This is a genomic window from Marivivens donghaensis (genome assembly GCF_011806565.1).
In the GTDB taxonomy this organism is placed as follows: Bacteria; Pseudomonadota; Alphaproteobacteria; order Rhodobacterales; family Rhodobacteraceae; genus Marivivens; species Marivivens donghaensis_A.
On sequence record NZ_JAATOP010000002.1, the window covers coordinates 337,890 to 393,663 of the forward strand.

At 59.4% G+C, this 55,774-nt stretch carries 58 protein-coding genes and 1 tRNA gene (2 of these 59 only partly in view); 45 read left to right on the forward strand and 14 right to left on the reverse strand.

Going from position 1 to position 55,774, the window contains the following annotated elements:
* From cobJ to HCZ30_RS04545, 3 genes are all read left to right on the forward strand, one after another.
* Nucleotides 1-1,147 carry the 3' portion of a precorrin-3B C(17)-methyltransferase gene (gene cobJ, locus HCZ30_RS04535; RefSeq protein ID WP_167636760.1) on the forward strand. The gene continues 695 nt to the left of window position 1, outside the view, so only the last 1,147 of its 1,842 coding nucleotides appear in the window; its start codon lies beyond the left edge, outside the window; the stop codon is at nt 1,145-1,147.
* Between the two features lie 22 nt (nt 1,148-1,169).
* Nucleotides 1,170-1,946, forward strand: coding sequence for a precorrin-4 C(11)-methyltransferase (gene cobM / locus HCZ30_RS04540; RefSeq protein WP_167636762.1), 777 nt, complete (start codon nt 1,170-1,172; stop codon nt 1,944-1,946).
* Between the two features lie 87 nt (nt 1,947-2,033).
* The gene (locus HCZ30_RS04545) at nt 2,034-2,384 is read left to right on the forward strand and encodes a hypothetical protein (RefSeq protein WP_167636764.1); all 351 of its coding nucleotides are present in this window, start codon (nt 2,034-2,036) and stop codon (nt 2,382-2,384) included.
* Between the two features lie 43 nt (nt 2,385-2,427).
* Here HCZ30_RS04545 and HCZ30_RS04550 read toward each other — a convergent pair whose 3' ends face one another.
* Nucleotides 2,428-3,597 carry a MalY/PatB family protein gene (locus HCZ30_RS04550; protein ID WP_167636766.1) on the reverse strand — a complete coding sequence of 390 codons (1,170 nt, stop codon included), beginning with the start codon at nt 3,595-3,597 and terminating at the stop codon, nt 2,428-2,430.
* Between the two features lie 109 nt (nt 3,598-3,706).
* On the opposite strand from HCZ30_RS04550, the gene def (HCZ30_RS04555) reads away from it, so the two are divergent.
* From def (HCZ30_RS04555) to HCZ30_RS04570, 4 genes are read left to right on the forward strand one after another with little or no spacing between them, the layout of a single operon-like run.
* Complete coding sequence (gene def / locus HCZ30_RS04555) at nt 3,707-4,228, forward strand: peptide deformylase (protein WP_167636768.1); 522 nt, start codon at nt 3,707-3,709, stop codon at nt 4,226-4,228.
* Nucleotides 4,228-4,725 carry a peptide deformylase gene (gene def / locus HCZ30_RS04560; protein ID WP_167636770.1) on the forward strand — a complete coding sequence of 166 codons (498 nt, stop codon included), beginning with the start codon at nt 4,228-4,230 and terminating at the stop codon, nt 4,723-4,725. The genes def (HCZ30_RS04555) and def (HCZ30_RS04560) overlap by 1 nt, the downstream gene beginning before the upstream one ends.
* A 4-nt stretch (nt 4,726-4,729) precedes the next feature.
* Nucleotides 4,730-5,626 carry a methionyl-tRNA formyltransferase gene (fmt, locus tag HCZ30_RS04565; RefSeq protein WP_167636772.1) on the forward strand — a complete coding sequence of 299 codons (897 nt, stop codon included), beginning with the start codon at nt 4,730-4,732 and terminating at the stop codon, nt 5,624-5,626.
* A complete protein-coding gene (locus HCZ30_RS04570) occupies nt 5,626-5,799 on the forward strand; it encodes a hypothetical protein (RefSeq protein WP_167636775.1) in 174 nt (57 codons plus the stop codon). Before fmt ends, HCZ30_RS04570 begins: the two co-directional genes overlap by 1 nt.
* Here the strand turns inward: HCZ30_RS04570 and rnhA are convergent.
* The 3 genes from rnhA to HCZ30_RS04585 form a co-directional block, all read right to left on the reverse strand.
* Nucleotides 5,789-6,241 carry a ribonuclease HI gene (gene rnhA / locus HCZ30_RS04575; protein WP_167636777.1) on the reverse strand — a complete coding sequence of 151 codons (453 nt, stop codon included), beginning with the start codon at nt 6,239-6,241 and terminating at the stop codon, nt 5,789-5,791. The genes HCZ30_RS04570 and rnhA overlap by 11 nt on opposite strands.
* A gap of 32 nt (nt 6,242-6,273) precedes the next feature.
* Nucleotides 6,274-7,224 (reverse strand): 4-hydroxy-3-methylbut-2-enyl diphosphate reductase, encoded by a 951-nt coding sequence (ispH, locus tag HCZ30_RS04580; protein ID WP_167637085.1) that lies wholly within the window; start codon nt 7,222-7,224, stop codon nt 6,274-6,276.
* A 101-nt stretch (nt 7,225-7,325) separates the two neighbouring features.
* Complete coding sequence (locus HCZ30_RS04585; protein WP_167636779.1) at nt 7,326-7,898, reverse strand: NYN domain-containing protein; 573 nt, start codon at nt 7,896-7,898, stop codon at nt 7,326-7,328.
* A gap of 109 nt (nt 7,899-8,007) precedes the next feature.
* On the opposite strand from HCZ30_RS04585, the gene folK reads away from it, so the two are divergent.
* From folK to recO, 13 genes are all read left to right on the forward strand, one after another.
* Nucleotides 8,008-8,571: a 2-amino-4-hydroxy-6-hydroxymethyldihydropteridine diphosphokinase gene (gene folK, locus HCZ30_RS04590; RefSeq protein ID WP_167636781.1), complete on the forward strand. Its 564-nt coding sequence runs from the start codon at nt 8,008-8,010 to the stop codon at nt 8,569-8,571.
* Nucleotides 8,572-8,663: 92 nt separating this feature from the next.
* A complete protein-coding gene (gene rpoZ / locus HCZ30_RS04595; RefSeq protein WP_167636783.1) occupies nt 8,664-9,017 on the forward strand; it encodes a DNA-directed RNA polymerase subunit omega in 354 nt (117 codons plus the stop codon).
* A 36-nt stretch (nt 9,018-9,053) separates the two neighbouring features.
* Nucleotides 9,054-11,192, forward strand: coding sequence for a RelA/SpoT family protein (locus HCZ30_RS04600; RefSeq protein WP_167636785.1), 2,139 nt, complete (start codon nt 9,054-9,056; stop codon nt 11,190-11,192).
* Entirely contained in the window at nt 11,192-11,839 is a 648-nt protein-coding gene (locus HCZ30_RS04605; protein ID WP_167636788.1) for a DUF2062 domain-containing protein, read from the forward strand. The genes HCZ30_RS04600 and HCZ30_RS04605 overlap by 1 nt, the downstream gene beginning before the upstream one ends.
* Nucleotides 11,840-11,872: 33 nt before the next feature.
* A complete protein-coding gene (locus HCZ30_RS04610) occupies nt 11,873-12,628 on the forward strand; it encodes a pyridoxine 5'-phosphate synthase (RefSeq protein WP_167636790.1) in 756 nt (251 codons plus the stop codon).
* Nucleotides 12,628-13,062, forward strand: coding sequence for an ABZJ_00895 family protein (locus HCZ30_RS04615; protein WP_167636792.1), 435 nt, complete (start codon nt 12,628-12,630; stop codon nt 13,060-13,062). The genes HCZ30_RS04610 and HCZ30_RS04615 overlap by 1 nt, the downstream gene beginning before the upstream one ends.
* Before the next feature lie 6 nt (nt 13,063-13,068).
* Nucleotides 13,069-13,500: a holo-ACP synthase gene (gene acpS, locus HCZ30_RS04620; RefSeq protein ID WP_167636794.1), complete on the forward strand. Its 432-nt coding sequence runs from the start codon at nt 13,069-13,071 to the stop codon at nt 13,498-13,500.
* A 25-nt stretch (nt 13,501-13,525) separates the two neighbouring features.
* Complete coding sequence (gene lepB, locus HCZ30_RS04625; RefSeq protein ID WP_175580960.1) at nt 13,526-14,368, forward strand: signal peptidase I; 843 nt, start codon at nt 13,526-13,528, stop codon at nt 14,366-14,368.
* Nucleotides 14,369-14,374: 6 nt separating this feature from the next.
* Nucleotides 14,375-15,418: a signal peptidase I gene (lepB, locus tag HCZ30_RS04630; RefSeq protein ID WP_167636797.1), complete on the forward strand. Its 1,044-nt coding sequence runs from the start codon at nt 14,375-14,377 to the stop codon at nt 15,416-15,418.
* Nucleotides 15,415-16,095: a ribonuclease III gene (gene rnc, locus HCZ30_RS04635; protein ID WP_167636799.1), complete on the forward strand. Its 681-nt coding sequence runs from the start codon at nt 15,415-15,417 to the stop codon at nt 16,093-16,095. Before lepB (HCZ30_RS04630) ends, rnc begins: the two co-directional genes overlap by 4 nt.
* Entirely contained in the window at nt 16,092-17,006 is a 915-nt protein-coding gene (gene era, locus HCZ30_RS04640; protein ID WP_167636802.1) for a GTPase Era, read from the forward strand. The genes rnc and era overlap by 4 nt, the downstream gene beginning before the upstream one ends.
* A complete protein-coding gene (locus tag HCZ30_RS04645) occupies nt 17,003-17,329 on the forward strand; it encodes a DUF1491 family protein (RefSeq protein WP_167636804.1) in 327 nt (108 codons plus the stop codon). Before era ends, HCZ30_RS04645 begins: the two co-directional genes overlap by 4 nt.
* A gap of 21 nt (nt 17,330-17,350) precedes the next feature.
* Nucleotides 17,351-18,076 (forward strand): DNA repair protein RecO, encoded by a 726-nt coding sequence (gene recO, locus HCZ30_RS04650; protein ID WP_167636806.1) that lies wholly within the window; start codon nt 17,351-17,353, stop codon nt 18,074-18,076.
* A gap of 57 nt (nt 18,077-18,133) precedes the next feature.
* On the opposite strand, the gene HCZ30_RS04655 is transcribed toward recO, so the two are convergent.
* A complete protein-coding gene (locus tag HCZ30_RS04655) occupies nt 18,134-19,810 on the reverse strand; it encodes an acyl-CoA dehydrogenase family protein (protein ID WP_167636808.1) in 1,677 nt (558 codons plus the stop codon).
* 142 nt (nt 19,811-19,952) lie between these two features.
* On the opposite strand from HCZ30_RS04655, the gene HCZ30_RS04660 reads away from it, so the two are divergent.
* Complete coding sequence (locus HCZ30_RS04660; protein WP_167637090.1) at nt 19,953-20,723, forward strand: sulfite exporter TauE/SafE family protein; 771 nt, start codon at nt 19,953-19,955, stop codon at nt 20,721-20,723.
* Here the strand turns inward: HCZ30_RS04660 and HCZ30_RS04665 are convergent.
* Nucleotides 20,720-21,253 (reverse strand): DUF3859 domain-containing protein, encoded by a 534-nt coding sequence (locus HCZ30_RS04665; protein ID WP_167636811.1) that lies wholly within the window; start codon nt 21,251-21,253, stop codon nt 20,720-20,722. The two genes, HCZ30_RS04660 and HCZ30_RS04665, sit on opposite strands and share 4 nt — an antisense overlap.
* Nucleotides 21,254-21,339: 86 nt before the next feature.
* Nucleotides 21,340-22,938 (reverse strand): phosphoenolpyruvate carboxykinase, encoded by a 1,599-nt coding sequence (locus tag HCZ30_RS04670; RefSeq protein ID WP_167636813.1) that lies wholly within the window; start codon nt 22,936-22,938, stop codon nt 21,340-21,342.
* 303 nt (nt 22,939-23,241) lie between these two features.
* On the opposite strand from HCZ30_RS04670, the gene HCZ30_RS04675 reads away from it, so the two are divergent.
* Genes HCZ30_RS04675 through HCZ30_RS04705 form a run of 7 tightly spaced genes read left to right on the forward strand, consistent with a single transcriptional unit; the run spans nt 23,242 to nt 28,531 of the window.
* Nucleotides 23,242-23,943, forward strand: coding sequence for a response regulator transcription factor (locus tag HCZ30_RS04675; RefSeq protein WP_167636815.1), 702 nt, complete (start codon nt 23,242-23,244; stop codon nt 23,941-23,943).
* Nucleotides 23,944-23,949: 6 nt separating this feature from the next.
* Entirely contained in the window at nt 23,950-25,683 is a 1,734-nt protein-coding gene (locus HCZ30_RS04680; protein ID WP_167636817.1) for a sensor histidine kinase, read from the forward strand.
* The gene (locus HCZ30_RS04685; RefSeq protein WP_167636820.1) at nt 25,625-26,086 is read left to right on the forward strand and encodes an HPr kinase/phosphorylase; all 462 of its coding nucleotides are present in this window, start codon (nt 25,625-25,627) and stop codon (nt 26,084-26,086) included. Before HCZ30_RS04680 ends, HCZ30_RS04685 begins: the two co-directional genes overlap by 59 nt.
* A gap of 2 nt (nt 26,087-26,088) precedes the next feature.
* Nucleotides 26,089-26,994 carry an RNase adapter RapZ gene (gene rapZ, locus HCZ30_RS04690; RefSeq protein ID WP_167636822.1) on the forward strand — a complete coding sequence of 302 codons (906 nt, stop codon included), beginning with the start codon at nt 26,089-26,091 and terminating at the stop codon, nt 26,992-26,994.
* Complete coding sequence (locus tag HCZ30_RS04695) at nt 26,991-27,386, forward strand: PTS fructose transporter subunit IIA (protein ID WP_167636824.1); 396 nt, start codon at nt 26,991-26,993, stop codon at nt 27,384-27,386. Before rapZ ends, HCZ30_RS04695 begins: the two co-directional genes overlap by 4 nt.
* On the forward strand, nt 27,386-27,655 hold the full coding sequence (locus HCZ30_RS04700; RefSeq protein WP_167636826.1) for an HPr family phosphocarrier protein: 270 nt from the start codon (nt 27,386-27,388) through the stop codon (nt 27,653-27,655). The genes HCZ30_RS04695 and HCZ30_RS04700 overlap by 1 nt, the downstream gene beginning before the upstream one ends.
* A 15-nt stretch (nt 27,656-27,670) precedes the next feature.
* On the forward strand, nt 27,671-28,531 hold the full coding sequence (locus HCZ30_RS04705) for a lysophospholipid acyltransferase family protein (RefSeq protein WP_167637092.1): 861 nt from the start codon (nt 27,671-27,673) through the stop codon (nt 28,529-28,531).
* A gap of 6 nt (nt 28,532-28,537) precedes the next feature.
* Here the strand turns inward: HCZ30_RS04705 and HCZ30_RS04710 are convergent, their stop codons facing one another.
* A complete protein-coding gene (locus HCZ30_RS04710; protein ID WP_167636828.1) occupies nt 28,538-29,413 on the reverse strand; it encodes a 3-hydroxybutyryl-CoA dehydrogenase in 876 nt (291 codons plus the stop codon).
* A 161-nt stretch (nt 29,414-29,574) separates the two neighbouring features.
* Here HCZ30_RS04710 and HCZ30_RS04715 point away from each other — a divergent pair, with 161 nt between their 5' ends.
* On the forward strand, nt 29,575-30,360 hold the full coding sequence (locus tag HCZ30_RS04715) for a DUF6473 family protein (protein ID WP_167636830.1): 786 nt from the start codon (nt 29,575-29,577) through the stop codon (nt 30,358-30,360).
* A gap of 47 nt (nt 30,361-30,407) precedes the next feature.
* Here the strand turns inward: HCZ30_RS04715 and HCZ30_RS04720 are convergent, their stop codons facing one another.
* The 6 genes from HCZ30_RS04720 to HCZ30_RS04745 form a co-directional block, all read right to left on the reverse strand.
* Nucleotides 30,408-31,334: an electron transfer flavoprotein subunit alpha/FixB family protein gene (locus HCZ30_RS04720; RefSeq protein ID WP_167636832.1), complete on the reverse strand. Its 927-nt coding sequence runs from the start codon at nt 31,332-31,334 to the stop codon at nt 30,408-30,410.
* Nucleotides 31,334-32,092 carry an electron transfer flavoprotein subunit beta/FixA family protein gene (locus HCZ30_RS04725; RefSeq protein WP_167636834.1) on the reverse strand — a complete coding sequence of 253 codons (759 nt, stop codon included), beginning with the start codon at nt 32,090-32,092 and terminating at the stop codon, nt 31,334-31,336. The genes HCZ30_RS04720 and HCZ30_RS04725 overlap by 1 nt, the downstream gene beginning before the upstream one ends.
* A gap of 245 nt (nt 32,093-32,337) precedes the next feature.
* Entirely contained in the window at nt 32,338-32,910 is a 573-nt protein-coding gene (locus tag HCZ30_RS04730) for a cob(I)yrinic acid a,c-diamide adenosyltransferase (RefSeq protein ID WP_167636836.1), read from the reverse strand.
* A 3-nt stretch (nt 32,911-32,913) separates the two neighbouring features.
* Nucleotides 32,914-33,111 (reverse strand): twin transmembrane helix small protein, encoded by a 198-nt coding sequence (locus tag HCZ30_RS04735; RefSeq protein ID WP_167636839.1) that lies wholly within the window; start codon nt 33,109-33,111, stop codon nt 32,914-32,916.
* Between the two features lie 58 nt (nt 33,112-33,169).
* Entirely contained in the window at nt 33,170-33,997 is an 828-nt protein-coding gene (locus HCZ30_RS04740; RefSeq protein WP_167636841.1) for an SDR family NAD(P)-dependent oxidoreductase, read from the reverse strand.
* A gap of 31 nt (nt 33,998-34,028) precedes the next feature.
* Nucleotides 34,029-34,583, reverse strand: a complete 555-nt coding sequence (locus HCZ30_RS04745) for an SH3 domain-containing protein (RefSeq protein ID WP_167636842.1) — start codon at nt 34,581-34,583, stop codon at nt 34,029-34,031.
* A gap of 237 nt (nt 34,584-34,820) precedes the next feature.
* On the opposite strand from HCZ30_RS04745, the gene HCZ30_RS04750 reads away from it, so the two are divergent.
* From HCZ30_RS04750 to HCZ30_RS04825, 16 genes are all read left to right on the forward strand, one after another.
* Entirely contained in the window at nt 34,821-35,003 is a 183-nt protein-coding gene (locus tag HCZ30_RS04750; protein ID WP_167636845.1) for a hypothetical protein, read from the forward strand.
* 6 nt (nt 35,004-35,009) lie between these two features.
* Entirely contained in the window at nt 35,010-37,121 is a 2,112-nt protein-coding gene (locus HCZ30_RS04755; RefSeq protein ID WP_167636848.1) for a glycosyltransferase family 2 protein, read from the forward strand.
* A 42-nt stretch (nt 37,122-37,163) separates the two neighbouring features.
* On the forward strand, nt 37,164-39,473 hold the full coding sequence (locus HCZ30_RS04760; RefSeq protein ID WP_167636850.1) for a DNA topoisomerase IV subunit A: 2,310 nt from the start codon (nt 37,164-37,166) through the stop codon (nt 39,471-39,473).
* Between the two features lie 223 nt (nt 39,474-39,696).
* Nucleotides 39,697-40,872 (forward strand): elongation factor Tu, encoded by a 1,176-nt coding sequence (gene tuf, locus HCZ30_RS04765; RefSeq protein ID WP_167636852.1) that lies wholly within the window; start codon nt 39,697-39,699, stop codon nt 40,870-40,872.
* Nucleotides 40,873-40,990: 118 nt separating this feature from the next.
* Nucleotides 40,991-41,066 (forward strand) — tRNA-Trp (locus tag HCZ30_RS04770).
* Nucleotides 41,067-41,092: 26 nt separating this feature from the next.
* Nucleotides 41,093-41,965: a hypothetical protein gene (locus tag HCZ30_RS04775; protein WP_167636854.1), complete on the forward strand. Its 873-nt coding sequence runs from the start codon at nt 41,093-41,095 to the stop codon at nt 41,963-41,965.
* A gap of 80 nt (nt 41,966-42,045) precedes the next feature.
* Nucleotides 42,046-42,240 carry a preprotein translocase subunit SecE gene (secE, locus tag HCZ30_RS04780; RefSeq protein ID WP_167636857.1) on the forward strand — a complete coding sequence of 65 codons (195 nt, stop codon included), beginning with the start codon at nt 42,046-42,048 and terminating at the stop codon, nt 42,238-42,240.
* A gap of 196 nt (nt 42,241-42,436) precedes the next feature.
* A complete protein-coding gene (nusG, locus tag HCZ30_RS04785; protein WP_167636859.1) occupies nt 42,437-42,970 on the forward strand; it encodes a transcription termination/antitermination protein NusG in 534 nt (177 codons plus the stop codon).
* Between the two features lie 99 nt (nt 42,971-43,069).
* A complete protein-coding gene (gene rplK / locus HCZ30_RS04790; RefSeq protein ID WP_167636862.1) occupies nt 43,070-43,495 on the forward strand; it encodes a 50S ribosomal protein L11 in 426 nt (141 codons plus the stop codon).
* 1 nt (nt 43,496) lies between these two features.
* Complete coding sequence (rplA, locus tag HCZ30_RS04795) at nt 43,497-44,195, forward strand: 50S ribosomal protein L1 (RefSeq protein ID WP_167636864.1); 699 nt, start codon at nt 43,497-43,499, stop codon at nt 44,193-44,195.
* A gap of 231 nt (nt 44,196-44,426) precedes the next feature.
* The gene (gene rplJ, locus HCZ30_RS04800; RefSeq protein WP_167636866.1) at nt 44,427-44,939 is read left to right on the forward strand and encodes a 50S ribosomal protein L10; all 513 of its coding nucleotides are present in this window, start codon (nt 44,427-44,429) and stop codon (nt 44,937-44,939) included.
* 74 nt (nt 44,940-45,013) lie between these two features.
* On the forward strand, nt 45,014-45,391 hold the full coding sequence (gene rplL, locus HCZ30_RS04805; RefSeq protein ID WP_167636868.1) for a 50S ribosomal protein L7/L12: 378 nt from the start codon (nt 45,014-45,016) through the stop codon (nt 45,389-45,391).
* Between the two features lie 239 nt (nt 45,392-45,630).
* The gene (gene rpoB, locus HCZ30_RS04810) at nt 45,631-49,770 is read left to right on the forward strand and encodes a DNA-directed RNA polymerase subunit beta (RefSeq protein ID WP_167636870.1); all 4,140 of its coding nucleotides are present in this window, start codon (nt 45,631-45,633) and stop codon (nt 49,768-49,770) included.
* Nucleotides 49,771-49,817: 47 nt separating this feature from the next.
* Complete coding sequence (rpoC, locus tag HCZ30_RS04815; protein ID WP_167636872.1) at nt 49,818-54,023, forward strand: DNA-directed RNA polymerase subunit beta'; 4,206 nt, start codon at nt 49,818-49,820, stop codon at nt 54,021-54,023.
* A 111-nt stretch (nt 54,024-54,134) separates the two neighbouring features.
* A complete protein-coding gene (locus tag HCZ30_RS04820; protein WP_167636875.1) occupies nt 54,135-55,013 on the forward strand; it encodes a DMT family transporter in 879 nt (292 codons plus the stop codon).
* On the forward strand, nt 55,014-55,774 hold the 5' portion of the coding sequence (locus HCZ30_RS04825; protein WP_167636877.1) for a glycosyltransferase. Its footprint extends 88 nt past the window's final position; only the first 761 of its 849 coding nucleotides appear in the window; its start codon is at nt 55,014-55,016; the stop codon falls past the right edge of the window.

The window sequence follows — 55,774 nt, forward strand, 5'->3', positions numbered from 1 at the left end:
CCACGGTGCAATTGCCTGCGTTGCGACGATTGATCTGAAGGCCGACGAGCCCGCAATGAACACCGTCGCCAAACGCCTTGGCGTGCCGCTGCGCCTGTTCACCGCTGCCGAACTGGAAGAGCAAGCCGTCGCGAACCCGTCGGACGTTGTCTTCGCCGAGGTTGGTTGCCACGGCGTGTCCGAAGGTGCGGCTCTGGCGGCCTCGGGTGGCGCTCTGGTTGTCGAGAAGACCAAAACCGCAAACACCACTTGCGCTGTCGCCAAGGCCGACGCGCCGATCACCGAGATGAAGGGCCGCGCGCGCGGTCGCCTGTCGATCGTCGGTATTGGGCCGGGGCAGGCAACTTGGCGCACGCCGGAGGTGTCGCGCCTCGTGGCAGATGCTGACGAGCTGGTCGGCTACGGCCTTTATATCGATCTGCTGGGCCCGCTGGGCCACGGCAAGCAGCGCAGCGATTTCCCGCTGGGCGGCGAGGAAGACCGTTGCCGCTATGCGCTGGAACGCGCGGGCGAAGGCTACAACGTCGCGCTGGTTTGTTCGGGCGATGCCGGTATCTACGCGATGGGCGCGCTGACCTTCGAACTGCTCGACCGTTCGCCGGATCAACTGGGCGTCACGGATGCGGCCCGCCGCGTCGAAGTCGTCTGCTCGCCGGGTGTATCGGCGCTGCAAGGTGCGGCTGCGCGCGCGGGTGCGCCGCTCGGTCACGACTTCTGCACCATTTCGCTGTCTGACCTGCTGACCAAGCGCGAAGACATCGTGCGCCGTCTGCATAAGGCTGCCGAGGGCGACTTTGTCATAGCGTTCTACAATCCGGTCTCAAAGACCCGCCGCACCTTGCTGGCCGAAGCCCGCGATATTCTTCTTCAGCACCGTCCGACAGATACGCCGGTTATGCTGGCGTCGAACCTCGGTCGTCCGCAGGAGCACGTCCGCTACCGTCGTCTGGACGAACTGGAAGTGGATGAGGTGGATATGCTCACCGTGGTTCTGGTCGGTTCATCGAATTCGCGTCTGGCGCAACTGGGCGAAGGGCCGCGGATGTATACGCCGCGTGGTTATGCGCGGAAGATCGATGGCGATCTGAGTGGTGATCGGGCAGGGGGCGCTGCCCCCGCGGCTACGCCGCTCCCCCGGGATATTTAAGGCACAAAGGCAGGATAGCGCTATGACCGTATTTTTTATCGGAGCAGGACCGGGCGATCCGGAACTCATGACCGTCAAAGCTGCCCGTATCATCGGGGAATGTCCGGTGTGCCTCTACGCCGGTTCGCTGGTGCCGGAGCAGGTTGTCGCCTGTGCGCCTGCTGATGCGAAGGTGATGGACACCGCGCCGATGACGCTGGACGAGACCCATGCGGAGATCGTTGCGGCCCATGAGCTTGGTCAGAACGTCGCCCGTGTGCATTCGGGCGATCCGTCACTTTATGGTGCTATCGCAGAGCAGATCCGCCGCTTGAAGGTCGATGGCATCGACTACGAAATCATTCCGGGTGTTCCGGCCTATGCTGCGGCTGCGGCTGCGTTGGGTCAGGAACTGACCATCCCCGAGGTCGCCCAGTCCATTGTTCTGACCCGCATGTCGATGAAGTCGACCGCGATGCCGAATGGCGAGACGCTGGAAAACTTCGGACGCACTGGCGCGACGCTGGCGATCCACCTTGGTATCCGTGCGCTGCGCGAGATCGAGCGTCAGCTGGCGCCGTTCTATGGTGCGGATTGTCCGGTGGCTGTTGTCTACCGTGTCGGCTGGCCGGATCAGATGATTATCCGCGGCACTTTGTCGGACATCCAGCCGAAAATCCGTGAGGCCAAGATTACACGCACAGCGCTTATTCTGGTTGGTCCGGCGCTTGGCGGGGATCACGGTTTCCCTGATTCCGCGCTTTATGACGCTGCCCGTCCGCACGTGCTTCGGCCGAAGAAGAAAGCGCCTGTTACCTGACTGACATAACGGAGAAATTTACTCCTTTTGGAGGCTTGATTTAGAGCGTGACTCCATCATCCTAAGACTCGTTAAGAGGAGGGTGTCATGAATGATTTTCTGCCTGAAGCAGTCCTGAAGGGCCTTGAGGAAGCGCGCCGTGCTGCTGAGCGTCGCTCGTCGCGGTTGTGCGTTCATGTCGGGGACAGCGTGTTCCGCATCCGCCGTCTTTGGGATGGCGGTTTCAGTATGGACGCAGGCGATGCGCCGAAGCTGCGCGGTCATGTCCAGATATATGACGGCCCGCGCCACCTCTACCAAGCGCTTGTGGTCACGTCATACGAAGAACGCGACGAGCGTGTGTTCGAATTCAAGTGGCACACGCCCGTGGCCGATGGCCCTGCGGTTGATTTCGAAAGGGAGCGTGAAGCTCCAGCCGGTCTTCTGAGCCAGATGTGATCAAAGGGCGGCTTTGGCCGCCCTTTTTAATAGAACGATTCGCTTATTGCAGATCGGCGAAGGCTTTTTGCAGGCGCTCGACCGCTTCAATCACACGCGCGCGCGGGGTGGCGATGTTGAAGCGCAGGAAATCCTCACCGCCCGTACCGAAGGTTTCGCCGTGGTTCACGCAGATGCGGGCGTCCTGTTCGACGCGCTTGCGATACTCGGGCTTGCTCATGCCCGTCCCCGAAAAATCGACCCACGCGAGGTAGGTGGATTCCAGCGGCATCGATTTGAGACCAGGGATCGCGTTCACGCCGTTGTCGAAAATCTTGCGGTTGCCGTCGAGGTAGTCGCGCAGGGCGTCGACCCAAGCAGCACCTTCGGGCGAGTAGGCGGCGGTCGCCATCAATACACCGAAGGAATTGGGCGATATACCGAGCGCGGCTATGCGGGCGGCGAACTTGGCGCGCAGCTTTTCATCGTGGATGATGACGTTGCCGGAGTGGGTGCCCGCGATGTTGAACGTTTTTGTCGTCGCGGTGAGCATCACGAGGCGATCGGCGATCCCGTCGATATGCGGCATCGCGATATGCTTGGCGCCGGGCATGGTCAGGTCGTGGTGAATCTCGTCGGATACGAGCACCAGATCGTGACGCTTGGCGAACGCAGCGACTTCCTCCAGCTCCTCGCGCGTCCAGACACGACCACCGGGGTTATGCGGCGAGCAGAGGATGACCATCTTCTCGTTGCCGGTCATCTGCGCGTCATAGGCGGCGAAGTCCATCTCGTAGCGGCCATCGTTATTGACCAGCGGACATTCGACGACTTGACGGCCAGCGGCTTTGATGACTCGGGCGAAGGCGTGGTAGACAGGAGTAAACAGCACAACGCTGTCATCGGGCGCGGTATAGGCATCGACGCAAAGGCCGACCGCGTTGACGAGGCCGTGGGTTGTAAAGATCGCCTTGGCATCGACGTCCCAGCCGTGGCGTTCCTTCATCCACCACTGGATCGCCGCCAGATAGTCGCGGTCATCGCCGAAATAGCCAAAGACACCGTGATCGGCCATGTCTGCCGCGACCTTCTGCACGCAATCGGGCGCGGCGAAATCCATGTCCGCGACCCACATCGCGATGCCGTCTTTCGCAGGCACGCCGTAGATGGCTTCCATCATGTCCCACTTCACGCTGTGCGTGCCGAAACGGTCAATCTCGCGGTCGAAATCCATAAGTGTCTCCAATCGAATAATGAGGGGAAAGTCGCCACCTTGCGCCATATACGCAATAGCAAATGCAGCACTTCTTGCGAGAGCAGCGCCAAATCGCTACATGCCGCCTATGACCCTACGCCCTATTCTGATCCATCCGGACCCGCGCCTCAAAAAGGTCGCCGACCCGATTGCAGAGGTTTCCTCGGAAATCCGCAAACAGGCCGATGACATGATCGAAACCATGTACGACGCACCCGGTATCGGGCTTGCGGCGCCGCAGATCGGTGTGATGAACCGTCTGCTGGTCATGGATGCGCAGCGCGACCCCGAGGCGAAGCCGAATCCGATGGTTCTGATCAACCCCGAGGTCATCTGGGAATCCGAGGAAAAGAACGTCTACGAAGAAGGCTGTCTTTCGATCCCCGACCAGTTTGCCGAAGTCGAGCGTCCTAAGATGGTGCGCGTGCGCTGGCTGGACGTGGACGGCAAGACCGTCGAGGAAGAGTTCGACGAGCTGTGGGCTACTTGCGTTCAGCACGAGATCGACCACCTCAACGGCGTTCTGTTCATCGATTATCTGAAGCCGCTCAAGCGCCAAATGATCACCCGCAAAATGCAAAAGTTGAAGCGCGAAAGGGCGCGCGGCTGATGGCGCATCGTCCATATGTGATGTGGCCGCATAAGGCTCTGCGTACCCCTGCGGAGCCTGTGGCCGAGGTTAACGACGAAATCCGTGCGATCTGGGACGAGATGATCGAAGCGATGGATGCGATGCCCGGCGTAGGGCTGGCCGCGGTCCAGCTTGGTATTCCGCTCCGTCTGGCGGTCGTGGATGCGTCCGACGAACGCGGGAAGGCGGTTCGCATGGCGAACCCCGAGATCCTGCACGCGTCTGTCCAGCCGCGTGATCACGAAGAAGCCTCTCCGAACCTGCCGGGCGTATCGGCCAAGGTCACGCGCCCTCGCGCTGTGACGGTGAAGTTCATCAACGCGAACGGCGAAGAGCAGGAACAGGACTTCGTCGGGATCTGGGCGACTTCGGTCCAGCACCAGATCGACCACCTGAACGGCAAGATGTACTTTGACCGGATTTCCAAGGTGAAGCGCGAAATGCTCGTGCGCAAAGCCAAGAAGCTGAACGGATAAGACGATGCGCGTTGTTTTCATGGGTACGCCGGACTTTTCTGTGCCGGTTCTGGATGCTCTCGTGGGTGCAGGCGACGAGATTGCTGCGGTCTATTCGCAGCCGCCGCGCCCCGCTGGCCGTGGTAAGAAAGACCGCCCGTCGCCTGTCCATGCCCGTGCGCTGGAGTTGGGGCTCGAGGTGCGTCACCCCGTGAATTTCAAGAATGCCGAAGATGTTGACGCCTTCGCTGCGCTGAACGCCGATGTGGCTGTGGTCGTGGCCTACGGTCTTATCCTGCCGCAAAGCCTGCTGGATGCGCCGCAGTACGGCTGCCTGAATATCCACGCCTCGCTGCTGCCGCGCTGGCGTGGTGCCGCGCCGATCCATCGTGCGATCATGGCTGGCGATACCGAAACCGGCGTTTGCATCATGCAGATGGAGTCTGGCCTCGACACGGGTCCGGTTCTGCTGCGTCAGGCGACCGCAATCGGAGCCGAGGAAACCACCGGCCAGCTACATGACTGGCTGTCGGAGATGGGAGCGAAGGCCATCGTCGCCGCGCTGTCCCGCCTTGATCAGTTGGAGCCGCAGGTTCAGCCCGAGGAGGGCGTGACCTATGCCGCGAAGATCGACAAGGCCGAAGCCAAGATCGACTGGAGGGAGCCCGCTGACGTCGTGGACCGCAAAATCCGCGGCTTGTCGCCGTTCCCCGGTGCGTGGTGCGAAATCGACGGTGAGCGGGTGAAACTGCTCGGCTCTAAGCTCGTCGAAGGTCAGGGCGAAGCGGGTCAGGTTCTCAGCGAATTCGTTGTGGCTTGCGGCGAAGGCGCGGTGGAGATCACACGCCTCCAGCGGTCGGGCAAAAAGCCGATGGACACCGAAGACGCCCTGCGCGGGATGACCCTGCCAGAGATGATCTGATGGGCTTCCTGCTCGGCCTGCCGCGCATGGCGCTCGGCCTTGTGTTCTGGTTTCTGGTCTGGATTTTCACGCGCCCCGGCGGTTGGCTCTTCGGCTGCATCGCCGTCGTGCTCGCCGTAAAAATGGTGCCGCCGCAGTTCTGGGAATACTTCCAGTCGCAGCCTAGCCCTTGAACGGCGCCATGCCCCTGCGGGCCAGTTCGTCCGCGCGTTCGTTTTCGGGGTGGCCTGCGTGGCCTTTAACCCATTCCCAAGTCACTTTGTGCTGCCGGTTGGCTTCGTCCAGCCGCTTCCACAAATCCTCGTTCTTGACCGGCTTGTTGGTCGAGGTCTTCCAGCCGCGCTTTTTCCAGCCCCACATCCATTCGGTGATGCCGCCTTTGACATAGGCGCTATCGGTCACGACAGTGATCGTGCTGCTGCGTGAAAGCGACTCGAGCGCGTTGATCGCAGCGAGAAGCTCCATGCGGTTGTTCGTGGTGTTCGCCTCGCCGCCACAGAGTTCGCGTTCTTTAACGACGGTCTCGCCGTCTTTGGCTTGCAGCAAGGCTCCCCAACCGCCGGGGCCGGGATTGCCGCTACAGGCACCGTCTGTGTAGGCGTATAGTTCAGGCACAAGCGTATCCTGTTTGTCTGTATTTGAGAGGATCAGGCGGGGACGCGCAGGACGCGGGGCACCTTGAATTCGACGTGCTCTTCGGCTGTCACGACCTGCTCGACCGTGACGTCATAGTGCGCACTGAAGGCATCCACGACTTCGTTGATCAGAACTTCGGGAGCGGAGGCCCCGGCGGTGATGCCCATCGTGCGAATGCCTTCGAGCGCGCGCCAGTCGATGTCAGAGGCGCGCTGTACAAGTTGCGCGTAGTTGCAGCCGTTCTTGGCGGCGACCTCGACGAGGCGTTTGGAGTTTGAGCTGTTCGGCGCGCCGACCACCAGCAGAGCGTCGCATTGGGGCGCGATGGCCTTGACCGCTTCCTGACGATTGGTGGTGGCGTAACAGATGTCTTCTTTGTGCGGACCGACGATCGCAGGAAAGCGGGCATTCAGCGCGGCAACGATGTCGATGGTGTCATCGACGGAAAGCGTCGTCTGCGTGACAAATGCCAGTTTCGCCGGATCGCGTACTTCGACGGTGGCCACATCATCGACAGTCTCGACGAGCAGAACTTCACCGTCGGGCAGTTGGCCCATGGTGCCGATGGTTTCGGGGTGGCCCTCGTGGCCGATCATAATGATCTGGAGGCCTTCTTCGGCGTGGCGTGAGGCTTCGATGTGGACCTTGCTGACCAGCGGGCAGGTCGCGTCGACATAGACCATGTTTCGGCGTTCCGCGTCAGCGGGCACGGACTTCGGGACGCCGTGGGCCGAGAAGATCACCGGACGGTCCGGCGGGCATTCATCCAGTTCTTCGACAAAGACCGCACCTTTGTCCTTCAGCGAGTCCACGACGAACTTGTTATGGACGATCTCGTGGCGGACGTAGACGGGCGCGCCCCATTTATTGATCGCCATTTCGACGATCTTGATGGCGCGGTCGACACCGGCACAGAACCCGCGAGGGGCGGCGAGGTACAATGTAAGCTGCGGCTTTTCCATGAGGTGACAGTTAGACATCGCGCCGTGGCCTGTCCAGTTGTCGGAGGTCACTTTGCGCTGACCCTGAAAAGCAAAAAGCCGGGGTGACCCCGGCTCTGTGCTTATTTCGCTGTGTCGGAGCCTTCAGGCTTCTCCGGACGCGGCTCGCGCGGCGGACGGCCGATGACATCACGCAGCTCTTCAAGCTCGATGAAGTTGTCGGCCTGACGACGGAGTTCGTCGGCGATCATCGGCGGCTGGCTGCGGATCGTCGAAACCACGGAAACGCGAACGCCTTTGCGCTGGAGTGCTTCGACCAGCGGGCGGAAATCGCCGTCACCGGAGAAGAGCACGATGTGATCCACGTGCGGGGACAGTTCCATAGCATCGACGGTCAGTTCGATGTCCATGTTGCCCTTCACCTTACGGCGACCCATGCTGTCGGTGTATTCCTTGGCCGGCTTGGTCACCATGGTGAAGCCGTTGTAGTGCAGCCAGTCGACCAGCGGACGAATGGGGGAGTACTCGTCGTTTTCCAGAAGCGCGGTGTAGTAGAATGCCCGAAGCAGTTTGCCACGACGCATGAACTCGCTGCGCAGAAGCTTGTAATCGATGTCGAACCCGAGCGCTTTGGCAGCAGCGTATAAGTTGGACCCATCGATGAAGAGCGCTAATCGCTCATCACGATAAAACATGAAATATCCTTCCGAATTAAATGACCCGCCGGTAAATCGTGAGTGGGTGGCGGATGGCCCTTACAACTATGTATTCACATATATTAGATAAGTCAGGATGTACTCCGGTATGACAAATTGCATCACAATAGCATTGGGGTCGAACGTTACGTCATCCTATGGGTCTCCAAAAGAGACAATTCTTCACGCAATACGTGTAATCGGTGACTCTTTCGGCGTAGTTACAAAAAATAGTCGTATACTTAAAACTCCGAGTTTTCCCGCAGGTTCCGGACCCGATTATGCAAACGCAGTGATTCGGTTCGATGGAAAACGCGAGGCAGCGCGGATACTTGCCATTCTCCATGAGATTGAAGCCGAATTCGGGCGGGAGCGTGTCGAACGTTGGGGGCAGCGCACGTTGGACCTCGACCTGCTTTGCGTGGGCGATGAGGTGCTTCCGGATCGTGAGTTGTTGCAGGAGTGGATCGACCTGCCGCTCGAACGGCAAACGAAGGAAGCGCCTGACCAGTTGATCCTGCCGCACCCGCGCATTCAGGACCGCGCCTTCGTACTCGTCCCGATGGCTGAGGTTGCGCCGGACTGGGTCCATCCCGTACTCGGGCGTTCGGTGACACAGATGCGCGATGCTCTCCCGTCCGAGTTGCTGGACGAGGTGGTCGAGTACACCTGAGGCCAATCTGGCGAATCCGCTTGTAAATCTGTGGATGGAACCTTATGTGAGGGGCTTCCTAGGACCACCTTATCAAAAAGTGGAGTGCGCTCATGGCCCGCGTAACGGTAGAAGATTGCGTCGATAAAGTTCCCAACCGCTTCGAGCTGGTGATGCTTGCTGCGCATCGTGCCCGTGAAATTTCGTCCGGTTCCGCACTGACTGTTTCGCGTGACAACGACAAGAACCCCGTCGTTGCCCTGCGTGAGATCGCCGAAGAAACACAGCAGACCGACGACCTGCGTGAGCGCATGATCGAATCGCTTCAGACCCAGATTGAAGTCGACGAGCCGGAAGAAGACGCCATGGCGCTTCTTATGGGCGCCGAGAACGATCGTCCGGCAGAAGACGATATGTCCGAAGAAAAGCTGCTCCGTCAGCTTATGGAGGCACAGGGCCAGCGTTAATCGCGACCCTAGGGATTGAAAGGCGCAGGACCAACGATGACCGCCGACGACCTGATCGCGCTGGTCCGCGCATACAACCCCCGCACCAATGCCAAGCTAATCGCCGAGGCATATGATTTCGGCGAACAGATGCACGACGGTCAGTTCCGTCACTCGGGTGAGCCCTATTTCACCCATCCTGTCGCGGTCGCGACCATCCTCGCACAGCAGCAAATGGATGACGCGACGATCGTCTGCGCCCTGCTGCACGACACCATCGAAGATACCAAAGCCAATTTTGCCGAAGTCGAGCGCCGTTTCGGCCGCGATATCGCAGAACTTGTCGACGGCGTTACGAAGCTGACCAACATCCAGCTCACGTCGACCCGTTCGAAACAGGCCGAAAACTTCCGCAAGCTGTTCATGGCAATGTCGCGCGACCTGCGTGTGATCCTCGTGAAACTGGCCGACCGTCTGCACAACATGCGGACGATCAAGTCGATGCGGCCTGAAAAGCAGGTCCAGAAAGCCCGCGAAACCATGGATATCTACGCGCCACTCGCGGGCCGCATGGGTATGCAGTGGATGCGCGAAGAGCTTGAGGATCTGGCGTTCAAGGTTCTGAACTCCGAAGCTCGCAATTCGATCATGCGCCGCTTCATTATGCTCCAGAAAGAGACCGGCGACGTGATCCAGCGGATCACCTCGGACATGCGTATCGAACTGGAGAAAGCCGGCATTCAAGCCGAGGTCTACGGCCGCGCGAAAAAGCCGTATTCGATCTGGCGCAAGATGCAGGAGAAGGATCAGGGTTTCAGCCGCCTGTCCGACATCTACGGTTTCCGCGTCATTACCGCGACCGAAGCCGACTGCTACCGCGTGCTTGGTGCGATCCACCAGCGTTGGCGCTCGGTGCCCGGTCGTTTCAAGGACTACATCAGCCAGCCGAAATCGAACGGTTATCGCTCGATACACACGACAGTTTCAGGCCGTGACGGCAAGCGCGTCGAAGTGCAGATCCGGACCCGCGAAATGCACGAGGTCGCCGAAACGGGTGTTGCCGCGCACTGGTCGTACAAGAACGGTGAGCGCGTCGAGAACCGCTTTGCCGTCGATCCGGTGCGCTGGATTGCGCAACTGACCGAACGCCTCGATGATGAGAGCGATCACGACGAATTCCTCGAGGCCGTTAAGCTCGAGATGTATCAGGACCAAGTGTTCTGCTTCACGCCCAAGGGTGACGTGATCAAGCTGCCGCGCGGCGCGACCCCGATCGACTTTGCCTACGCGATCCACACCCGTATCGGTGCGGCCTGCGTCGGTGCAAAGGTCGACGGCATTCGCGTGCCGCTTTGGACCCGCCTGAAGAACGGCCAGTCGGTCGATATCATCACCGCAGAGGGCCAAAAGCCCGAAGCGACGTGGATCGACATCGCGGTCACGGGCCGTGCGAAGTCCGCAATCCGCCGTGCGCTGCGCCAGGAAGACCGCGAGCGCTATATCAAGCTGGGCCGCGAGCTGGCCCGTGTGGCGTTCGAAAACGTCGGCAAAATCGCGACCGTCAAAGCGCTGCGCACCGCAGCCAAAACGCTGGCGATGGACGACGTGGACGAAATGCTCGCACGTCTCGGCAGCGCCGAACTGACCTCCCGCGAGGTTGTCCGCGCGATCTATCCCGACCTTGCTGAAAAGCAGGGCGAGGAGATCGAGCAGAGCCGCGCTGTTGTCGGTATCACTGCCGACCAGTCGTACAATCGCGGCAAGTGCTGTCAGCCCGTTCCGGGTGAACGCATTGTCGGCATCACCTTCCGTGGCCAGCCGCTCGTTATCCACACGATCGACTGTCAGGGCCTTGCTGCGTTCGAGGACCAACCCGAGCGCTGGGTCGATCTGCATTGGCAGGACGGTCTGCACTCCGCCTCGCACACCGTGACGCTCGACATGACGATCAGCAATGACGCGGGCGTTCTGGGCCGCATCTGCACGGTTATCGGCGAGCAGGACGCGAATATCTCGGACCTGAACTTCATCGACCGCAAGCCCGATTTCTACCGCCTTCAGGTGGACGTCGATTTGCGCGATATCGAACATCTGCACCGTGTCATGACAGCTTTGGAAGCTGAGAGTAACGTCTCCTCTATCGCGCGTCTGCAAGATCCGACACGCGAGAAGCGTCGGAAAGAGGACCACGAGTAGTGTTCAAGCGTCGGGACAGGCGGCCTTGGTGGCAAGTGCTGCTCCATGTTGTCTGGCCGAAAGGGGGCTGGGTTCGCGCGTTCGAATACACCCGTCACCGCTTGCAGCGCCTGCCCGACACGCCGGAAAAGATCGGTCGCGGTCTGGCTGCCGGTGTGTTCACCAGCTTTACCCCGTTTTTCGGCCTGCACTTCCTGATCGCGTGGCTGATTTCCCGCGTTATTCGCGGCAATGTTCCCGCGTCACTGCTAGGCACCTTTTTCGGCAATCCGCTGACCTATGTGCCGATTGCGATGACATCGCTTTGGACGGGTCACCTGATTATGGGGTCGCGGCCTGACCGCGAGGTGGCCCATACGCTCGGCGGCATGTTCGCAGGGGCAGGGCGCGATCTGTGGAACAATTTCCTCGCGCTGTTCACCCCGATGAAGACCGACTGGACGCAGCTCGCGATCTTTTTCGAAGACGTGTTCCTGCCCTTCGCCATTGGTTGCATCATTCCGGGCGTGATCGCGGCGACGCTCGTCTATTTCCTGCTGACGCCAGTCATCGGTGCTTATCAGAACAGCCGCCGCAAACGACTTCGTGCGAAACTGGGACAACTCAACGCTGCGAAAGGCACTGACGGCAGTCGTAAGACCCGATAGTGTCCGCCTTATTCGATTCAACGGGAGAAAGTCATGTCTGCTGACAAACTGAGACTTGGCGTCAACATCGATCACGTCGCAACCGTGCGGAACGCCCGCGGTAGCGCATATCCCGATCCGATCCGCGCGGCCAAGCTGGCTGAAGAGGCCGGTGCCGATGGCATCACGGCCCACCTGCGCGAAGATCGCCGCCATATCAGCGATGCGGATATCGAGGGACTGATGGAGGCTCTGACGAGCCCGCTGAACTTCGAAATGGCCGCCACCGACGAGATGCAGGCCATCGCGCTGCGCCACAAGCCGCACGCCGTTTGCATCGTTCCCGAAAAGCGCGAAGAGCGCACGACCGAAGGCGGCCTTGAGGTCGCCAAGGAAGAGAACCGCCTAGCCCACTTCATCGCGCCGCTGCGGGATGCGGGTTGCCGCGTGTCGATTTTTATCGCCGCCGACCGCCGCCAGATCGAAGCCGCGCACCGCATTGGCGCGCAGGTCATCGAATTGCACACCGGCGCTTATTGCGACTTTCACGCCGAAGGCAAATTCGCCGAGCGTGACGCTGAGCTTGAGCGTCTGGCCGAAATGGCGACCTTTGCCGATAGCCTCGGGCTAGAGGTTCACGCAGGCCACGGTCTGACCTACGACACGGTGAAGCCCATCGCGGCGCTGCCGGAAATCATGGAACTCAATATCGGCCACTTCATCATCGGCGAGGCTATTTTCCGCGGCTTGACGCCAGCGGTTCAGGAAATGCGCCGCCTGATGGATGAAGCCCGCGAAGGTACGAACTGATGAACCTCAAGCGCTACGCCATTGCATTTCTCGTTGTGACGATTGTCTTCGACCTCATCAGATTTGCTCTGCTCAAGTTCGCGAACTTCGATCTCGGGTCGGCAGGCAGCGGTATCGTGCCGTTCATCGGTGCGGCAGCCTTCACGATGCAGAACCATGTCCGAGAGACCCACTCCATCCCCCATAACAAGACGCTCTGGGCCTTTGCCTTCCGCGCGGCGTTTGTCGGTATGGCTGTGAGCATGGTCTATGCTGTGGTCGTCGGAATGGTCGTTCCTGCGATGCGTCTGCCGTTCGAGGACACGACTTTCGTTGCCATCTTGCTGGCCTCGCTCATCTTCATCAGCCTCGCGGGCGCCGTTGTGAACCGCATTTTCTTCGGGCTGACGGGCAAGGCCGAAATGGGTCGCCTGCGCCGCGAGAATAAGGTCTGACCCGCAATGATCCTCGGCATTGGCACTGATCTCGCGAATATCGAGCGGATCGCGGGAACGCTGGAGCGTTTCGGCGACCGCTTTCGCAATCGTGTTTTCACCGAGATCGAGCAGAACAAGGCCGAACGCCGCGCCGATATCGCCGGAACATATGCTAAACGGTGGGCTGCTAAGGAAGCCTGCTCGAAGGCGCTTGGCACCGGTTTGCGGATGGGCATTTCGTGGAAAGACATGGCCGTCAGCAACTTACGCACCGGCCAGCCCGTCATGGAGCTCACCGGCTGGGCCAAAGAGCGGCTCGACGCGATGACGCCCGCAGGGCACGAGGCCATCGTACATGTGACTTTGACCGACGATCATCCGTGGGCGCAGGCCTTTGTCGTGATCGAAGCACGACCGGTGTCTGGCTTGACACAAGGTACGCCGAGCAGCATGTAGCGAACTGATTTTCTAGGAGCAGAGTATGTCCGAAAAGAGCGGCCTGATGGCCAGCATTGTCGAGACCGTCAAAACGATCGTTTACGCGTTCTTGATCGCAGGCGTTTTCCGTACCCTGTTCTTCCAGCCGTTCTGGATCCCGTCGGGTTCGATGAAGGACACGCTATTGATCGGCGATTTCCTGTTCGTGAACAAGATGGCCTACGGCTACTCGTACGCGTCCTGCCCGTCGATCGTCATTCAGCGCTTCGGCATTGATATCGGTCCGGATGATTTCTGCGGCGCGTTCAAGGGTGACAACGAACGCTTCCTCGGCTCCGAGCCGGAGCGCGGCGACGTGGTCGTGTTCCGCAACCGTCATAAGGACGAGGACTACATCAAGCGTCTGATCGGCCTGCCGGGTGACACCATCCAGATGCAGCAGGGCCAGCTCTACATCAACGGCGAGGCCGTTCCGATGGTCGAGCAAGAGCCGTTCATCGAAGGCCGCGCACCGCAGGGTCCGCAGCGCTCCCAGCCGCAGTGCGCCGAGATCACCGAGGACAACATGTGCCTCAAGTATCGCTTCACCGAGACCCTGCCGAACGGCGTGGAGCATAGCACGCTCGACATCGGTATGCGTCCGGCTGACAACACCAAGATCTACTCGGTACCGGAAGGTTACTATTTCTTCATGGGTGATAACCGCGACAACTCCATCGACAGCCGCTTCCTGTGGAACCCTGCCGAAGGTGCGACCGGTCTTGACCTTGTTCCTGCCGAAGACCTTATCGGCCGTGCCGACCGTGTGATCTTCTCCTCGGCCGGTAGCTCGATCCTCGCATTCTGGACCTGGCGTTCGGATCGTTTCTTTAAGGCGATCCAGTAAGCCAACATGGCGAAGCCGACCTTTAATCCGCTCAAGCTCTATATCAGGGGCTACGACTGGACGGGTCGGACTTCGCGCCGCGAACTACTGCTGTTCCTCGGCATCTGCGTAGTCCCGCAGTTGGGGCTGATGTACCAGCGCGCCGCGCTTCCCGATCATCGCCTGCTTGAGACCTTCCTCTGGCTTTTGGTCGCGCTGACAGTCGTGCCGATGTGGGGACATCTCCTCCGCCGCGTGAATGAAATCCGCTGGCCGGGCTGGGTGCTGCTACTGATGTTCGTGCCCTATCTGGCGCTCGTCGTGGTGCTAGTTCTGCTGGTCAAAGGACGCGGGCAGCGCAGGCTTTACGAACTAACCGCGTTCCGCAGCCTCGGGTTCGGGCTGGCTTGCATCTTGGCCTTCCTGTGCCTGACCCGCGCGTTCTGGGAGCCGTTCGCCATAGTCGGCGGCTCGATGAAGCCGAACCTTCTGGTCGGTGACGTCGTGGCGGTCGGCAAGGTCAGCAACAGCTTTGATCGCGGCGATATCGTTGCCCTGAAACGTGCGGATGGGCAGGCCGTTATGGGGCGAATCATCGGCATCGGCGGCGATACCGTGCAGTTCAAAGATGGCCGCGTCTGGCTCAACGATGAACAGCTTTCGCAAGAGCAGATCGACCCGTTTCAAGAGGTGATGGAGCCGCAAGGGGCGCTTCGCCATATTCCGCGCTGTACCAACGGCGCGGTCGGGCATGGCGCGGTTTGTGAAAAGGACCGCTACATCGAGACACTGCCGGACGGGCAGGCATACGAAGTGCTCAACATCTACGACCGGATGCCGTCGGACGACACGGGCGTCTTCCGCGTTCCGGCCGATCACTATTTTATTGTTGGTGATAACCGTGACAATGCCGCTGACAGCAGGTATGCGGCTCAGGTCAATGGTTTCGGGATGGTGCCCCATGCGGCTGTGATTGGGCAGGCGCATCGGATACTTTACTCCTATAACGGACCGTCGGCATTTTCTGTCTGGAACTGGCGCCCTGCGCGCATCCTAAAGGCTGTGAAATGAAACTGTCTGCTGAATTGGTCGCTTTTTCCAAGCGGCTTGGGCACGAATTCGCGCGCCCCGATCTTATCGTTCGTGCTGTGACGCACCCCTCGATGTCCACACCGAATCGGGACAACAACCAGCGGCTCGAGTTCCTCGGGGACCGCGTGCTGGGTCTTGTGATGTCCGAGGCGCTGTTCAAAGCCGACCGCGAGGCGTCGGAAGGCGTGCTTGCGCCGCGTTACAACGCGCTCGTGCGCAAAGAGACCTGCGCGGAAGTTGCACGCGAGATCGACGTCGGTGCGGTCCTGAAGCTTGGCCGGTCCGAACAGAAGTCCGGCGGTCGCCGCAAGCAAGCCCTGTTGGGCGATGCGATGGAAGCGATCATCGCCGCGATCTATCTAGACGCCGGTTTCGAGGTCGCGCGCGACGTTGTATTGAAACTCTGGGGCAACCGTGTCGAGGAAGTGAAACTTGATGCGCGCGACCCCAAAACGTTGCTGCAAGAGTGGGCGCAGGCGCGGGGCGAGCAGCCGCCGCGTTACGTCGAGCTTGATCGCAGCGGCCCTGACCATCAACCTGTCTTTGTGATCGAAGTCCGCCTGTCGTCCGGTCCGACCGCTCAAGCGACAGCAGGTTCCAAACGACAAGCCGAACAGGCCGCGGCCAAGGCTCTTTTGCAAAAGGTGACAGAATGACCGAAACCCAGACACGCGCCGGATTTGTCGCCCTCATTGGTGAACCGAATGCCGGTAAATCGACCCTGCTGAACTGGATGGTCGGCGCGAAGGTGTCGATCGTGACCCACAAGGTGCAGACCACGCGCGCCCGCATCCGCGGCGTTGCGATGGACGGCGACAACCAGATCGTGTTCGTCGACACCCCCGGCCTGTTCCGCCCGCGCCGCCGTCTGGACCGTGCGATGGTTGCTGCCGCTTGGGGCGGCGCTGCCGATGCGGACCTCGTGATGCTGCTGATCGAAGCGCATCGCGGCATGACCGACGGTGTAAAATCGATCATCGAAGCGCTGAAAGAGCGTGAGGGCACGCGCGTTGCGCTGGCGATCAACAAGATCGACCGCGTGAAGGCCGAAGACCTGCTGAAGCTGTCGCAGAAGATGAACGAAGCCTATCCGTTCGAAGAGACTTTCATGATCTCGGCCGAGAAGGGCTACGGCTGTAAGGACCTCAAGAAGTGGCTGGGCCAGCAGTTGCCCGAAAGCCCGTGGCTCTACCCCGAAGACCAGATCGCCGACCTGCCAATGCGCATGATCGCTGCCGAAATCACGCGTGAGAAGCTGACGCTGCGCCTCCATCAGGAACTGCCGTACCAGCTGACCGTCGAGACCGAAAAGTGGGAAGAGCGCAAAGACGGCTCCGCCCGCATCGACCAGATCGTCTATGTCAGCCGGGACGGTCACAAGGGCATCGTGCTTGGCAAAGGTGGCGAGACCGCTAAGGCGATTGGTAGGGCGTCGCGCGAAGAGCTCGAAGAATTCCTTGGCCGCCGTGTGCACCTGTTCCTTCAGGTGAAGGTCCGCGAGAACTGGCTGGACGAAGCCGAGCGCTATTCGGAAATGGGCCTCGACTTCAAAGACGGCAACGCATGAGGCTCGCCTCCGGCGTTTGGGTGGCGGCCTATCTGGCGCGCCTGCGCGTCTACGATATCCCTGCGTTTGTCGTCCGGAAGGGGGATGAGACTGCCGGCGCTGTCCTCGTGAAGCTCAACACGCTCGACGGACAGGCCAAGGCGTTCCAGCGGTCGTTTGATCTGATGACGGGCGATCGCAAATGGATGGTGCTGAGCGAAGGGCCCGAGCGGGACGTCGATCAGTCGGTCGGCAAGCAGGTGTCATTTGACAGCGACCTCTGGGTCATCGAAGTTGAAGACCGTCACGGGCGGCACTTGCTTGACGAGCCAGGATTGGAATAGCCGCCCTCGCAAGAGGTCCGCATGATTGAATGGCGCGATGAAGGTGTGCTGATCGCTGCGCGCGCGCATGGCGAGTCCTCGATGATCATCGAGGTGTTCACGCCGACCCAAGGCCGCCACGCAGGCGTCGTGCGCGGTGGCGGTAGTCGCAAGATGGCGGCGACGCTCCAGCCGGGTACCCAGATTTCGGTTCATTGGAAAGCGCGGCTTAACGAGCATTTGGGCAGCTTTACGGTCGAACCCGTGCGAAGTCGTGCGGCATCGGTGCTCGGGGATCGCCTCGCGCTGAGCGGTCTCGGTGCCGTTTGCGCCTTGCTGTCGCAATCCTTACCAGAGCGTGAGAAACACGAAGGGCTCTATCAGCGTACGGTTCGCCTGTTCGATCTGTTCGGGAACAGCGACCTCTGGCCTCTCGCCTATTTGCAATGGGAAATGGCGCTGCTGGAGGAGCTTGGCTACGGGCTCGACTTGTCCGCATGTGCGGTCCGCGGTGTGAACGAAGACCTGGCGTTCGTGTCGCCGAAGTCGGGACGCGCCGTCAGTGCGCATGGGGCAGGGGAGTGGGCTTCGCGCCTGCTCCCGTTGGTGCCCGTGATGAAAGGCGAAGGTGACGCGTCGAACGCCGAGATCGCCAAGGCGCTCGGCACAACGGGATATTTCATCGAGAACCGCGTATTCGGAGACGGCGGGCGGTCAGTGCCGGTGGCGCGGAATAGGTTGATCGAGGCGATTGCTCGCCTCGACTAAGGGGCGCTGCCCCTCTGCTTCGCATTCACCCCGGGATATTTAGGGCACGAAGGCAGATTAGCCGAGCAGACGGCGGGCGATGACCTGAGCCTGAATTTCGGCGGCGCCTTCGAAAATGTTCAGAATGCGCGCGTCGCAGAGGATGCGGCTGATCTTGTATTCGAGGGCAAAGCCGTTGCCGCCGTGGATTTGCAGACCGTTATCCGCCGCCGCCCAAGCGACGCGTGCGCCGAGAAGTTTGGCCATGCCGGCTTCGAGGTCGCAGCGCTTGTCGTGGTCTTTCTGCCAAGCGGAGAAGTAGGTGAGCTGGCGGGCGATCATGATCTCGACGGCCATCATCGCGAGCTTGTCGGACACGCGCGGGAAGTCGATCAGCGACTTGGCGAACTGCTTGCGGTCGATCGCGTACTGCATTGCAGTGTCGAGCGCGGACTGGGCGACGCCGATTGCGCGGGCTGCGGTCTGGATGCGGGCGGATTCAAAGGTCTGCATGAGCTGTTTGAAGCCCTTGCCCTCTTCGCCGCCGAGAAGGTTTTCGCCTTTGACTTTGAAGTTGTCGAAACCGAGTTCGTATTCCTTCATGCCGCGGTAGCCGAGGACTTCGATCTCGCCGCCAGTCATGCCTTCGGTCGGGAACGGCTCGTCGTCGGTGCCAGGTGTTTTTTCTGCGAGGAACATCGACAGGCCGCGGTAATCGGTGGTGTTCGGATCGGTGCGGGCCAGCAATGTCATCACGTGCGTACGGGCCGCGTGGGTGATCCATGTTTTGTTGCCGGTGATACGATAATCGCCGTTTTCGTCCTTGGCGGCACGGGTGCGCAGGGAGCCGAGGTCGGAGCCGGTATTCGGTTCGGTGAAAACGGCAGTCGGGAGGATTTCTCCCGATGCCAGTTTCGGCAGCCAGTTTTCTTTCTGCGCGTCGGTGCCGCCGGCGAGGATCAGCTCGGCCGCGATTTCAGAACGGGTGCCAAGTGAGCCGACGCCAATGTATCCACGCGAAAGCTCTTCGGACACGACGACCATCGACGCTTTGGACAGGCCGAAGCCGCCGAATTCTTCGGGGATGGTCAGGCCAAAGACGCCCATTTCGGCGAGCTCTTCGATGATCTCCATCGGGATCAGCTCGTCCTTGAGGTGCCATTCGTGGGCATTCGGCTCGACGCGGTCAATGGCGTAGCGGCGGAACTGTTCGCGGATCATCTCGAGCTCGTCGTCGAGGCCGCAGTTGCCGACGGTGATCTCTGCCGCTTGTTCCTGCATCAAATGAACGAGGCGCGAGCGGGCGGCTTGTGTGTTTGCGCTGTGCAGTAGGATGTCGACAGCGTCGCCGGTCAGGGTGTCCTGAACGCCGAGCGTTGTGAGGCGCAGGATTTCGCCCTGAGACATCGGGATGCCGCCCTTGATCTGGGCGAGGTATTCGCCAAATGCGATTTGCAGAAGGAGTTGTTCGGTTTCCCTTAGCTTGCCTTCGTCGTTCTGGCGGCTGGCCCAGGTGTGCATCTGGCGCAGGCTCTCGACATAGGTCGCAAGCCAGGCGAGGCCGTGGGAGGCGGTCTGGTGCTGTTCGATCAGCGCGCTCGACACGCGGCCATTGTCGGACACGAGGTCGCGCACGTTTGCGGTGGCCGCTTCGAGCAGTTGCTCGAGCGGTGCAATCGTCGCGCCGGTCAGGCTCAGAAGGTCGTTCAGTACTGGCGTGGCGGTCATGGTGATGTCCTGTCCGTCATGTGGCATGTGCGACTCCTTTTTGCTGCTGCAGAGATAATACCTTTGCATCCGCAGCGCAATAATATTTCGTCGCAAAGTTATTGCGTGACCTAATCTGTCGCATCCGAATTGTGGTGTCATGGGCGATCAGCAGGCGTACAACGTTGCTATGGATAGCATTTTCTCATTGATTTCGCCTGAATTATTGGTCTTCGCCTTCGCCGTGACAGTCGTTGCGGGCATCGTCAAAGGAGCGGTTGGCTTTGCCATGCCGCTCATCATGATTTCGGGCATGGGCGTGCTGCTCGACCCGAAACTGGTGATCGCGGGAATCATTCTGCCAATCGTGGTGTCCAACTTCTTGCAGGTCGCGAAGGCAGGCTTTGGTGAGGCGGTCGAGGCGCTGAAGGAATACAAACTCTACGTCCTGCTGACCTGCGTGATGATCCTGATCACCTCGCAATTCGTAAAGGTCGTTTCGGCTGACACCATGCTGCTTGGCCTTGGGATTGTGGTGACTGCGCTCTGTCTGGTGCAGTTGTCGGGCCTCAAGATCGTCATTCCAACTGAGCGGCGTCCCATCGCATCCGTGATTGCGGGTTTGGCGTCAGGCATCCTCGGTGGGTTCGCGGGGACGTGGGGGCCGACCACGGTGCTTTACCTTGTTGCTGTCGAGACGCCCAAAGCGCGCCAGTTTGTCGTGCAGGGCGTAGTCTACGGGCTTGGGTCGGTGATGCTGCTGGCTGGACATTTGAAGTCGGGCATCCTGAACCAGCACACCGTTTCGTTCTCGCTGGTGATGCTTGTGCCTGCGGTGTTCGGCATGTGGATCGGATTCAAAATCCACGACCGGATCAATCAGGCAGTCTTCCGCAAGGCGACGCTCTGGGTGCTGCTGATTGCCGGTGTGAACCTCGTGCGTCGTGGGCTGCTGGGTTAAGACAGCAGGCTCCCGCCCATACAAAGGCTTTCAAACGTGATGCCTGGCGGGGCAGGGATCACGTCGAACTCTGCTTTAAATAGAGATTTGCCATCTGCGACGAGCTCGAAGGTCCATTTGCCTGTCACGACTTCCTCGGGGAAATCGAAGCGGTAGATGGTGAAGCCCATGTCGTCACTCGACGGGTGTGTGGTCCAGCGCTGTTCCGTGATGCCGTTCGGCCCCATCGGCGGATGGGTGAGTTGGACCTCTGCGGAAGGCAGGCTCACACCGTCGGCGAGGCGGTATTCAACGCCAAAGCCCATATCCAGAAGCGCGGGAATGTTGGTTGTCAGCGAAATGGCAGCAGGATCACCGTCGATTTCGTCCACCGAACCATAAGCTGTATCGGGGGCCGGAACGCTGCCTGCGGTGCGATAGGGGCAATGCAGTCCTACCTCGCCGAGCACGATCTCGGGCGCGGCGCTCACTTCGGCGAATGCGAGCGTGGGGAGAATAAATGAGGCGGTCAATGCGGCGAGTTTCATCATGCCGCTATGTTGGCAAAACCCGTACCAGTCGCAAAGGAAAAGGGCCGGCGAAACCGCCAGCCCTTCGTCACAAATCTGCGATTGCCTTAGCCGATTGCAGCGGCTTTGACGTCGTCGTCGATGAACGGGACGTACTGGGCAAAGTTGTCGGCGAACATTTCGACCAGCTTCGATGCCTGCGCGTCGTAGGCCGACGCGTCAGCCCAAGTGGCGCGCGGATCGAGCAGGGTTGCGTCGACGCCGTCCACCGCGACGGGCACTTCAAAGCCGAAGTTCGGGTCTTTGCGGAAGTGCGATTCCGACAGGGTGCCGTCGAGCGCCGCTGCCAGCAGAGCGCGGGTTGCCTTGATCGGCATACGCGAGCCGGTGCCGAACGCGCCGCCGGTCCAGCCGGTGTTGACCAGCCAGCAGGTTGCGCCGTGCGAGGCGATCTTTTCCTGAAGCAGCTTGCCGTACACTTCCGGACGGCGCGGCATGAACGGCGCACCGAAGCAGGTCGAGAAGGTCGGGATCGGCTCGGTCACGCCAACTTCGGTGCCGGGGGTCTTCGAGGTGAAACCCGACAGGAAGTGGTACATCGCTTGCGCCGGAGTAAGGCGCGAGATCGGCGGAAGGACCCCGTATGCGTCACAAGTCAGCATGATGATGTTCTTCGGGTGGCCGCCGAGCGCCTTTTCCGATGCGTTCGAGATGTAGTGCAGCGGGTAGGCGCAGCGCATGTTGTCGGTGATCGAGTTGTCCTCGAAATCCAGCTCCAGCGTGTCCTTGTCGAAGACCATGTTCTCGACCACGGTGCCGAACTTCGACGTGGTGGCGTAGATTTCCGGCTCGGCTTCGGCCGACAGGTTGATGGTCTTGGCGTAGCAGCCGCCTTCAAAGTTGAAGGTGCCGCGATCCGACCAGCCATGCTCGTCGTCGCCGATCAGCGTACGGGTCTCGTCAGCCGACAGGGTGGTTTTACCAGTGCCCGACAGACCGAAGAAGATCGCGGTATCGACCGGATTGTTGATGGCGTGGTTGGCAGAGCAGTGCATCGGCATGATGCCCTTTTCCGGCAGCAGGTAGTTCAGCAGGGTGAACACCGACTTCTTGTTCTCGCCAGCGTATTCGGTACCGCCGATCAGGATGACCTTCTTGGCAAAGTTCATCGCGATGACGGTTTCGCTGCGGCAGCCGTGCTTGGCCGGATCGGCCTTGAAGCTGGGGCAGTTGATGATGGTCCACTCCGGCGCGAAGGTGTCGAGTTCCTCGCGCTCCGGACGGCGCAGCATGTGGCGGATGAACAGCGAGTGCCATGCCAGTTCGGTGACAAGACGCACATCAAGGCGATGCGACGGGTCCGCGCCGCCGAAAAGATCCTGAACGTAGAAGTCCTTGCCCTTCATGTGGGCCAGCATGTCGTCATGCAGGGTGTCGAACGCTGCGCTCTCCATCGGCGCGTTGTTTTCCCACCAGATGCTGTCTTCGACATCGGGGGTGCGGACGACGAATTTATCTTTGGGCGAGCGGCCGGTGTGCTTTCCGGTAGAGACCAGAAGCGCGCCACCCTTACCGAGAGTGCTCTCTCCGGCGGTCAGCGAAGCTTGGACGAGAGCCGGCTCCATCAGGTTATAATAGACCGAGCCCAGACCCGAAATACCTTGGTCTTGAAGCTTCATGGTGGGGTTAACCCGTCCGTGGTCCATTGTCTCTCTCCTGATAAAAGGGGCCTCCTGTGCCCCGTGACCATTTCACATAGCACTATGATTTTCGGCCAAAAAACCCCTTTAACCCTTTGTTAGCGCAACCAAATTGCTGTTAACGCAAACCGATAGCGCAAACATTTTCCGAAAGTGGATGATTGCGATAACAAGAGGATTTTTCGTCACGGTCCTGTTTCCGCAAACATGGCGGAATACAGTTTGGCGTTGATTCGTTATGGGAAACGGAGGACAAGTGTTCTCAAAACGGGCATATATAAAAAAGACAGGCTGAAGGGGTAACAACCCATGCACAAAATTGCTTTGGTCGACGACGACCGGAATATTCTGACCTCTGTTGCCATGACACTCGAAGCCGAAGGGTTCGAAGTCGAAACTTACAACGACGGTCAGGCTGCACTCGACGTGTTCAACAAGAAGATGCCGGACCTCGCGGTTCTGGACATCAAGATGCCGCGCATGGATGGAATGGACCTCCTGCAACGCATCCGCCAGAAGAGCGCGATGCCGGTGATTTTCCTCACCTCCAAAGATGACGAGATCGACGAAGTTCTGGGCCTGCGGATGGGTGCGGACGATTACGTCAAGAAACCTTTCAGCCAGCGTTTGCTCGTCGAACGTATCCGCGCACTGCTCCGCCGTCAGGAAGCGCGCGCCGGTGTCGTTCCCGAGGAAACCGACGACAACAAGGTCATGGCCCGCGGTCAGCTGACCATGGACCCGCTCCGTCATGCCGTGACGTGGAAGGGCAAGGACGTGGCGCTGACCGTGACCGAATTCCTGCTGTTGCAAGCTCTGGCCCAGCGTCCGGGTTTCGTGAAGTCGCGGGATCAGCTGATGGACGTTGCCTATGACGATCAGGTCTACGTTGATGACCGCACGATCGACAGCCACATCAAGCGTCTGCGCAAGAAGATGCGTCAGGTCGACGAAGAGTTCAGCGCGATCGAGACGCTCTATGGTATCGGTTATCGATACAACGAAGAATAAAGTCCGATGACGATGACGTCCAAGGTCGATGTAAGGGATCTGCGGTCGGTGCGTGGTGCAGCGAGCGGTTCTGACGTCGTGCTTGGTGATGAATATGTCTCGCCGGAGATGAACTTCGGCGATGACTCGTCCTCGCGCCGCAAGCGTCGCACGTGGTTCTCGCTGAACCAGTCTCCGCTCGCGCGTAAGATCATCACGTTCAACCTGCTCGCCATGATTATCATGGTCGGTGGCGTTCTCTGGATGAACCCGTCCCGCGACCACCTCGCGTTCCAGCGGGCCAATGGTCTGGTGAGCGAGGCAGAGCTGGTGGCCGATGTGATCGAAGCGCAGCTACCCGCCGGTGCTCCCGTCAACCTGATGGCTGGCGACGGTGTGGACGTGCCGACCACGGTGAGCTCGCTCGACCTGCGCGGCGGTGTGCATCTGTTTGTTTTCGACCGCACGGGTCAGCTTATTGCTGACAAGGTGGCCGAGACGTCCAGCGATATCATCGGCCTTGATGGCGCGGGTGGTGGCACGTTCCTGACCGATATCCTGAACTCGGTGTGGGAAGGTCTGGCGGGGATTTTCTCGCCCAATAACACGTCGCCGAGCGCATCCGATCCGGAGACATTCGCGCGGATTGCCGTGGATCAGACCCTTTCTGCCGGCACAGCGATTTCGACCGATGCCGACCCCAATGGACGCAACATGTTCCGCGTCAGCACGCCGATTATCCAGAACGGGCAGCCAGTTGGTGTGGTTGTGATGCTTGGCGCTGCTGGTGAGCTGGACGAGCTGGTCCGCCGCCAGCGAGAGATGGTGCTCCAGATTTTCGTCATCGGCATCATGGTGTCGATCGGCCTTTCACTGGTGCTGGCATCAACGATCGCGAACCCGCTGTCCGACCTTGCCGCAGCCGCCGAGCTTGGCCGTGATCGCAACGCACGCAAGATGTCGCCCAGCCGCATCCGTATTCCCGACCTGACCGCGCGCCCTGACGAGATCGGTCGTTTGTCGAGCGCCCTTCGCGGGATGGTCGCCGCGCTTTACGAACGTATCGAAGCGAACGAACAGTTCGCCGCCGACGTTGCGCACGAGATCAAGAACCCGCTGGCATCCCTGCGCTCTGCCGTTGGTTCGATGCGCGTGGCGAAGCGTGATGACCAGCGCGAAAAGCTGCTGCAAGTCATCGAGCACGATGTGATCCGCCTCGACCGTCTGGTCAGCGACATCTCGAACGCCTCCCGTCTCGATTCCGAACTGGTGCGCGAGGAAGAGGTCGAGTTCAACCTCATCGAGATGCTCGGCAATCTGAACGAATTCCTCGGCGAGCAGGCACGGGACAAGGGCATCGAATACCTCACGGATCTGCCGAAAGAGCCGATCCGTATTTCGGGCCTCGAAGGTCGTCTGGCACAGGTGTTCGTCAACCTGATCACCAACGCCACGTCGTTCTGCGAAGAGGGCGACGCGATCCGCGTCTGGGCGCGCCGCCGTGAAAACCGTGTTCTGATCGTTGTTGAGGACACCGGTCCGGGTATTCCGGATGTCGCGCTGACGAAGATCTTCAAGCGCTTCTATTCGCACCGTCCCGCAGGTCAGTTTGGCAACAACTCCGGTCTTGGCCTCGCGATCTCCAAGCAGATCGTCGAAGCGCATGGCGGCGTGATTTGGGCCGAGAATATCCGTCCGAGCGATGCCGACATCACCTCCGATCCGCTGGGGGCACGCTTTGTCGTCGGCCTCCCGATCTGAGGCGCTGCTACTTCACGCATCATGTGTAGCCTTGAACGGGCGGGCGGTGCTCATCACCGGCCGCTCGGGTTCGGGCAAGTCCACTCTGGCGCTTCAACTGCTCGCGCTCGGCTGTGATTTGGTGGGTGATGATGCAGTCGACATCCTTCCCGATATGACCGTGAGAAGTCCTCACACGATTCGTGGGAAAATCGAAGCACGGGGTGTCGGGCTGCTCAAAGCGGACGCCGTGGACGCAGAATTGGCGCTGATTGTCGATCTTGATCAGGTCGAAGAGCAGCGCCTCCCGCCTTGGCGCACGAAAAGATTACACAATCGCGAAGTACCGCTCCTTTACAGGGTGGACGGCATTCACTTTGTTTATGCAATCCGTCAGTATCTTCTTAGGGGCAGATCAGATTAGCGATGCAGACCGAGCAGGAAAAACAGCAGATTATCTTTGTGACCGGACCCTCCGGTGCCGGACGGACAACGGCTGTGCGTGCGCTGGAAGACATCGGTTTCGAGGTCATCGATAACCTGCCAATCAGCCTCATGGACCGCCTGATCGAAGGCCAGCCGCTTGAGCGTCCGCTCGCGCTTGGTCTTGATGTCCGCAACCGCGATTTCTCGGTCAATGCGGTGATTAACAAGATCGATATGCTTGCCGAAGACGAACGGTTTGACCTGCAAGTCCTCTATATGGACTGCGATGAAAGCACGTTGATCCGGCGTTTTTCGGAAACCCGCCGCCGTCACCCGCTGTCGGTGGAAGGGGCGCCGATCGAAGGGATTGCCCGCGAACGTGACCTGCTCCAGCCCATTCGCGCATGTGCGGGCATTCTGATCGATACGACCGCCATGACGCCGCACGAGGCGCGTGCAGAGGTGCAAGGCTGGTTCCGCCCCGAAGAGGGCAAATCGCTGGCGATTACCATCGAGAGCTTTTCCTACAAACGCGGTTTGCCGCGCGGGCTCGATATAGTGCTCGATTGTAGATTCCTCAGGAACCCGCATTGGGAACCGGCGCTCAGGGCCAAGGACGGGCGCGATAGTGCCGTCGCGCAATATGTGGCCGAAGATGAACGGTTCGATGCGTTTTTTCTTGGGGTAGTGGACATGGCGCGGCTTTTGCTCCCTGCTTATCAGGAAGAAGGCAAGTCGCACCTCGCCATCGCATTCGGCTGCACCGGAGGGCAACACCGCTCCGTCGCCTTGACCGAAATGCTGGCAAAAGCGCTTGCAGAGGATGGATGGCAAGTGTCTAAACGCCATCGGGAACTGGAACGTCGCCCAGAAAGCGACAGGGTATTACGAGGACAGGAAGCGTGATCGGGATCGTGATCGTTGCGCATGGCGGACTCGCACGCGAATACCTCGCGGCGATGCAACATGTCGTTGGTGCACAGACCGGCGTGAAGGCGATTTCAACTGGTCCCGAAGATGATCGCGCCGCCAAACAGGCCGAAATTTGCGATGCCGCTGACGAGGTCGATATGGGCAACGGCGTGGTGATCGTGACCGATATTTTCGGCGGCTCACCCTCCAATCTATCGCTCCGTGCCTGTAGCCCCGATAACCGCCGCATCCTTTACGGCATGAACCTTCCTATGCTCATCAAACTAGCCAAAAGCCGTGGCCGCACTGTGCCCGACGCTGTTGACGCAGCACTCTCGGCTGGTCGAAAATATATCAATAGTCATCAAGTTAACTCGGATCGTTAATGCCCTCTCGCCGTTTGCAGATTATGAATATCAAGGGCCTGCACGCCCGTGCCTCAGCCAAACTGGTCGAAGTCGTCGAAGCGCATGACGCATCCTGTACTGTCAGCAAGGACGGCGACAGTGCCTCCGGTGACAGCATCATGGGTCTTCTGATGCTCGGTGCTGCGATTGGCTCCCATATCGACGTGGAAACCTCGGGGGCGCAGGCCGACGAGTTGATGGAAGCGATCGATGCATTGGTGGCCGACAAGTTCGGTGAAGGAAATTGAACCGTGGTCGACACCATGGACTCCTCGCCTAAGCGCACCCCGTCCGGCACAGAACCTGTTTATGACCGCCGCAGCCTGACATACTCGAACACCTTCGAAAATCCGGTGAAGCGGAACGTCATTCGCGGGATCGAATGGCTGACGGGTAAATATTCGATCATCCGCCGCATTCGCCAGTTCGAGAAGCTCGGAAACCCTAAGGGGCAGGCGTTCTGGGATGCCACCATGCAGGTCATGGGCGTCGACATTCAAACGCCTGAAGAACAGATTGCCCGCATTCCGGCCACGGGGCCTGTGATCTTTGTCGCCAACCACCCGCACGGTCTGGTGGACGGCATGGTGCTGGCCGCACTGATTGGGCGTCGTCGTTCCGATTACCGCATTCTGACCCGCTCGATCCTTGCTGGCATCGACGAGAGCGCCGCGAGCTACATGATCCCCGTGCCGTTCCCGCACGAGAAAGACGCGCAGCGCAAGATGATCGACATGCGCAAAGAGGCGATGGAGCATCTGAAGAACGATGGCCTGATCGCCTTGTTCCCGTCGGGCGTTGTGTCTTCGGCAAAGTCGATGTTCGGACCTGCCATCGAGGCGGAATGGAACGTCTTCACCGCCAAGATGATCCGGACGTCCGGCGCAACTGTCGTGCCCTGCTTCTTCCCCGGATCGAACTCTCGCGCTTACCAGATGGCCGCGCAAGTATCGCCGACGCTGCGCCAGAGCCTGCTGCTCCATGAAGTCGTACACGCCTTCGACAAGCCGCAAGCGCCAGTCATCGGTCATCCGATCCCCGCAGAGGACATCGACGCCCGCGTGAGCGATCCGCGTGCGTTCATGGCATGGCTGCGAAGCCACACCATTAATCTCGAAAACTAACGGCTGTTACCGCGTCGGAACCGGAGTTTCACCGCGGTAGTCATAGAAGCCGCGCTTGGTCTTGCGACCGAGCCAGCCTGCTTCGACGTATTTCGTCAGCAGCGGGCAGGGGCGGTACTTCGTATCTGCCAGACCGTCGTGCAGCACGTTCATGATGGCAAGGCAGGTGTCCAGACCGATGAAGTCGGCCAGCTCCAGCGGGCCCATCGGATGGTTCGCGCCCAGCTTCATCGAGGTGTCGATGGACGACACGCTACCGACGCCTTCGTAGAGCGCATAGACGGCTTCGTTGATCATGGGCATCAGGATGCGGTTCACGATGAACGCGGGGAAATCCTCGGAGGTCGCGGAAGTCTTGCCAAGGCGTTCGACCACTTCCTGACACGCGTGGAACGTCTCGTCATCCGTAGCGATGCCGCGGATCAGTTCGACCAGCTGCATGATCGGTACGGGATTCATGAAGTGGAAACCGATGAATTTCTCGGGGCGGTCGGTACGGCTCGCCAGACGCGTGATCGAGATCGACGAGGTGTTCGACGCAAGGATCGTGTTTTCTTTGATGTGCGGCAGGAGCGCGTCGAAGATCTGCTGCTTGATCGTCTCTTTTTCGGTCGCGGCTTCGATGATCAGATCGCAGGTACCAAGTTCGGACAGCTCTGCCGTGGTCGAGATGCGCGCCATCGCGGCGTCCTTGTCCTCGGCGGTCACGGTGCCCTTGCTGACCTGACGGTCGATGTTCTTGCCGATCAGGGCGAGCGCTGCTGCCATCGCATCCGCGCTGACGTCGTTCATCACGACATCGTATCCGGCAAGCGCGCATACATGGGCAATACCATTGCCCATCTGACCTGCGCCAACCACACCAATTTTCTGGATCGTCATATCGCTGCCCTTCGTGCTGACACTGGCAACATATGCCGCCATAGCGAAATGGTTCAAGGCGAGTGTCTTGCTAAAGTTAAGCGCAATTTGTCCTATTAATCAGATTTCAACATTTATGGCCGAATCCTGCCTCAAATCGAGCATTCGAATGGTGGGTTGTTATGAAACACGAATTGCTGCCGGGGGGCGGCATTGATTACGAGCTTTGCCACTACGGGCATTCGCGGCTGCATTTCCGTGGCCCGAAGCGCGAGCCTAGCGAGCCCTATGTTGCGTTCCTCGGGGGGAGCAATACGTTCGGGCGCTACATCGACGAGCCGTTTCCAGAACTGCTGGAGGCGAATACGGGCGTCGCTTGCGTGAACCTCGGCGTCGTGGGGGCATCCGTCGGGGCGTTTGCGCAGGATCCGAGCGTCATTGATGTCTGTCGGGGCGCTACGGTGACTGTGATCGAGGCGTGCAACTTCACCCACCTTTCCAACCGTTTCTACCGCGTCCACCCAAGGCGTAACGAGCGGCTGATCCACGCGTCCGATAGCTTGAGGGCGCTCTGCCCTAGCGTTGATTTCACCGAATACACGTTTGTCTGGCAGCTTTTACGCGCGGTCGAGGCATCAGGGCCTGAGTGCGCCGAAGCGGTTCAACAAGAGATCGCAGAGGCTTGGCGCGCAAGGATGCGGTCGTTGATCGATGCTGTCGGTAGGCAGGTTGTGTTGCTGTGCCCGAGCGATTTCGCCGAAACGGGCTCGGTCTCGGGCAATGCACTGGAGAGCCTTCGCCCGTTCGCTTCCTCGATAGTCGAAATCGCTCCGGTCGAGGTCGGTACGCGCGGGATGATCGTGCCGGACGGGCAGGGCGGAATTGCGAAGACGCTGATGAATGCGAAGGGGCATTGCGAGGCCGCCGACGCGTTGGAGCCGGTCATGCTCCGCTTGATGGGCCAATAAAAAAGCCCCCGAAAAACGGGGGCTTTTTCGAGTTCCTGCGGTGAGGATCAGACCTTCTCGGTCAGTTCCGGCACTGCGGTGAAGAGGTCGGCAACAAGACCGAAGTCGGCAACCTGGAAGATAGGTGCTTCTTCGTCCTTGTTGATCGCGACGATGACCTTCGAGTCCTTCATACCGGCAAGGTGCTGGATAGCGCCCGAAATACCCGCAGCGATGTAGAGGTCCGGTGCGACGACCTTACCGGTCTGACCAACCTGCCAGTCGTTCGGCGCGAAGCCCGAGTCGACAGCAGCGCGCGATGCACCGACAGCAGCGCCGAGCTTGTCGGCCAGCTTTTCGATGATCGCAAAGTCTTCTTCCGAACCAACGCCGCGGCCGCCCGATACGACGATCTTGGCCGAGGTGAGTTCCGGACGATCGCTTTCGGCAACCTTGTCTTCAACCCACTCGGACAGACCCGGGTTTTCACCGGCGCCGATGGTTTCGACAGCAGCCGAACCGCCTTCGCCAGCAGCGTCGAAAGTCGAGGTGCGGAAGGTGATGACCTTCTTGGCGTCCTTCGACTTGACGGTCTGGATCGCATTACCGGCGTAAACCGGACGCTCGAAGGTGTCGCCGTCGACAACAGCGGTCACATCCGAGAGGATCATGACGTCGAGCAGAGCAGCAACGCGCGGCATGATGTTCTTGGCGTCGGTCGTTGCCGGAGCAACGATGTAGCCATAGTCGCCAGCCAGCGAGACGAGCAGAGCCGATACCGGCTCGGCCAGACGGTGACCGTAGAGCGCATCTTCGGCCACGAGGACTTTGGACACGCCGTCAATCTTCGCGGCTTCGGCAGCAGCGGCGGCAGCAGTTGCGCCAGCGGCCAGAACGGTGACTTCGCCGAGCGACTTCGCAGCCGAGACGGCCTTTGCGGTGGCGTCGACGGAGAGGACGCCGTCGTTGATTTCAGCAAGCAGCAGAACAGTCATCAGAGAGCTCCCACTTCTTTGAGTTTGGCCACCAGTTCGTCGACCGAACCGACCTTGATACCGGCTTCACGTACCGGCGGCTCCGAGGTTTTGACGATCTCGAGGCGCGGGGTCACGTCGACGCCGTAGTCCTCGGGGGTCTTTTCCTCGAGCGGCTTTTTCTTGGCCTTCATGATGTTCGGCAGCTTGGCGTAGCGCGGCTCGTTCAGGCGAAGGTCAGCGGTGACGATGGTCGGCATGTTGACCTTGATGGTCTGAAGGCCGCCGTCGACTTCGCGGGTGACAACAGCTTTGTCGCCTTCGACGTCGACTTTCGAGGCAAAGGTTGCCTGCGACCAGCCGAGCAGAGCTGCGAGCATCTGGCCGGTGGCGTTCATGTCGTTGTCGATCGACTGCTTGCCCGCGATGATCAGGCCCGGCTGCTCTTCTTCAGCAACCTTCGCGATGATCTTGGCAACGGCGAGCGGTTCGATGTCGGTGTGAACATCGTCGGCTGCGGTCACGAGGATCGCGCGGTCGGCACCCATAGCGAGTGCGGTACGCAGAACGTCTTGCGCCTGCTTCACACCGATGGATACGACGACGACTTCGTCAGCTTTGCCGGCTTCTTTAAGGCGGATCGCCTCTTCGACCGCGATTTCGTCGAAGGGGTTCATCGACATCTTTACGTTTGCAAGATCGACGCCCGTGCCGTCCGATTTGACGCGGACTTTCACGTTATAGTCGATCACGCGCTTTACAGGCACCAGGACCTTCATCGGCGTTATCTCCCTCATTGCAGCGCCGGTTGGCGCCCTTGCAGAGGGTGTTAGCAAGCGCAGCAAATGGAAAACAGTGCAAAATCGACGCGGCAAAGCGCTAAGACGCCACGTTTCAACATTCTGCACTGCCGCAATCGTTGGATTTATTGGGAAAATCGGCGGCGCAATAAAATTGCGTGATGGCCGAAATCAAAAGGCCGGAACCTCGCGATTCCGGCCTCGATCTGCGTCTTCGGGTAGAATCAACGGGTCTTGCCCGGCTCCCACAGGATATCCTGCTTGCCGTTGTCATTGGCGACACGGCCCGCGACGAACAGCCAGTCCGACAGTCGGTTGAGGTACTTGATCGCCGACTGGTTCACGTCCTCGATGCTCGCAAGCTCCACAGCGAGGCGTTCAGCGCGGCGGGCCACGGTACGCGATAGGTGCAGGTGAGCGGCAAGCGCGGTGCCGCCAGGCAGGATGAAGCTGCGCAGCGGTTCGATGTTGGCGTTCATTGCGTCGATCTCGCGTTCAAGGCGGTCCACCTGCGTATCAATGATGCGCAGCACGGGGTAGGGCGCCTCGGCGTCTTTCTCCATCTCGGGGCGGCAAAGGTCCGCGCCAAGGTCAAAGAGGTCATTCTGGATCGCCGCGATTTTGTCGCTGAGGTCACCTTCGGCATGAAGGCGGGCCATACCGAGCGTCGCGTTCAGTTCGTCGACGGTGCCATAGGCCGAAACCCGAGGATCGTATTTGGCAACGCGATTGCCATTCCCCAGCGCGGTTTGACCCGCGTCACCGGTGCGCGTGTAAATCTTGTTCAGAACAACCATGCCTTACTTCCGAAGGTAAACGAGTGCTGCGATGATAGCGACGGCCACGGCCTGCGCGTAAATGCGGTAGCGCATGATCTTGTTCGATTGCTTGCCGCGGTTTTCGTCGCCGACTGCGAAGGTGCCGATGCCCCACAGCAGAATGATCGCCACTACGCAGCAGGCGCCGATAACGAGCATATTGAATGGGTCGTTCAGCATGGAAACCTCCGTATGTCTTGACGGAGATGTATCACTCTATTGCTGAAATGAAAGCGGCTTAGCCTTTTGCAATGAACCAATCGAGCATTCGTGTAGGCAGCAAACGCTTGAGTGTGCCCATCAAATAGGTAGGCGTCGTGACATAGTATCGCGGGGCGGGATTGTCGCTGCTAAGCGCCTTGATGATCTTGTCGGTCACTGCCGATGCGGGCAGTTCGAACCGGTCGGGGCCACTGCTTTCGTAAAGGCGTTTAGTTAGCGTCTCATACTGCACAGCGCGGGCGGAGTTGCGCCAGTCCACGAAACGCTCAAACGGCGGGATCGAATTTTCGCGGATTTTCGAGGTGATCGGACCAGGCTCGATCAGCACGAAATGGATGGGGGTGTCGCGCATCTCGATGCGGAGGCAATCCATCAGCCCTTCGAGCGCGAATTTTGAGGCCACGTAGGCTCCGCGCCAGCGATAGCCGACAAGGCCGAGGACCGACGAGCATGTGATGATATGACCGTGGCCCTGCTTGCGCATGACCTTGATGACTTCGCGGGTGAGGTCATGAGTGCCGAAGACGTTCGTGTTGAACACTTCTTGCAGCGCTTCGCGAGGGAGATCTTCGACAGCGCCGGGGCACGCAAACGCGCCGTTGTTGTAGAGGGCATCAAGGGTGCCGCCCGTTGCGGCGAGCACTTCATCCAATGCCGAAACGATCGACGCATGATCCGCAAGGTCAAGAACGGGTGCTTCGAAGCCTTCGGCCTTTAAACGCTCTGCATCCTCGAGTTTGCGGCAAGACGCAAAAACGCGCCATCCGGCCTTTCTGAGACCGTGTGCCGCGTCGTATCCTATGCCCGAAGAGCATCCCGTAATCAAAATGGAGCGCATTTTCATGCGCTCCTTTTGACGACATCAGTCGTTGGGCTCAAGTGTTCTGGTCGGCCAGCAGGTTTTTCGCCATCCAGCCGGTTTCGCCCGACGAGATTACGCGAAGGTTGGCCCAGCCGCTTTCAACGGCAATGACTTCAACCTCGGTGCCCCGCGGCAGCGTGTCGATCACGCCAAAACGCGTACCCGGACCCTGACGCATGTTCACCCAGCTACCGTCAACAATATATGCGTCAACAGCGGGAGCTTCAGGCTCAACAGGTGCGGCTTCGGTCGTGGTCAGAGCAGCTTGCTGAACGACAGCTTCTTGCTCGACCGGTTTCGCTTGGACTTTGGAAAGCGAGACCGAACGGGTCGAAATAGTGGTTACCGGAGCGGTCGCCGCAGCGTGGGCGTCGGCCTGTGCGAGAATCTCCTCGCGGCTGGCGAAAATGCCACCCATGAGCGGAACGGACGCGCCGTCGATAGTGGATTGAGCAGAAGCAGTTTGAGCTTCGGCACGGGTCGCAGGAGTGAAGTCCGAACCACCCGAAAGTTCGTAGAAAGTGCCTCCAAGCAGGACGAGGCTTACAGCAACAATGGTGCGTTTCATGGCTATCCCCTAGCCTAGTATATCAGTTGGTAGAACAAGCGATCGGAACGCTGAATCGTTCCCAAGAAAATTCGGATATATTAATTGCAAGTGCGTCCGATTGGCTCGGCGGGGTCACGCTGCCAAGCGGGTCAGAGTGTCGTTCCGCCCTTGAAAAATAGGGGTATCGTTTTGTTCACGATTGAAATGACAAACGGATAGTGCATAGTATTCGAAAGTTAATTCGTGATCGGTTCGATGGTCTATTTACTCGTTCTTCTTGTCGCTGGCGTGGTCCCGTTGTTCGTCGGTTTCGGTATCGACGACGTTCAGGACGCCGAGGCAGGCGCTGATTTTGTCGACGATAGCGGCGACGCGCTACTTTCTGGGGCAGACATGGATTTTGCCGAGGACGAGGGGCTGTACGACGAAAGCCTCTGATCAATCATGAGCGCCGAAGAACCCGACTGCCCGATTACTGTCGTCATACCGTTTTATGACGAGACAGCCTTCTTGCCGGCTGCGGTCGAGAGTGTGATCGCGCAGGGGATCGATGGCATCGAGATTATCGTGGTGAACGACAATCCCGAGGTATTCGGCGAAGCGGCTTTTCACGGGCTGCAAGCGACGGTCATCCATCACGAATTCAATCGCGGTTTGTCCGCCGCGCGTAACTCCGGCATCGTGGCTGCTCGGGGGCGGCACATCGCGTTTCTGGACGCTGACGATTACTACCTGAGCGGCGGGCTAAAAGCGCAGTGGGAATATGCTGTGGAAACGGGCGCTGACATGACGCACGCCCAGACGTTGATGACGGCGGTAGGCAGTACGAAGACCGTCATCCTTCCCCGTGACCAGCGCCTGTTTCGCAAGTCCGGCGTGCGAGGCGGTCTGAGCAAAAGCGAGCGATGCCAGTTTATCGTTTCGAGCTGGTCCTGCGTCTACAGCGCGGATTTTCTTGCGCGGCACGCGCTCCGGTTTGACGAAGAGCAGCGCAAGTTCGAGGACCGCCTCTTCGTTCTGGGTGCCGTTTGCCGTGCGGAGACGATTGCCTATCTCGGGCGTCCCACGCGGGTCTGGCGCAAGCGGGCGGGGTCAATCTCGACCAGTTCGACGGGCTTTGACGAGCATGAACTTCAACTCGGGCTTATCGAAAAATGTACCACATTGGTGGTTGACCGCTCGGGGCATCATGGATTGCCTGAGCGCGTATATCAGCGCGAACTGTTCCAAGCGATCTCGCGGATCGTCTGGGATACGCGCCTGCTGGAGATGCTGGCGAAGGGCGGCGCTGAGTACGATCCACTGCGGGAGCGGGTGCTCAAGCTGGTACGGTCCGAGAAGCTGAAACCGCGAACACTGAGCGACACACTTGTCATGCGGATCAGTCGGATCGGAGAGCAAACGGCGCGTGGCTGCATCGAAGAGGGCGATTTCCTCGATATCGTCCGGTTTCTGCGCCAAGGGAAGTTTGACAGGGCATACAGCGTGGTGGCCCAAGAGCCGCCAATGTTGGAGAAAAAGCTGCCGGATTTGATCCTGCACCTCGGGCTACACAAGACAGGCACTACCAGCATTCAGAAATGGTGTCTGTCGCATCGTGATCAGTTGTTGGCGCGCGGTGTCCTTTTCCCGAAGGCCGGTCTGCCAGATGACTTTCGGCCGATCAGAGAGGGCGGCTTCCCAGGGCATCAAGAACTGATGAAGCCCAATGCAAGCGCTTGGGATGACCTGCGTCATGCGATTGCTGAGAGCAACTGCGAGACGGTGATCATCAGTTGCGAGAACATGCTGATGCCGCTGCGACCCGACCGCGAAAAACAGATTGCGGCGCTGGGCGTGCGGCTTCGGGAGTTCGCCAGTGTTCGTATCGTTGTGGGTGTCCGCCGGCCGGATGTCTGGCTTGATCGTTTGTATCGGGAGATCGTGTCGAACGGACATGGCGCAGGCGCGCGTTCAGTGGACGAATTCCTATGCGAGTATCAGAGGCAATTGCTTGATCTACCCAGTTTGCTTGGTCCGTTCGCGGCGCTAGGCGACATTGAGCTTATCGATTACGCCGACGGGCCGGTCGCTGGATTTGCGCGGATGTTCGATCTGACTGATGTTGGGACCGACCCTTCATATCCGTCACCCGATGCCCACGCCATCGCGGGCGCGCGTCTGATCAACGCTAGCCTGACCGACAAGCAAAGGCGGATAAGTGCGCTGCGGGAATACTTCCAGATCATAGAGTCGGAGGCGACGGGCCCGACTTTGCTTACTCGCCAACAACGGCGCGAGGCGGTTGAACTCTTCCGGCTGAAATCCGGCGACTGGGCGGCTGAGCGTGGGTACATGCCAGACTACGACGCCATGATTGCTGAAATCGAAGGTACTCCGGCGTTTCCGCTCCGCGACCTCCCGCAGCCGCAACTCGAACTCGCGCTGCGCAGTATCCAGCGAGCCGAAATCAATCATCCAACCAAGCGGCCAAGGCCAAAGAGCGCTCCGCCTTCGGTGACCCTCATGCTCCAACCATGGATCTGGCGCGTAATCCAATGGCTTCGCGGGCGCTAATTCACTCTGGAAACGGGGCGAGGCAGCGGCTAGACAACATCTATGACCGAAAGCTCCGAAGACCCCCAAATCGGCACCCCCGATTATTCCGAACCGCTTCGCCGCGCGATTGGTGAGCGTTACCTCACCTATGCGCTTTCGACGATTATGCACCGCGCGCTGCCCGATGCGAGGGATGGTCTGAAGCCGGTTCACCGCCGCATCCTTTATGCGATGCGCGAACTGCGTCTGGCGTCGAATGGCGGCTTCCGTAAGTCGGCGAAGATCAGCGGCGATGTCATGGGTAACTATCACCCCCACGGCGATACCGCGATTTACGACGCGATGGCCCGTTTGGCGCAGGACTTTGCCGTGCGCTATCCGCTGGTCGACGGTCAGGGTAACTTCGGCAACATCGACGGTGATAACCCTGCGGCGAGCCGATACACGGAAGCGCGTATGACGGCCCATGCCGAGGCGCTGCTCGAAGGGCTGAACGAGAACGCTGTCGACTACCGTCCGAATTACGACGGTACGCTGGAAGAGCCTGTCGTGCTCCCCGCTGCGTTCCCGAACCTGCTGGCCAACGGTGCGTCGGGTATCGCGGTCGGTATGGCCACGAACATTCCGCCGCATAACCTGCACGAGCTGATCGAGGCCTGTCTGCACCTCATCAAGTCGCCCGACGCGCGCGATGAGACGCTGATGCAGTACGTGCCGGGGCCGGATTTTCCGACGGGCGGTATCATTGTCGAGCCGCGCGATTCCATTGCCGAGACGTACCGCACGGGGCGCGGTTCGATCCGCCTGCGTGCGCGCTGGGAGATCGAAGATCTTGGTCGCGGTCAGTGGCAGGTGGTTGTCACCGAAATCCCGTATCAGGTCCAGAAATCCAAGCTGATCGAAAAGCTGGCCGAGGTCATACAGACCAAGAAGGTGCCGCTCCTTGCCGACGTGCGCGACGAATCCGCCGATGACATCCGCATCGTGCTGGAGCCCCGCGCCAAGACGGTCGAGCCCGAGATGCTGATGGGAATGCTGTTCAAGAACTCCGACCTCGAGTTGCGGTTCAGCATGAACATGAACGTGCTGATCGACGGTGTGACGCCGAAGGTCTGCTCGATGAAGGAGGTGCTGCGCGCCTTCCTCGATCACCGCCGTGAAGTGCTCTGCCGCCGCAGTCAGCACCGGATGGATAAGATTGACCACCGTCTTGAGGTGCTTGAGGGCCTGATTATCGCCTTCCTCAACCTCGACCGCGTGATCGACATCATCCGCTACGACAACGACCCCAAAGCCGCATTGATGGCCGAGGATTGGTCGATCAAGCGCAAGCGTGCGACCGACGAGACCGACTATGTCTCGCCGCTGCCTACGAAGGGTGAAGGCGAGCTGACCGAGGTTCAGGCCGAAGCGATTCTCAACATGCGTCTGCGCAGCTTGCGCCGCCTTGAAGAAATCGAACTGACCCGCGAGCGCGATGCGCTGCTCGAAGAGCGCGCTGGGCTGGTCGAACTACTGGCGGACAATGGTAAGCAGTGGGCGAAGATTGCCGAGGAGCTGCGCGAGACCCGCAAGCAGTTCGGCCATAGCGCCGAGCGCGGGAAGCGCCTGACGACCTTCGCCGATGCGGCCGAGGTCGAAGAAGTCCCGATGGAAGCGATGATCGAGCGCGAGCCGATCACGGTGATCTGCTCCAAAATGGGCTGGATCCGCGCGATGAAAGGGCACGTCAGCCTCGACACCGAATTCAAGTTCAAAGACGGCGACGAGGGCCGCTTCGCCTTCCACGCGGAGACGACGGACAAGATGATCGTCGTTGGCTCCAACGGACGATTCTACACTTTGCTTGGTGCGAACCTTCCGGGTGGTCGCGGCATGGGTGAGCCGCTGCGTCTGATGATCGACCTGCCGAACGACGTGGAAATCGTCGATATCCTCGTTCATCAGACCGGCCGCAAACTGCTCGTCGCGTCCTCCGAAGGTGACGGTTTCATCGTTCCCGAAGCGGAGGTTATGGCGCAGACCCGTGCCGGTAAGCAGGTGCTCAACGTCAAGGACGGCATCGTGACGCGCGTGGTGAAGCCGGTTGCGGGAGATACCGTCGCTGTCGTGGGCGAAAACCGCAAGGTGCTGGTGTTCCCGATCGAGGAACTGCCCGAGATGACGCGCGGCAAAGGCGTACGTCTGCAAAAGTACAAGGACGGCGGCCTTTCGGACGCCGCGACGTTCAACATTGCCGATGGCCTTTCGTGGTTCGATCCCGCCGGCCGCAAGCGGACGGAGACCGAGCTGGCAGAATGGTCCGGCAAGCGTGCTGGCACCGGACGAATGGCGCCGCGCGGCTTCCCGCGGGATAACAAGTTCAACTGATCACGGGCCGGCGGAAACGCCGGTTCTCGCGCCTTCGGGATGTCGTTTCGATGCAACATTCCGGCGGAGACGCGCCTGAATGCGATTTTGATCCCGGGATCGGCCCAAAGTCGTGCCGTTTTGACTAACTGACGCTTGATTTCCGCACGGTTTGCCAATACATCGCCCGCGATGTTGAACCGGGCCTTGATGCGGCCCCCGAACTCGGAAGGCGCCTTCTCAAATGGCTAAGGCAAAGTTTGAACGTTCCAAACCGCACGTTAACATTGGCACGATCGGCCACGTTGACCACGGCAAAACCACTCTGACGGCAGCGATCACCAAGTACTTTGGCGATTTCAAAGCGTACGACCAGATCGACGGCGCACCGGAAGAGAAGGCCCGCGGTATCACCATTTCGACCGCCCACGTCGAATACGAGACCGAAGCACGTCACTACGCACACGTCGACTGCCCGGGTCACGCTGACTACGTTAAGAACATGATCACCGGCGCTGCGCAGATGGACGGCGGTATTCTGGTTGTTAACGCAGCTGACGGCCCGATGCCGCAGACCCGCGAGCACATCCTTCTGGCTCGCCAGGTTGGCGTTCCGGCTCTGGTTGTGTTCATGAACAAGGTTGACCAGGTTGACGACGAGGAACTCCTCGAGCTCGTCGAAATGGAAATCCGTGAACTGCTGTCGACCTACGACTTCCCGGGCGACGATATTCCGATCGTAGCAGGTTCGGCTCTGGCCGCTATGGAAGGCCGCGATCCGGAAATCGGCGAAGAGAAGATCAAGGCTCTGATGGCTGCTGTCGACGAGTACATCCCGACTCCGGCACGTGCTGTTGACCAGCCGTTCCTGATGCCGATCGAAGACGTGTTCTCGATCTCGGGTCGTGGTACCGTTGTCACCGGTCGTGTTGAGCGCGGTGTGATCAACGTTGGTGACGAAATCGAGATCGTGGGTATCCGCGACACCTCGAAGACCACCTGTACCGGCGTTGAAATGTTCCGCAAGCTGCTGGATCGCGGTGAAGCTGGCGACAACATCGGCGCCCTGCTGCGCGGTGTTGACCGTGAAGGCGTTGAGCGTGGCCAGGTTCTGTGTAAGCCGGGTTCGGTCAAGCCGCACACCAAGTTCGAAGCCGAGGTCTACATCCTGACCAAGGAAGAAGGCGGCCGTCACACTCCGTTCTTCGCGAACTACCGTCCGCAGTTCTACTTCCGCACCACCGACGTCACCGGTACCTGCATCCTGCCGGAAGGCACCGAGATGGTCATGCCGGGCGACAACCTGAAGCTTCAGGGCGAACTGATCGCTCCGATCGCTATGGAAGAAGGCCTGCGCTTCGCGATCCGCGAAGGCGGCCGCACCGTTGGTTCGGGCGTTGTCTCGAAAATCATCGAGTAATTCGGACCAAAATCCGGACTACAAGAAGGGTCGCCAATAGGCGGCCCTTTTTCGTGGCAGTAATTGCATTTGACCTCTTGATCTCCCCTCGGTCCTGCCGTAATCACCGCGTCGGCGTAGGGGTATAGCTCAGTTGGTAGAGCGACGGTCTCCAAAACCGTAGGTCCCGGGTTCGAGCCCTGGTGCCCCTGCCAGCCACCGCTACTAGACAGGTAGCCAGATGAACCAGTCCATCGATATCACACTGCACCTTGGCGCTCACAAAACAGCGTCCAGTCATTTGCAGCGCTCGATACTGGATCACGAAGAAGCGCTCATTACTTTCGGCACTCGGGTCTATGGCCCGCCCCATTTCCGCAACCGCGGTCGGTCGATCCCGACCCTGTTCGGGTTGCGTCCTTGGGGGAATCGCAAGCTCACCCGCCGTGAGCCGGAGGACCAGTTGCGCTTCATGGCCAAGGGTGATCCGCGCGTGTTCCTGACGGAGGAGAACTTTCTCGGACCGCTGCTGAATGCCGAAGGTGGCCTGTCGCTGCCGCTCTATGGTGAGGCCGCCTTGCGTATTCAGGCACTGGCTGACGCGGTGCCCAACGCTAAGCTGCGTGTCGCCCTCGCGATCCGCGAGCCGCACAGCTTTCTGGGCTCGGCATACTCGCAAGCGCTGTTCGCAGGCCGTATCTTGCAGCCGGACGAGTTCATTGCGGCGAACGCGCCAGCGGATGTCGACTGGCTGCGTCTCTGTCGTGAGATCGCGGGTGTTGCGGAGCTCGCTGAGTTGATCGTCTGGCGGTACGAGGACTACGGCCTGCTTTTACCGACAATTGTCGACGAATTGTTGGGGCGGGGCGCGAGCGATATCGTGCAGGCTCACCCCAAGGCACTCCACACCGGCCTCTCGCGTGACGCGCACCAGCGGGTGATAGAGCTAGCAGGCGGCGATTTTGAAAATCTGGCGATGACAGCGCGCCATGAACTGCCGATTGGGCCCGACAATCCGCCGTTCAGGCTCTTCGCGCATCCTGACACCAGCGCTTACCAACGGCAGGTCGAAGCGATCCGCGCGTTACCGAATGTGCGCTTTCTGGAGCCCTGATCCAGTGACTTTGCCGCGAAGGCTTGAAAACAGGGGCGGAGTTGCGTAAGTCCCGCCCGATCAGACAGAGGACTCACCTAATGGCCCGGACCAATCCGATTCAGTTTATCCAGCAAACCCGTGCTGAAATTGCCAAGGTTGTCTGGCCGTCACGCCGTGAAGTCGTCATGACCACCGCAATGGTGCTGTTCATGGTCATTCTGCTGGCAGTGTTCTTCTCGCTGACCGATCTGATCATCCGCTTCGGTCTCTACGATCTGATCCTGAAGCAGTAAGCCCTTTAAGGGAAACAGGCTTTCACCCCTTGCCAGCAGTGGCTTGGGGCGGTATGAGCCGAAAACTCCGGAAGGGCGTGCGGCGAATCGCGTTGCGCGCCGATTTTCTATTTTCCGGGAACTTGCGGATAAGCCGCTAAAGAAATTGGAATAAATGCCCTTGTGCGGGGCTGTTTACGGCGAGGTGTCGGAGAATATGGCGAAACGGTGGTACTCGGTTAGCGTTCTCTCGAACTTCGAAAAGAAGATCGCCGAACAAATCCGCGCCAAGGTCGAAGAGCAGGGTCTCGAAGACCAGATCGACGAAGTTCTGGTTCCGACCGAAGAGGTCATCGAGGTTCGTCGCGGTAAGAAAGTGCCGACCGAACGCCGGTTCATGCCGGGTTACGTTCTGGTGCACATGGAAATGTCGGACGAGGGATATCATCTCGTCAACTCGATCAACCGGGTCACCGGTTTCCTTGGCCCGCAGGGTCGTCCGATGCCGATGCGCGATGCAGAGGTTCAGGCGATCCTAGGCCGCGTCGAAGAAGGTCAGGAAGCTCCGCGTGTGGAGATCCGCTTCGAGATCGGCGAGAAGGTCAAAGTCAACGATGGCCCGTTCGAAGGCTTCGATGGCATGGTCGAGGAAGTAGACGAAGACAATCAGCGCCTGAAGGTGACTGTCTCGATCTTTGGCCGCGCTACGCCGGTCGAACTGGAATTCACTCAGGTCGCCAAGCAGGCCTGATTGACCTCGTGGGAGGCTAGCGGGCGCGCCCGTGATGCCGGACCACACAACTGAACTCCGCCCACGCGTGGTGCGGATGTTGGAAGAAGGAGAGGCCCAATGGCCAAGAAAGTAATGGGGCAGCTCAAGCTGCAAGTCCCCGCTGGCGACGCAAAGCCGGCACCGCCCGTCGGTCCGGCTCTGGGTCAGCGCGGCATCAACATCATGGAATTCTGCAAGGCGTTCAACGCCAAGACTGCAGACATGGACAAAGGCGCTCCGTGCCCGACCGTGATCACCTACTACCAGGACAAGTCGTTCACCTTCGAGATCAAGACTCCGCCTGCGTCGTACTACCTGAAGAAGGCTGCAAACCTGAAGTCGGGTGCGAACAAGCCGGGTAAAGAGACCGTTGGTAACGTCACCGTTGCTCAGGTTCGCGAAATCGCTGAGGCCAAAATGAAGGACCTCAACGCCAATTCGGTAGAAGCCGCTATGCAGATCATTCTGGGTTCGGCACGCTCCATGGGCATCGAGGTAAAGTAAGATGGCAAAACTCGGTAAGCGCACCGTTGCAGCTCGCGCTGCATTCGAAGGCAAAGAAAACCTGTCGGTCACCGAAGCTGTTGCTCTGGTGAAGGACAACGCCAAAGCCAAGTTCGACGAAACCGTTGAAGTTGCACTGAACCTCGGCGTTGACCCGCGTCACGCTGACCAGATGGTTCGTGGCACTGTCAACCTGCCGAACGGCACCGGTAAAAGCGTTCGCGTTGCTGTTTTCGCTCGTGGCGACAAGGCTGAAGAAGCCAAGGCTGCTGGCGCAGACGTTGTTGGCGCAGAAGACCTGATGGAAACCGTACAAGGCGGCAAGATCGACTTCGATCGCTGCATTGCTACCCCGGACATGATGCCGATCGTCGGCCGTCTGGGTAAGGTCCTCGGCCCGCGCAACCTGATGCCGAACCCGAAGATCGGTACTGTAACCATGGACGTTACCGAAGCTGTTAAGGCAGCCAAGGGCGGTCAGGTTCAGTTCAAGGTCGAAAAAGCCGGTGTGATCCACGCTGGTATCGGTAAAGCATCGTTCGACGCTGCTGCTCTCGAAGAAAACCTGAAGGCTTTCGTCGACGCAGTTCAAAAAGCCAAGCCGGCTGGTGCCAAGGGTGCCTACATGAAGAAAGTCTCGATCTCCTCGACCATGGGGCCGGGCGTATCGGTTGACGTTACTTCGGCTACCGGCAACTAAGAATTTTCGCCGCTACGGCGGTGAAATGGCAGGGCTGGAAGCGGCCCTGTCCTGTCCGAGACGGAGGGTGGGGGAAACCTCATAAATCCTTCCTGAGATGGGAAACGAGATTTGGATTTCCGTTCTACGAACGGGCGATTCTGGCCTCGGGACCCTGAAACGGACCCGAACGGCCCCCAAGACTTGGGGGTCAACATGAGCCGGGGGAAACCCCAAACTTGGAGTGGAACTGTGGATAGAGCCCAGAAAGAGAAAGTGGTCGAGGAACTCGGCCAGATCTTTGAAAGCTCTGGCGTCGTGGTGGTTGCCCGCTACGAAGGCATGACAGTTGCTGAAATGCAGGACCTCCGCGCGCAGATGCGCGATGCGGGCGGTGCTGTACGCGTTGCCAAGAACAAGCTCGCCAAGATCGCCCTCGAGGGTAAGCCGTGCGAAAGCATCGGTGACTTCCTCACGGGCATGACCGTACTCACCTACTCCGAAGATCCGACTGCTGCTGCACGGGTTATGGATAAGTACGCCAAAGGCAACGACAAGCTCGTTATCCTTGGCGGTGCTATGGGTGAAACGGCCCTGGACCAGGCTGGTGTCAAAGCTGTGGCCCAACTGCCGTCGCGCGAAGAGCTCATCGCTCAGATCGTGTCGTGCATTGGTGCACCCGCTTCGAACATCGCCGGTGCCATCGGCGCGCCTGCTTCGAACATCGCCAGCATTCTCTCGACCATCGAAGAGAACGCTGCGTAAGCAAATTGTCTGTCCTCGTAGGGTCTTGCACCCGCACGTTGGAATACACATCTTAAACGAACGGAAAGCATAAAATGGCTGATCTGAAGAAACTTGCTGAAGAGATCGTAGGTCTGACCCTTCTCGAAGCACAGGAACTGAAAAACATCCTGAAAGAAGAGTACGGCATCGAGCCGGCAGCTGGTGGCGCCGTAATGGTTGCTGGCCCGGCTGGCGACGCTGGTGGCGCTGCTGCTGAAGAAAAGACCGAATTCGACGTCGTCCTGAAGGACGCCGGCGCTTCGAAGATCAACGTGATCAAAGAAGTTCGCGGCATCACCGGTCTTGGCCTGAAAGAAGCCAAAGAGCTCGTAGAAGCTGGCGGCAAGGTCAAAGAAGGCGCTGCGAAAGCAGAAGCAGAAGAAATCAAAGCCAAGCTGGAAGCAGCTGGCGCCAAGGTCGAACTGGCCTAATTGGTTTCTTCAGGGCGCGGATGCGCTCTGGATATCAGGCTGGGTTCGCGGTTTCGCGAGCCCAGCCGAACCTGTCTCAGAAGGTGGCATTTTATGAGCCATCTTCTCGGGTAGGTTCCAATAGTCGGGAGGCCCCCCTTGGGAAGGGGGCCAGGAATAGACTGGAACCCCCTTCTCAATGGGAGACTGCCGCGGCCCCGGCGACATGATCCCGCAGAGATCGAAAGGTGATGACGCACATGGCTCAGAGCTACCTTGGCCAGAAACGCCTGCGTAAATACTACGGCAAAATTCGTGAAGTACTGGAGATGCCGAACCTGATCGAGGTTCAGAAATCTTCGTACGACCTTTTCCTCCGCTCGGGTGACGAAGACACTCCGCGCGATGGTGAAGGCATCAAAGGTGTTTTCCAATCTGTTTTCCCGATTAAGGACTTCAATGAGACTGCGGTTCTCGAGTTCGTAAAGTACGAGCTTGAAAAACCGAAGTTCGACGTTGACGAGTGTATGCAGCGCGACCTGACCTACTCGGCGCCGCTGAAAGTTACGCTTCGCCTGATCGTATTCGATGTCGACGAAGACACCGGTGCGAAGTCGGTCAAAGACATCAAAGAACAAGACGTCTTCATGGGCGACATGCCCCTGATGACTCCGAACGGTACGTTCATCGTCAACGGTACCGAGCGTGTGATCGTATCCCAGATGCACCGCTCGCCAGGCGTGTTCTTCGACCACGATAAGGGCAAGACCCACTCGTCGGGTAAGCTGCTGTTCGCATGCCGCATCATTCCCTACCGCGGCTCGTGGCTCGACTTCGAATTCGACGCCAAGGATCTCGTCTACGCACGTATCGACCGTCGCCGTAAACTTCCGGTCACCACCCTGCTGTACGCACTGGGTCTCGACCAGGAAAGCATCATGGATGCTTACTACGACACCGTCGAATTCTCGCTCGACAAGAAGGCGCACGGCTGGGTCACGAAGTTCTTCCCGGAACGGGTGCGGGGTACCCGTCCGGCGTATGACCTCGTTGACGCTGACACCGGTGAAGTCATCTGCAAGGCAGGCGACAAGGTTACGCCGCGCGCCGTCAAGAAACTCATCGACGAAGGTAAGGTCACCAAGCTTCTGGTGCCGTTCAACCATATCGTCGGTAAGTTCATTGCCGAGGACGTCATCAACGAAGAAACCGGTGCGATCTATGTCGAAGCAGGTGACGAGCTCACCCTCGAGGTGGACAAAGACGGCGAAATCATCGGTGGTACCGTCAAGGAACTGATCGACGCCGGCATCACCGATCTTCCGGTTCTAGACATCGACAACATCAACGTCGGTCCGTACATCCGCAACACCATGGCTGCCGATAAGAACATGAACCGCGACACCGCGCTCATGGACATCTATCGCGTCATGCGTCCGGGTGAGCCGCCGACCGTTGAAGCTGCTTCGAACCTCTTCGACACCCTGTTCTTCGATAGCGAGCGCTATGACCTCTCGGCTGTTGGCCGCGTGAAGATGAACATGCGTCTCGCACTCGACGCGGAAGACACCCAGCGTACCCTGCGCAAGGAAGACATCATTTCCTGCATCAAGGCGCTGGTTGAGCTACGCGACGGTAAGGGCGAAGTCGACGACATCGACCCCCTCGGTAACCGCCGTGTCCGTTCGGTTGGCGAACTGATGGAAAACCAGTACCGCGTCGGTCTGCTCCGCATGGAGCGCGCGATCAAGGAACGTATGTCCTCGGTCGAGATCGACACTGTCATGCCGCAGGACCTGATCAACGCGAAGCCGGCTGCTGCCGCTGTGCGTGAATTCTTCGGTTCCTCGCAGCTTTCGCAGTTCATGGACCAAACCAACCCGCTTTCGGAAGTCACCCACAAGCGCCGTCTTTCGGCTCTTGGACCGGGCGGTCTGACCCGTGAGCGTGCAGGCTTCGAAGTTCGCGACGTTCACCCGACCCACTACGGTCGTATGTGTCCGATTGAAACGCCGGAAGGTCCGAACATCGGTCTGATCAACTCGCTGGCTACCTTCGCTCGCGTCAACAAGTACGGCTTCATCGAAACCCCGTACCGCAAAGTTGTCGAAGGCAAGGTTTCGGACGACGTGTCGTACATGTCGGCCACCGAAGAGATGCGTCACACCGTAGCTCAGGCCAACGCGACCCTCGACGAAAACGGCGTTTTCCAGAACGAACTGGTCAACACCCGTCAGGCCGGTGAATACACCCTCGCTCCGCGCGAGTCGGTCGACCTCATCGACGTTTCGCCGAAGCAGCTGGTCTCGGTCGCTGCATCGCTGATCCCGTTCCTCGAAAACGACGACGCTAACCGCGCTCTCATGGGCTCGAACATGCAACGTCAGGCAGTTCCGCTGCTTCAGGCATCGGCTCCGCTCGTCGGCACCGGTATCGAAGGCAAGGTTGCGATCGACTCCGGCGCTGCGATCACTGCACGCCGCGCTGGTATCATCGACCAAGTCGATGCGACCCGTGTTGTTGTTCGCGCGACTGCCGACCTCGAAGTTGGTGACCCCGGCGTTGACATCTACCGTCTGCGCAAGTTCCAGCGTTCGAACCAGAACACCTGCATCAACCAGCGTCCGCTGGTGAAGGTAGGCGACACTGTTGGTAAGGGCGAAGTCATCGCCGACGGTCCGTCGACCGATATGGGCGAACTGGCTCTGGGTAAGAACGTCATCGTCGCGTTCATGCCGTGGAACGGTTACAACTACGAAGACTCCATCCTGATCTCCGAACGTATCGTGAAGGACGACGTATTCACCTCGGTTCACATCGAGGAATTCGAAGTCGCTGCACGTGACACGAAGCTCGGGCCGGAAGAAATCACCCGCGACATCCCTAACGTCGGTGAAGAAGCGCTGCGTAACCTCGACGAGGCCGGCATCGTTTACATCGGTGCGGAAGTCGGACCGGGCGATATCCTCGTCGGTAAGATCACTCCGAAGGGCGAAAGCCCGATGACGCCGGAAGAAAAGCTTCTGCGCGCCATCTTCGGTGAAAAGGCTTCGGACGTCCGTGATACTTCGCTGCGCCTGCCGCCGGGTGACTACGGTACCGTTGTGGAAGTTCGCGTCTTCAACCGTCACGGCGTCGAGAAAGACGAACGTGCGTTGCAGATCGAGCGTGAAGAAGTCGAACGTCTGGCACGTGACCGTGACGACGAGCTCGCAATTCTCGACCGCAACATCTACGCCCGTCTCAAGTCGATGATCCTCGGCAAAGAGGGTGTCAAAGGTCCGCGCGGCTTCAAGTCGGGTTCGGTTATCACCGAAGAGACCCTTGGCGAACTCAGCCGCGGTCAGTGGTGGCAGCTGGCTCTGAAGGACGAAGACGATGCGAAAATCGTTGAAGCCCTGAACGAGCAGTACGAGATCCAGAAGCGCTCGCTCGACGCACGCTTCGAGGACAAGGTCGAGAAGGTCCGTCGTGGTGACGATCTTCCGCCGGGTGTCATGAAGATGGTCAAGGTCTTCATCGCCGTGAAGCGCAAGCTTCAGCCGGGCGATAAGATGGCAGGTCGTCACGGCAACAAGGGTGTTATCTCCCGCGTTGTTCCGATCGAAGACATGCCGTTCCTTGCCGATGGTACTCCGGTCGACTTCGTGCTGAACCCGCTGGGCGTTCCATCGCGTATGAACGTCGGTCAGATCCTTGAAACCCACATGGGTTGGGCATCGCGTGGTCTGGGTCTCCAGATCGACGAAGCTCTGGACGAGTACCGTCGCTCGGGCGACATGACCCCGGTTCGTGACGCGCTGAAGATCACCTACGGTGACGACGTCTACGAGGAAGGCTTTGCCGATCTCGAAGAGCAGAAGCTGCTGGAACTCGCAGGCAACGCCCGTGGCGGTGTTCCGATCGCGACTCCGGTATTCGACGGTGCCAAGGAAGCCGACGTCAACGACGCGCTTGCGCGTGCTGGCTTCGACACCTCGGGTCAGTCGGATCTGTTCGACGGCCGTACCGGTGAAAAGTTCGCCCGTCAGGTGACTGTCGGCGTGAAGTACCTGCTCAAGCTGCACCACCTGGTTGACGACAAGATCCACGCTCGTTCGACCGGACCGTACTCGCTCGTCACCCAGCAGCCGCTTGGTGGTAAGGCGCAGTTCGGTGGTCAGCGCTTCGGGGAAATGGAAGTCTGGGCTCTCGAAGCCTACGGCGCTGCATACACCCTGCAGGAAATGCTCACCGTCAAGTCGGACGACGTTGCCGGCCGTACCAAGGTCTACGAGTCGATCGTCAAAGGCGAAGACAACTTCGAAGCCGGTGTTCCGGAATCGTTCAATGTTCTCGTCAAAGAAGTTCGGGGCCTCGGCCTCAACATGGAACTCCTGGATGCGGAGGACGACGAGTGAGGCGTTCGCGCCTCATTCACCTCCCCCTTGTTATGTAAGGACATCAAATGAACCAGGAACTGACCAACAACCCGTTCAACCCGCTGACCCCGACCAAGGCGTTCGACGAAATCAAAGTTTCGCTCGCTTCGCCGGAACGGATCCTGTCGTGGTCGTACGGTGAGATCAAAAAGCCCGAAACCATCAACTACCGTACGTTCAAGCCCGAGCGTGACGGTCTGTTCTGTGCGCGTATTTTCGGCCCGATCAAGGACTACGAGTGCCTTTGCGGTAAGTATAAGCGCATGAAGTACCGCGGCGTCGTCTGTGAAAAGTGCGGCGTCGAAGTTACCCTCCAGAAAGTCCGCCGCGAGCGCATGGGCCACATCGAACTGGCCGCTCCCGTCGCACACATCTGGTTCCTGAAGTCGCTCCCGAGCCGCATCGGTCTCATGCTCGACATGACCCTGCGCGACCTCGAGCGTATTCTGTACTTCGAAAACTACGTTGTAATCGAGCCGGGTCTGACCGACCTGACTTACGGCCAGCTGATGAGCGAAGAGGAATTCCTTGACGCGCAAGACACCTATGGCATGGACGCGTTCCAGGCCAACATCGGTGCTGAAGCTATCCGCGAGATGCTCTCGATGATCGACCTTGACGCGACTGCCGAGCAGCTGCGTGAAGAGCTGAAGGAAGCCACCGGCGAACTAAAGCCTAAGAAGATCATCAAGCGCCTGAAGATCGTTGAATCGTTCCTCGAGTCGGGCAACCGTCCCGAGTGGATGATCATGACCGTCATTCCGGTCATCCCGCCGGAACTGCGTCCGCTGGTTCCGCTCGATGGTGGCCGTTTCGCGACTTCGGATCTCAACGATCTGTATCGCCGCGTGATCAACCGTAACAACCGTCTCAAGCGTCTGATCGAACTGCGCGCGCCGGACATCATCGTCCGCAACGAAAAGCGTATGCTTCAGGAAGCCGTTGACGCCCTGTTCGACAACGGCCGCCGTGGCCGCGTCATCACCGGTGCCAACAAGCGTCCGCTGAAGTCGCTCTCGGACATGCTGAAGGGTAAGCAGGGTCGCTTCCGTCAGAACCTTCTTGGTAAGCGCGTAGACTTCTCGGGTCGTTCGGTCATTGTGACCGGCCCGGAACTCAAGCTGCACCAGTGTGGTCTGCCGAAGAAGATGGCGCTCGAACTCTTCAAGCCATTCATCTACTCGCGCCTTGAAGCCAAAGGTCTGTCCTCCACCGTGAAGCAGGCCAAGAAGCTCGTGGAAAAAGAGCGTCCGGAAGTCTGGGATATCCTCGACGAGGTTATCCGCGAACACCCGGTCATGCTGAACCGTGCGCCTACGCTGCACCGTCTCGGCATTCAGGCATTCGAACCCACACTGATCGAAGGTAAGGCTATCCAGCTTCACCCGCTCGTCTGTTCGGCATTCAACGCCGACTTCGACGGTGACCAGATGGCTGTCCACGTTCCGCTGTCGCTCGAAGCCCAGCTCGAAGCCCGCGTTCTGATGATGTCGACGAACAACGTTCTGTCGCCGGCAAACGGTGCACCGATCATCGTTCCGTCGCAGGATATGGTTCTGGGTCTGTACTACACCACGACCCAGCGTGACGGCATGGTTGGTGAAGGCATGTCCTTCGCTTCGATCGAAGAAGTAGAGCACGCTCTGTCGGCTGGCGTCGTTCACCTGCACTCGAAGATCACTGCTCGTATGAAGCAGATCGACGAAGAAGGTAACGAAGTCATCCAGCGCTTCGAAACCACTCCGGGCCGTCTGCGCCTCGGTCACCTTCTGCCGCTGAACGCGAAGGCTCCTTTCAGCCTCGTGAACCGTCAGCTGCGTAAGAAGGAAGTCCAGCAGGTCATCGACACCGTCTACCGTTATTGCGGTCAGAAAGAGTCGGTTATCTTCTGTGACCAGATCATGACCATGGGCTTCCGCGAAGCTTTCCGTGCTGGCATTTCGTTCGGTAAGAACGACATGGTCATCCCCGAAACCAAGTGGACCCTCGTTGACGAGACCCGTGAACAGGTCAAGGACTTCGAACAGCAGTACATGGACGGCCTGATCACTCAGGGCGAGAAGTACAACAAAGTTGTCGATGCCTGGTCGAAGTGTAACGACCGCGTCACCGAAGCCATGATGCAGACCATCTCGGCGAAGCACTACGACGAGAACGGTTCCGAAAAAGAGATCAACTCGGTCTACATGATGGCCCACTCGGGTGCTCGTGGTTCGGTCACGCAGATGAAGCAGCTGGGCGGCATGCGTGGTCTTATGGCCAAGCCGTCGGGCGAGATTATCGAAACGCCGATTATCTCGAACTTCAAAGAAGGTCTGACCGTTCTTGAGTACTTCAACTCGACCCACGGCGCCCGTAAGGGTCTGTCGGATACCGCTCTGAAGACCGCGAACTCGGGTTACCTGACCCGTCGTCTCGTTGACGTCGCTCAGGACTGTATCGTTCGTGAAGTCGACTGTGGCACCAACCGCGCGATCACCGCAGAAGCGGCTGTGAACGACGGTGAAGTTGTCGCCTCGCTGGGCGAGCGCGTTCTGGGCCGTGTTTCGGCCGATGACGTTCTGCGTCCGGGCACTGACGAAGTCATCGTCAAGGCCGGCGAGCTGATCGACGAACGTAAGGCAGACATGATCGAAACCGCTAGCGTGCAGAAAATGCGCGTCCGCAGCCCGCTCACTTGTGAGGCTGAGGATGGCGTATGTGCGCAGTGTTACGGTCGTGACCTCGCTCGCGGTACCCGCGTGAACATCGGCGAAGCTGTCGGTATCATCGCCGCTCAGTCGATCGGTGAACCGGGCACCCAGCTGACCATGCGTACCTTCCACATCGGTGGTGTTGCGCAGGGTGGCCAGCAGTCGTTCCTCGAAGCTTCGGTCAACGGTAAGGTCGAGTTCCGCAACGCCAACATCCTGACCAATCAGGCTGGCGAGCAGATTGCTATGGGTCGTAACATGGTCATCGCCATCATGGGCGAAGACGGTGAAGAGCGCGCCCTGCACAAGATCGGCTACGGTACGAAGATCTTCCTGTCGGATGGCGCTGATGTCAGCCGCGGCGACAAAATGTTTGAGTGGGACCCCTATACCCTCCCGATCATCGCCGAGAAGACCGGTAAGGCTCGCTACGTCGACCTCGTCTCGGGCATCTCCGTTCGCGAAGATACCGACGATGCAACCGGCATGACCCAGCGTATCGTTTCGGACTGGCGTTCTGTACCGCGTGCAAGCGACCTCAAGCCCGAGATCATCATCCTCGACTCCGATGGTGAACCGATGCGCAAGGACGACGGCAACCCTGTCACCTACCCGATGTCGGTCGACGCCATTCTGTCGATCGAAGATGGTCAGGACATCCATGCCGGTGACGTTATCGCGCGTATTCCGCGTGAAGGCGCCAAGACCAAGGACATTACCGGTGGTCTGCCGCGCGTTGCGGAACTGTTCGAAGCCCGTCGTCCGAAAGACCACGCTATCATCGCAGAGATCGATGGCTACGTCCGCTTCGGCAAAGACTACAAGAACAAGCGTCGCATCGCGATCGAGAGCTCGGATGATCCGGATCACAAGGTCGAGTACATGGTGCCCAAGGGTAAGCACATTCCGGTTCAGGAAGGTGACTTCGTCCAGAAGGGTGACTATATCATGGACGGTAACCCCGCACCGCACGACATTCTGTCGATCCTCGGTGTAGAGGCTCTTGCCAACTACATGGTGGACGAGGTTCAGGAAGTTTACCGCCTTCAGGGTGTTAAGATTAACGATAAACACATCGAGGTTATCGTTCGTCAGATGCTCCAGAAGTGGGAAATCCAGGACTCGGGCGACACCACGCTGCTCAAGGGCGAAACCGTGGACAAGGTCGAATTCGACGAAGCCAACGCCAAAGCGGAAGCCCGCGGCGGTCGTCCGGCAACCGGCGAACCGATCCTTCTCGGTATCACCAAGGCATCGCTGCAGACCCGTTCGTTCATCTCGGCTGCGTCGTTCCAGGAAACCACCCGCGTGCTTACCGAAGCTTCGGTTCAGGGCAAGCGCGACAAGCTGGTCGGTCTCAAGGAAAACGTCATCGTTGGTCGCCTCATTCCGGCAGGTACCGGTGGTGCTACCTCGCGTATCCGTCGCATTGCGACCGACCGCGACCAGGCAGTCATCGATGTTCGTCGCGAAGAAGCCGAGCAGGCTCTCCAGCTCGAGCACAATGCCGACAACGGTTCGGAGGGTGGCGAGGAGTAATCCTCTCCCCTACAGCAAATACAGAAGGCCCTCGCATCGCGGGGGCCTTTTGCGTTTTCGCACAGCGATAGAGGCTAGCGGGCGCCGCAATCCGCTGCTAGCGGTGCGGGAATGGATCACACGCTCGGCAACCGCCGCGGCGCGATGCTGATGGTTATCGGTGCCGCCGCTTTCACTTTGAACGACACCTGCCTCAAGGCGCTTTCAGCGCACTTGCCGCTGTTTCAGACGCTATTTTTGCGCGGGGTCGGAAATACCATCATCTTGGGTATGCTGGCTTTTGCCTTCGGACACATGCGGTTTTCCTACAGCCGTCACGACTGGATGCTCATCGGTATCCGTTCACTGGCCGAGGCCGTTGCTGCTGTGCTTTTCGTGACCGCGCTGTTCCACATGGAGCTCGCCAACGCGACGGCGATCATGCAGGCAATGCCGATTGTGATGACGGTGGTAGGGGCGCTTTGGCTCAAGGAGAAGGTCGGCTGGCGGCGGACGCTGGCGACCTTGGTCGGTTTCATCGGCGTGTTGATGATCGTCCACCCGGGGACCGACAACTTCAACATTTATTCGCTGTTTGCGCTTGCGACCGTCGCGACAGTTTCGATCCGCGATCTTGCAGCGCGCCGGATGTCGGCGAATGTACCGTCGATCTTTGCCGCATGGAGCGCAGCTTCGGCGGTTGCGATTGTGTGCGGCGCTGGTTCGATCTTCGAAGACTGGCAACCCGTGTCCGGCACGAGCGTGATCCTGCTGTTCGGCGCGATGGCCTTTGTGATGACCGGCTACATCATGTCCGTCATGGCGGTCAGGGTAGGGGAGATCAGCTTCGTCTCTCCGTTCCGCTACGCCTCGCTGCTGGTCGGGATCACGATGGGCTACCTCGTGTTCGGCGACCTTCCCAACGGTTTAGAATTTGCGGGTTGCGTCGTTGTCGTTGCCAGTGGTCTATTCATCCTGCTTCGTGAAAGGTCGTTGGAAAAGGAAGACTAGGTGGCAGTTCGGCAAATACAGGTGCTGGGGCTTTGCCGCTGGTCGTACCCTTCGCAACCCGGCGCGTTCAAATGGGACGGCGAAACCTTCGACGACTTGCTCACCCAGATCTACGATCCCGACCGCCTCGCGATGCGGCTGTTGTTCCTCGAACATGTCTGGCTTCCGTCTGTCCGTAGCCAGATCGACAAGGACTTCGAGATCGTCATGCTGATGGGTAACGACCTTCCGGTCGGGCCGGAGGTCGAAGCCCTCATCAAAGACATTCCGCAGATCAAGCCGGTGTACATGCCCACTGGGCGGAACCACCGCGAGGTCTGCAACGAGGTGATGATCGCCCACCGCGATCCTGACGCCAAGGTCATTGCGGAGTTCCGCCTCGACGACGACGATGCCGTCGCTTCGGAATTCGTCGCGATGGCGCGGAGCGAATTCCTCAAATTCCGCCCGATGTTCTATGACGCGACCCGCGTTGCGCTGGATTTCACGAGCGGTTTCGTCCTCGACGCAGGCGAAGACGTCACCGTGACGCCAGTCGATGCGCGTTGCTGGGTGCCAGGGACGGTGCAGTATTGCCGACCGCATAATCCGCACAGTCTCCTCGACATTCCGCACCTCGATATCTGGAAGCGGATGCCCGTCATGTCAGATGGCCGCGTGCCGATGTTTGTTCGCGGAAGTCACGCGGACAACGACAGCAATCTCCAACGCCGTTTACGCGAAAGTGATGGCACTCGGGCGTCTGACGAAGAAATTTCGAC

Excerpts from the sequence above, each read along its gene's own strand:
- cobM (WP_167636762.1), top strand. The coding sequence starts at position 1,170 with ATGACCGTATTTTTTATCGGAGCAGGACCGGGCGATCCGGAACTCATG.
- HCZ30_RS04545 (WP_167636764.1), top strand. The coding sequence starts at position 2,034 with ATGAATGATTTTCTGCCTGAAGCAGTCCTGAAGGGCCTTGAGGAAGCG.
- HCZ30_RS04550 (WP_167636766.1), bottom strand. The coding sequence starts at position 3,597 with ATGGATTTCGACCGCGAGATTGACCGTTTCGGCACGCACAGCGTGAAG.
- def (WP_167636768.1), top strand. The coding sequence starts at position 3,707 with ATGACCCTACGCCCTATTCTGATCCATCCGGACCCGCGCCTCAAAAAG.
- def (WP_167636770.1), top strand. The coding sequence starts at position 4,228 with ATGGCGCATCGTCCATATGTGATGTGGCCGCATAAGGCTCTGCGTACC.
- fmt (WP_167636772.1), top strand. The coding sequence starts at position 4,730 with ATGCGCGTTGTTTTCATGGGTACGCCGGACTTTTCTGTGCCGGTTCTG.
- HCZ30_RS04570 (WP_167636775.1), top strand. The coding sequence starts at position 5,626 with ATGGGCTTCCTGCTCGGCCTGCCGCGCATGGCGCTCGGCCTTGTGTTC.
- ispH (WP_167637085.1), bottom strand. The coding sequence starts at position 7,224 with ATGGAAAAGCCGCAGCTTACATTGTACCTCGCCGCCCCTCGCGGGTTC.
- HCZ30_RS04585 (WP_167636779.1), bottom strand. The coding sequence starts at position 7,898 with ATGTTTTATCGTGATGAGCGATTAGCGCTCTTCATCGATGGGTCCAAC.
- folK (WP_167636781.1), top strand. The coding sequence starts at position 8,008 with ATGACAAATTGCATCACAATAGCATTGGGGTCGAACGTTACGTCATCC.
- rpoZ (WP_167636783.1), top strand. The coding sequence starts at position 8,664 with ATGGCCCGCGTAACGGTAGAAGATTGCGTCGATAAAGTTCCCAACCGC.
- HCZ30_RS04600 (WP_167636785.1), top strand. The coding sequence starts at position 9,054 with ATGACCGCCGACGACCTGATCGCGCTGGTCCGCGCATACAACCCCCGC.
- HCZ30_RS04610 (WP_167636790.1), top strand. The coding sequence starts at position 11,873 with ATGTCTGCTGACAAACTGAGACTTGGCGTCAACATCGATCACGTCGCA.
- HCZ30_RS04615 (WP_167636792.1), top strand. The coding sequence starts at position 12,628 with ATGAACCTCAAGCGCTACGCCATTGCATTTCTCGTTGTGACGATTGTC.
- acpS (WP_167636794.1), top strand. The coding sequence starts at position 13,069 with ATGATCCTCGGCATTGGCACTGATCTCGCGAATATCGAGCGGATCGCG.
- lepB (WP_175580960.1), top strand. The coding sequence starts at position 13,526 with ATGTCCGAAAAGAGCGGCCTGATGGCCAGCATTGTCGAGACCGTCAAA.
- lepB (WP_167636797.1), top strand. The coding sequence starts at position 14,375 with ATGGCGAAGCCGACCTTTAATCCGCTCAAGCTCTATATCAGGGGCTAC.
- rnc (WP_167636799.1), top strand. The coding sequence starts at position 15,415 with ATGAAACTGTCTGCTGAATTGGTCGCTTTTTCCAAGCGGCTTGGGCAC.
- era (WP_167636802.1), top strand. The coding sequence starts at position 16,092 with ATGACCGAAACCCAGACACGCGCCGGATTTGTCGCCCTCATTGGTGAA.
- HCZ30_RS04645 (WP_167636804.1), top strand. The coding sequence starts at position 17,003 with ATGAGGCTCGCCTCCGGCGTTTGGGTGGCGGCCTATCTGGCGCGCCTG.
- recO (WP_167636806.1), top strand. The coding sequence starts at position 17,351 with ATGATTGAATGGCGCGATGAAGGTGTGCTGATCGCTGCGCGCGCGCAT.
- HCZ30_RS04655 (WP_167636808.1), bottom strand. The coding sequence starts at position 19,810 with ATGCCACATGACGGACAGGACATCACCATGACCGCCACGCCAGTACTG.
- HCZ30_RS04660 (WP_167637090.1), top strand. The coding sequence starts at position 19,953 with ATGGATAGCATTTTCTCATTGATTTCGCCTGAATTATTGGTCTTCGCC.
- HCZ30_RS04665 (WP_167636811.1), bottom strand. The coding sequence starts at position 21,253 with ATGATGAAACTCGCCGCATTGACCGCCTCATTTATTCTCCCCACGCTC.
- HCZ30_RS04670 (WP_167636813.1), bottom strand. The coding sequence starts at position 22,938 with ATGGACCACGGACGGGTTAACCCCACCATGAAGCTTCAAGACCAAGGT.
- HCZ30_RS04675 (WP_167636815.1), top strand. The coding sequence starts at position 23,242 with ATGCACAAAATTGCTTTGGTCGACGACGACCGGAATATTCTGACCTCT.
- HCZ30_RS04680 (WP_167636817.1), top strand. The coding sequence starts at position 23,950 with ATGACGATGACGTCCAAGGTCGATGTAAGGGATCTGCGGTCGGTGCGT.
- HCZ30_RS04685 (WP_167636820.1), top strand. The coding sequence starts at position 25,625 with ATGCCGACATCACCTCCGATCCGCTGGGGGCACGCTTTGTCGTCGGCC.
- rapZ (WP_167636822.1), top strand. The coding sequence starts at position 26,089 with ATGCAGACCGAGCAGGAAAAACAGCAGATTATCTTTGTGACCGGACCC.
- HCZ30_RS04700 (WP_167636826.1), top strand. The coding sequence starts at position 27,386 with ATGCCCTCTCGCCGTTTGCAGATTATGAATATCAAGGGCCTGCACGCC.
- HCZ30_RS04705 (WP_167637092.1), top strand. The coding sequence starts at position 27,671 with ATGGACTCCTCGCCTAAGCGCACCCCGTCCGGCACAGAACCTGTTTAT.
- HCZ30_RS04710 (WP_167636828.1), bottom strand. The coding sequence starts at position 29,413 with ATGACGATCCAGAAAATTGGTGTGGTTGGCGCAGGTCAGATGGGCAAT.
- HCZ30_RS04715 (WP_167636830.1), top strand. The coding sequence starts at position 29,575 with ATGAAACACGAATTGCTGCCGGGGGGCGGCATTGATTACGAGCTTTGC.
- HCZ30_RS04720 (WP_167636832.1), bottom strand. The coding sequence starts at position 31,334 with ATGACTGTTCTGCTGCTTGCTGAAATCAACGACGGCGTCCTCTCCGTC.
- HCZ30_RS04725 (WP_167636834.1), bottom strand. The coding sequence starts at position 32,092 with ATGAAGGTCCTGGTGCCTGTAAAGCGCGTGATCGACTATAACGTGAAA.
- HCZ30_RS04730 (WP_167636836.1), bottom strand. The coding sequence starts at position 32,910 with ATGGTTGTTCTGAACAAGATTTACACGCGCACCGGTGACGCGGGTCAA.
- HCZ30_RS04735 (WP_167636839.1), bottom strand. The coding sequence starts at position 33,111 with ATGCTGAACGACCCATTCAATATGCTCGTTATCGGCGCCTGCTGCGTA.
- HCZ30_RS04740 (WP_167636841.1), bottom strand. The coding sequence starts at position 33,997 with ATGAAAATGCGCTCCATTTTGATTACGGGATGCTCTTCGGGCATAGGA.
- HCZ30_RS04745 (WP_167636842.1), bottom strand. The coding sequence starts at position 34,583 with ATGAAACGCACCATTGTTGCTGTAAGCCTCGTCCTGCTTGGAGGCACT.
- HCZ30_RS04750 (WP_167636845.1), top strand. The coding sequence starts at position 34,821 with ATGGTCTATTTACTCGTTCTTCTTGTCGCTGGCGTGGTCCCGTTGTTC.
- HCZ30_RS04755 (WP_167636848.1), top strand. The coding sequence starts at position 35,010 with ATGAGCGCCGAAGAACCCGACTGCCCGATTACTGTCGTCATACCGTTT.
- HCZ30_RS04760 (WP_167636850.1), top strand. The coding sequence starts at position 37,164 with ATGACCGAAAGCTCCGAAGACCCCCAAATCGGCACCCCCGATTATTCC.
- tuf (WP_167636852.1), top strand. The coding sequence starts at position 39,697 with ATGGCTAAGGCAAAGTTTGAACGTTCCAAACCGCACGTTAACATTGGC.
- HCZ30_RS04775 (WP_167636854.1), top strand. The coding sequence starts at position 41,093 with ATGAACCAGTCCATCGATATCACACTGCACCTTGGCGCTCACAAAACA.
- secE (WP_167636857.1), top strand. The coding sequence starts at position 42,046 with ATGGCCCGGACCAATCCGATTCAGTTTATCCAGCAAACCCGTGCTGAA.
- nusG (WP_167636859.1), top strand. The coding sequence starts at position 42,437 with ATGGCGAAACGGTGGTACTCGGTTAGCGTTCTCTCGAACTTCGAAAAG.
- rplK (WP_167636862.1), top strand. The coding sequence starts at position 43,070 with ATGGCCAAGAAAGTAATGGGGCAGCTCAAGCTGCAAGTCCCCGCTGGC.
- rplA (WP_167636864.1), top strand. The coding sequence starts at position 43,497 with ATGGCAAAACTCGGTAAGCGCACCGTTGCAGCTCGCGCTGCATTCGAA.
- rplL (WP_167636868.1), top strand. The coding sequence starts at position 45,014 with ATGGCTGATCTGAAGAAACTTGCTGAAGAGATCGTAGGTCTGACCCTT.
- rpoB (WP_167636870.1), top strand. The coding sequence starts at position 45,631 with ATGGCTCAGAGCTACCTTGGCCAGAAACGCCTGCGTAAATACTACGGC.
- rpoC (WP_167636872.1), top strand. The coding sequence starts at position 49,818 with ATGAACCAGGAACTGACCAACAACCCGTTCAACCCGCTGACCCCGACC.
- HCZ30_RS04820 (WP_167636875.1), top strand. The coding sequence starts at position 54,135 with ATGGATCACACGCTCGGCAACCGCCGCGGCGCGATGCTGATGGTTATC.